Here is a 40,528-nt window from a genome sequence, read left to right on the forward strand (position 1 = left end):
CAAATCCAATAATTTAAAGGGTTTCGGAATGGCGACCCCGGCAGGGCTCGAACCTGCGACCTACTGCTTAGAAGGCATTTTCACAGCCTTATTTCCGAATCATCCGTTATCACGTAAAATCACAGCATCACACTGAATTCACTGCAGTTTTCTGAACGGCATCGCCTAAGTCACTGGACCGCCTGGGCCGCTTGACTTTGCCGATGGTGCACCCAAAAGTGCACCCGAACAGACCAACTGCAAACCGGCCAGGTGTTCAAATCGATGCTGACTGACAAGCAAATCCAGCGGGCGATCCGCGAACTGAAAACCGAAACGACGCTGAACGATGGGGCAGCTGGACGTGGCACCGGCAGCCTGCGCCTGCGCCTGCGCCCGACAGCTGCCGGTGTGTCCGCTACCTGGATGGCGTTCTGGAAGAAGGACGGAAAGCGTCAGACGAAGCCCCTGGGGCGTTATCCCGACATGAGCCTGGCCGAAGCCAGGGAAGCCTTCGGTGGTGAAGTCCGCCAGGTGCTGCACGCTGGCCGGAACCCGCGCGCCGTGGTCCAGGCCGTCGAAAAGCCGACAGTGGAAGCCCTGTTCCAGTCCTATGTGGCCCACCTGCGAACGGCCGGCACCGCCACCGTGGACGAAATCGAACGCATCCTGCTGCTGCGATCATCGAACTGCGCGGACGGCCTGGGCCGGCACCGCAACGCGGCCGACATCGAACCGGCCGATGTGTCGAAGCACCTGGCCAGCCATTTCGCGCGCGGCGTGCGCCGGCAGACCGACCTGATGCGGACCTACATGCACGCGGCGTTCAGCTGGGGGATGAAGGCCACGCACGACTACCGGGCCGAAAACCGGAAGGATTGGGGCATCAAGGCGAACCCTGTGTCTGCCATCCCAAAGGACACCGAAGCCAGCCAGGCGCGCGAACGCAACCTGTCGGCCGATGAAATCCGCGCCGTGTGGAACGCAGCGCCGGATCAGACTGGTGACGTGCTTCGCCTGGTGATCGCATGTGGCCAGCGCGTCCTGGAAACCATCAAGGTGGAAGGCAAGGAAATCGACCTGGACCGCGCGCTGTGGAACATGCCGGCCCACAAAACGAAGCTGCGCAAGCGGCCGCACACGATCCCGCTGCCGCGCCAGGCTGTCGAGATATTCCGCGAACTGAAAGCCATCCATGGCGACGGCCCACTGTTTCCCGCCAGGCAGGGTTCGAAGCACGGCCCATTCATCGGCATTCCCAGCGTGAGCCGTGGCGCGTCCAGGCTGACGTGCTGCGATCCATTCCAGCCGCGCGACCTGCGCCGCACCTGGAAGTCCAGGGCTGGCGACGGCGCGAAGATCAGCAAGGAACTGCGCGACCTGATCCAGCAGCACGCCCTGGAAGGCGACACCGGTTCAAAGCACTACGACCGGGCGGATTACCTGCCACAGCTGCGCGCCGCGATGGACAAGTGGGAAGCCTGGCTGGACCAGGCGCTGCAGCCGAAGGAAGAACAGGCCGCCGCCTGAAACGAAGAAGCCCACCAGAACGGTGGGCTTTTTTCATGCCGCATCGGACTGTTTCGCGGCATACCACAGCCGCTTCACCACTTCCGCCAGCTGCAGGGCAGATTCACGGCCGCGCCGCTGTTCCACGCCGCCCGATGGCTTGCCGAACCTATCGATGCTGCCGAACAGGTATTCGCGCCGCTTCTGCACCGATGGGATGGCCAGCACTGCGCGCGCTTCGCATTCCATCCGCCAGGCTTCTGAATAACTGCTGACCACAGTGCCGTCGATCAGCGTCACTTCCCTGGCATCTGGATGGACCTGGCCACAGGCCAGGCATCGGTGATCCACTTCGGCCATCGGCGTCAGAACGGAATATCATCATCTGCAGGCGCTGGCGCAGGGCGCTGCGCCGCCTGGCGCGTTGCGCTGGACTGCTGGCCGCCACCGTTATCGTTCGCGCCTTTAGGTTCGAACATCGACAGCAGAATGGATTCGCTGCCCGCGCCCTTGCCCGACAGATCGGGCACGCCGGCAGGATTGAACCACTTCGCCAACATGATGAACTTGCCGCCATCATCGTTCTGCATCACGGCGCCAACGTTTTGCCAGCGGCCTTTTTTCGCGCCGCTGCCGTCCGTGTATTCACCGGTTTTCACTGCCAGATCGTAGAGTTTACGTGCCATTTTTTCATTTCCTAGAAAGTGGCGGCCGGGGGATGCGCCGCCTGGTTAAAAATCAGTTCTGGCCGGTGTAGCGCGTGAATTCTTCCGCGCACTTCGGCCCACAAAACAGGCGCATCATGTCGCCTTCAAAATCTTCGCCACACGCTGGGTTTTGACAGCACCCGGTTCCCTGCCTGCGCGGCGTGGCTTCCGCCTTCGCGCGCTGCGCCTTCAGGGCTTGATCCAGGTTCATCATTTCCCGTTCGCTGGCCCGGTCGAAAATGTCCGCCATGGTTACCCCTGGCAGCGACCTATTCGCCCGCACTTTTCAGGGTGCTGGCAGCCGCCCGACATGATGCAGCCGATGCCTGTGCATGCAGCATCAAGCGCGCGACCTGGTGCGTTATCGTTCGCCGGATTGTCTGCGATGGTGTAATGGCGCGGATCACGTGCGGCGTGCTGATCCTTCAGACGCTGCACGTGCATGGTCATTCCGTCGATCAGCTGCCGATAACCGCCCGCGATCATTCGATCATCGTTCAGTTTTCCCGCAGCCTTCGCATCGACCAGGATGGCGATGGACGCCAGCGCGTGGGCCAGATGCGGCAGCCCGCTGTCCGGGTCCGCATCTTCACCTTCAAACCACGCGGCCAGGTGCCGGCGTGCCGCGTCATAGTAGATCGAAGAACGCACGCCGATGGCGCGAAAGTTCGAACGTCCATATTTCAGCGCGCCGTCCAGCAGCGCCATCGCGCCCAGGACCGTGGCAGTTTCCGGCCACAAATGCACCGGCAGTTTTCCGCTGCCGATCAAGTCCTTCGGGTTCGTGGGTTTGGTGTCCATTTCAGTCCTTCGCTGGGGTGTTATCGTTCACGGCCTTCATGAGATTGGCCGCTTCCCAGGCTTCGACCTGATCCACCGGATACAGGACGCGCCCGCGCAGCTTCGTGAAAGGCGGGCCGACCCGCTTGGAACGCCAGTTCGCAAGCGTGCCGGTGGTCACCACGCCATTCCAACGCTGCGCCAGCTGGTGGGCAGTGAGAAATGCAGGCTGTGCCATTTTTTTCGGTTCCTTCCTTTTAAGCAGCCGCCTGGGCACCATTGCCCAGCACTTGCTGATTCAGTTCATCCACCTGGTGCGAATTGCTGGTGGCGCGCTGCGCGTCGAACGACTGCGCTGCCGCCTTCAGTTCATCCAGGAATGCAGCGCCCAGCTGTTTGCGCAGGTTCGCGGGCGTGGCCTGCCATGCTTCCTTCAGTGCATCCACGCCCTGTTCGGTGACGGTGCGCAGCGAATTGCGCGCGTGTTCCAGTGCAGGGTTCTGCTGTTTCGCGCCATCAACCCAGGCGCGCAGTGCTTTGCCGTCCTGTGCGGAAATGTAACCGTTTTCGCGGCCCAGGATGTCGCGCAGTTCGGCCGGGCACTTCATCACCTGCTGCGCCTTGCCTTCGTTCCACATCATCAAGCTGGCCGTCATTTCGAACATGAAATTTTTTTCGCAGACCGGCAGCACACCGAGAGGTTCCACCACCGTTTTTCCGTCCACCTTCTGCACGCTGACCTTTTCGCGCGCGCGGATGCAGGCGACGATGTGCATGTCCGACTGCAGAAGGGTGTTCACGAACCGCTTGTGTTCGGCCTTCGCGCGCTTCCAGTCCGGCAGCCGTGGGTTTCCGGCTGTGGCGATTTCTTCGCAGCCGCCCTGCCCTTCCCATTCGTGCGTGACGCTATCGATCACCAGGACTTCGACGCCCAGCTTCTGGAATTCCAGGATCGCATCGATGTAACGCTGGGGGCTGAATGGCGCATACAGGTCACCGATCCAGAACTGCTGCACTTCGCCGGCTTCATTCTTTAAGGCGTCCGCATACAGGCTGCCGCGCCGGTTTTCGGTGTCGAGAAAACCGACCTTGCTGGCGTCATAGTTCGCCAGGCCATAAGCCAGCTGCAGGGCAGTGTAGGTTTTGCCCGAACCACTGATGCCGGAAATGCCGACCACCAGGCGCGCGCCTTCGCGCTGTGCTTTGCGGATGTTCAAAATAGACATGATGAAGTTCCTTCGTGATGAAAAAAATTAAGCTGCAGTGATCGCAGCAGCATTTCGCAGCAGATACCACTGCGGCACGCCGATCTGCTGAATGGTGTCACCGTAACCAGGCCACACGTTCGTGCGACGGCATTCGGCCAGGCGATCAAGATCGGCGCGATATTCGACGCGGCCCAGGGCCATACTTTCCTGGTCCATCACATAGACTGCGACAGCGTGCGGTGGTTTCTTTTCAACGACCAGGAAGGCGAACGCCTTCGGTTCGGACCAGCCCTTCGGCGCGTGCCCGGACTGGTGCGCGATGATGGTGCCGTCGAGATACCAGGGCGCCTGCACGTGATAACGCCACTTCACCAGGCTGCGGCTGAATTCTTCCTGGCTGGCATCTTCCGTGGTTTTCACGTCCACGATGATGCCGTCCTGCCGCCAGAAGTCCGGCCGGCAGCGGCACAGTTCGCCGGTGATCGGGTCCGTCCAATAGACCGACAGTTCCGCCTTGCCAGGTGATCCAGTCAGAAGGGCGTTCGCCGCAGGGTGCTGACGCACGGAATGCGCCATGGCCAGCAGCTGGTCCTGCTGTTCCTGGTCGATGAACAGCTTCCCTTCGTGTTCGGCCTGGAAGGCTTCGGCGGCCGCCTTGCCGTCCTTCGTGCGCCTGTCGAACTTCGGCGCCACCACATACTGCTGGGCGAATGCTTCGGGTTCCAGCAGCAGCGAATGGAAGGCCGTGCCGATGGCCTGGGCCGCTGTGGGTTCATTGTCATTCGCCGCATCCAGCGCCGCTTTCGCGTGAAGCGGCGACCGGCGCACGATGTCCAGCAGCCCTTTATTCACGCCTGGGCCGCCGTGATATTCGGCGTTCGAAAGGTGGTCATAGACGCCTGGTTTCATGTCGGGTTCCTTTCCGGTGATGATGAAGAAAACAGCACAATCGTGATGCGCTGTGTTCCGAAGTGTAGCATAATTATCCGGGTGCAAGTGTTTGGAATTGCTTGCGTTTCTCTGATTCACTGTTTAGGCGAAAGACCATGACCGCATCAAGATGTCCGAACGTTACCCGCGCCGATCAAGCGGAACAATACGGGAACAAACAATCCACAAATGTTCACAGGGTGGACTTTCGACGAATGGCCCAAAGTGGGGGGAATGCACCGTGAGCGTGCAGCTTCGTGACTATCAGGTGGACGTGATCCAGGGCGCGCGCGCTGCCCTGCGCAGGTCCAGGCGCGTGCTGCTGCAGCTGCCGACCGGTGGCGGCAAAACCGCCCTGGCGTCCTTCATGGCTGGCGAAACCGCGGGCAAGGGGCGACCGGTGTTCTTCATCTGCCACCGGGCCGAACTGGTGAACCAGACCAGCTTCACGTTCAGGAAGTTCGGCATCCCGCATGGCTTCGTGGCGGCCGGCCTGCCGATGGATGTGCGCCAGCCTGTCCAGGTGTGCAGCATCGACACCCTGAAAAACCGCCTGCACCAGCTGCCCGACCCTGCCCTGCTGATCTGGGATGAATGCCACCACCTGGCCGCTGCCGGATGGCAGAAAGTCCAGAACCACTATGGCAGCGCCTTCCACATCGGACTTTCCGCAACGCCCTGCCGCCTGGACGGCAAGGGGCTGGACGCGCACTTCGATGAACTGGTGACAGGGCCGACCGTGGCCTGGCTGATCGAACATGGCCACCTGTCGCCTTATCGTGCGTTCGCACCGAGCGCGCCCGACATGACCGGCGTGCGCAAGCAGATGGGCGATTTCGTGCGCGGCGAAACAGAACGCGCAATGGACAAACCGAAGCTGACCGGTGACGCGATCACGCACTGGCTGAAGCATGCGAACGGAATGCGTTCGGTGGGCTTCGCGGTGACTGTCGCCCACAGCATGCACATGGCCGAACAGTTCAACGCTGCCGGCATTCCTTCCGCGCACCTGGACGGCGGCACACCGAAAGCGGACCGCGCGCGCATCATCCGCGACTATGCGGACGGCCGCATCCTGGTGCTGTTCAATGTGGACCTGTTCGGTGAAGGCTTCGATCTGTCCGCCATCGCGCAGCGCGATGTCACCATCGACTGTGTGCTGCAGATGCGGCCCACGCAGTCCCTGGGGCTACACCTGCAGCAAGTCGGCCGCGCGCTGCGCCCATCGCCTGGGAAAACCGCGATCATCCTGGATCACGCGGGCAACATCCGGCGCCATGGACTGCCCGACGATGAACGCGAATGGTCACTGGAAGGAAACCAGGGCAAAGGGCGCAAAGCGGCAAACGACAACGAACCGCCGCCGCCGATCACGTGCACGGGGTGTTTCGCGCAGATCAGGCGGCCAGCGCCACCGGTGTGCCCTTACTGTGGCCACCACATCGCGCCAGAACCGAAGAAGATCGAAGTGGCTGAAGGTGAACTGCAGGAAATCACCGACAGCGAAAAGGCGGCGATCCGTGCAAACCTGAAACGCGAACAAGCTGAAGCCAAAAGTTTGCAGGAACTGGTCGCACTAGGTGCGCGCCGTGGTTACAAGTCCCCGCAGCAGTGGGCGTTCCGCGTGTGGAGTGGAAGAAAACATCGCGCCGCGTGAAGTATTTACACAGGTAATAAATCCTGTGGCATAATCATCCCCATCGAAATGTTTTTCATCACGAAAGGACTGCACCATGAACACCACACGCAAATTCATCCACCAGTTCAAGACCGGCGACCTGGTGCACGCACACGGCGGCACGTTCCGCATCATCGAAGATGCGCGCGAAAGCCAGGGCCACCGTCCCCAGGCTGCGCACCTGGTGCAAGCCGATGGCCCCAGCGACTGCGCAGTGGCGAAGGCGATCTGCATCGAAGGTGAAGTCCAGGGCTATTTCCGCCCAGGCAGTGAATGGACCTTCCAGGGCAATTTCCGCGCTGGCACCTACGCGACCGCCTGACATGAACACCACCTGGCCATTTCCACCACCAGGCGGCCCGGTTCCGCTGACCCGCAAGGAAATCGCGGAACTGGCCAGGCAGCAGCGCCAGCAGCTGCCCGACGCACCCTTCTGATTTTTTCAACCAGCCCACCGGGCATTTTTTGAGGACGAAAACATGAAACAGAAACTGATGGAATTCCTGGGCGCCGCGATCATCGGCACCACCTTCGCGTTCATGCTGGCCTATGGCCTGGACTACCAGCTGCAGATCGAAGAAGCCCAGGCGATCAAGGCGGCCGCACAGCGCCAAGCTGAAGAAGGGGCCGCGAAATGAACATCCTGGACCCGCGCTTCAAATACATTCCCGCCTGCCGCACGAACATCATGGACCGCTTCCGTTCGGCTGGCTTCGTTCCGCCCAGCGAACTGCGCAGGGTTATGCCCAGCGCAGAAGAACGACTGCGCCAGCTGCGCGCTGATCTGGACCGAATGGCTGAATTCAAAAAGGTGGGCAGCGCCACGCTGGTGATGATGGATGCCGACGAATTCGAAGCCTGCCTGGCCGAAGCGGATGGTTTCACGCGAAAGGTGGACGCATGAACTGCTGCGACGAATTTGGAAACTGCCGACAGGGCCGCGACTGCCCTGCGCGCATCGAACGTGTGCGCATCGGCATGGCGCACCTGGACGCCGAAATGCGCCGTGACCGCATGCGCCCACTGGTGAAATGGCTGGTGATTTATGCGGTGGTGATGATCGCCACCTGGTTCACGCTGAACGCCGCGCTGGCGCAGGTGGTCGCATGAACAAGTGGGACAGCCGGATGATCGGCATGGCGAACCTGGTGGCCACCTGGTCGAAAGACCCTTCCACCGGTGTCGGCGCCGTGATCACTGACCAGAAGAACCGCGTGGTGTCGATGGGCTTTAACGGCTTTCCGCGCGCCGTCCTGGACGATGACGAAAAGCTGATGGACCGCGACGAACGCCTGCGCCGCACGATCCACGCCGAGGACAATGCGCTGCTGTTCGCGCGCCAGGATGTCACCGGCTGCACGATCTACGTCACGCACCCACCCTGCGCACGCTGTGCGGCGAAAATCATCCAGGCGGGCATTGCCCGCGTGGTGGCCGCGCAGCCGCAGCAGGACTTTGCTGCACGATGGGCTGATGACATGCGCAGCGCGGGCGAAATGTTCACCGAAGCCGGTGTGGCGTTCAATTTCCTGGGGAACCAGTGATGCCCACCGTTCCCGTTACCCGCGAAGCCATCCTGGCCGCCATCGCAGCCGATGGGCCGATGACGGCAGCCGAACTGACCGAAGCCCTGGGCAAGTCGCGCCAGGCCATCGGCGGATCGATCAACGGCATGCGCGAACACGGCACCGAATTCCTGCGGATCACCAGTTACCGCAGGCAGCGCGGCCGTGGTGGACGTGAAGCGCCGGTGTATGGCCTGGGGCCAGGCCAGGACGCGAAGCGCCCGGTGATGGACAGCGTGGAAGAAAACCGAAAGCGCCAGGCGCGCTACCGCGAAAAGAACCGCGCCCTGATCCGCCTGCGCACGCAAAAGCGCCGGCGCGGCCAGGTGAACCCGTTCGCCCAGCTGTTCGTCGCAAGGAAGGCCGCATGAGAGAACACGCACTGCAGAACGCGATCCGCAACGCACTGGCCGGCAACTGCCTGGCCTTCCGCGCGAACGTGGGCCAGGCATGGACCGGCGAATGCACCAGGCTGCCGAATGGCGACCTTCTGATCCGAAACCCGCGACCATTCACCACCGGCCTGCCGCCTGGCTTCAGCGACCTGTTCGGCCTGGTGCCTGTGGTGATCACACCGGACATGGTGGGTGGCCGCTTCGCCAGGTTCTTCGCGCTGGAAATCAAAACACCCACCGGCCGCGTGCAGCCGCGACAGGAAGCATTCCTGCGCGCCGTGAACGACAATGGTGGCCTGTCGGGCGTGGCCCGATCTGCTGACGATGCCCTGGCGATCATCCAGGGCGCACACAAGGGGAAATGATGGAAGTGAAAGTGAAACGCCTGATCACCCAGGCGGTGATGCCCGAATACGCGACCGAAGGCGCGGCCTGTTTCGATCTGCAGACGCTGGAAGGTTCGACGGTGCCGGCCGGTGGCGCCGCGCACTTCAGCACCGGCCTGGCGTTCGAAGTTCCTGCCGGCCACGTGATGCTGGTTTTCAGTCGCAGCGGGCACGGCTTCAAACACGGCGTGCGCCTGGTGAACTGTGTCGGCGTGATCGATGCGGATTACCGTGGCGAAGTGAAAGTCGGCCTGATGAATGACGGCGATGCCGACCTGGTGGTGAACCCTGGTGACCGCATCGCCCAGGCGATGATCCTGCCGGTGCCGAAGGTGTTCCTGGTCGAAGCCGACGCACTGAACGACACCGCGCGCGGCACAGGTGGGTTCGGCAGCACCGGCGCATGAAGGGGGCGCCGTGGACTACATCATCCGGCTGGCCGACAACACGCGGCCGGCCACACTGAAACTGCTGCGCAGGCTGCATTCTGAGTGCCTGCCCTACGACAAGCTGCCGAACTTCACTGAAGGCTTCTGGTGGATCGCATACCACGGCGACGATGCTGTGGGTTTCGCTGGCATGGTCCGCAGCGCCAGGTGGATCGATGCCGGTTACATGAACCGCGCCGGCGTGGTGCCCGATCATCGCGGCCATGGCCTGCAGAAACGCCTGATCCGTGTGCGCATGCGATACGCGAAGCGCATCGGCTGGCGCTGGCTGATCACCGACACCACCGAAAACCCACCATCTGCGAATTCGCTGATCGGCTGCGGCTTCCGCGCATACGATCCCGCGAACCCATGGGGCGGACGAACGACAACCTACTGGCGGCGCGCCTTATGAACGGGCGCGATTTCGCACGGCAGCGCGCACTGATCACCTGGCGCGCACGATCCGAAGCCCATCGCCGCAAGGCCATGGCCCGCCTGATCCGACAGGCCGGTGCCGTGGTCGTTTTTGTTTCTGGCAAGCTGGTCGGCTATCGGCTGCCCGATGGTTTCGTGGTGTGCGAAAAACGCCGCTATCGAACAGAATCGGCCGCGCTGCTGGAATTGGCGAACGTTCAACTGTTCACCAGGCTGAACGGCCCGCGTCGAATCCCGATCCGCGCCTATCAGTGCACGCACTGCCATGGCTGGCATCTGACAAGCCAGCGTGAAGCGGCGTGATTACAAAATATCTGCGCGAGCATTTACGCACGTAAATTTTCTGTGGCAGAATCTAGTCTGTCACCTTCACTTAAATTCACGATGAATAAACGAACACAAAAGCTGCGCGCGCTGATGAAGCAGAACATGCTGAAGGCGAAAGACGTGGCACAAATCACAGGCAGATCGATCACCACTGTGCGCATCTGGCGCTGCAAATCCAGCGAACGCATCATCCCCGAACATACGCTGCGCCTGCTGGAACACGAAGTCGCTGCACGGAAAGGCGGTGCAGCATGAAAATCGGACAATCGAAACGCGCCAGCATGATCGAAGCCCTGGCGAACGTGGCCATCGGCTACGGAATCAGCGTGGCCGCGAACATCGCTGTGATGCCAGCCTTCGGCTACCACATCACTGTCGGCCAGGCTGCCGGCATGGGGCTGATCTTCACGGTGATCAGCATCGTGCGCAGCTACATGCTGCGGCGCGCCTTCAACTGGCTGCACCTGCGGGGTGAATGATGGGTGCAGCGAAAAACATCACCGACCTGACCATCGACACCATCGAAGCTGCCCTGGGTTTCATCGACCCGAACCTGTCGCGCGACAAGTGGGCACGCATCGGCATGGCCCTGAAATCCGAACTAGGCGACAGCGGCTTCGACCTTTTCGACAAGTGGAGCGCCACCGGCGAAGGCTACAACGCACGCGACTGCCGCGACACCTGGAAGTCCATTCGCACGAACGGCGGCGTGAACATCGGCACGCTGATTTTCGAAGCGCAGCAGCAAGGGTTCCAGCTGTCCGACCAGCGCGCCACGCTGTCGGCCGAACAGATCGAACAGCGCACACGCAAGCGCGAAGAAGAAGCCGCGCGCGCAGCTGCTGAACTGAAGCGCGCCCAGGGCGAAGCCGCAAAGCTGGCGAACCTGACGTGGGACAGCGCCAGCCATGCCACCGCCCACCCTTACCTGGACGCGAAGCGCGTGCGCGCGCATGGCCTGTGCATCGGTGACTGGCCACTGATCAACGAGAAGGGCGAAGTGTTCCGCCGCGTGCCTGGCGCGCTGCTGGTGCCGATCCTGGACGTGAAGAACGGCAAAGTGATCAGCCTGCAGGGCATCATGGCCGACGCCGATGGCAGCATCCAGAAACGCTACCTGCGCAATGGCCGCAAGAAAGGCGGATTCCACATGATCGGCCGCCCACCGGCAGCCGGTGACGTGCTGGCGTTCTGCGAAGGCTACGCGACCGGCGCCACGATCCACGAACTGACTGGCTGGACGGTGATCGTGACGTTCGACGCGCCGAACCTGCCGGTGGTGGCGAAGGCAATGCGCGAAACATTCCCGAATGCCGCCTTCATCATCTGCGCGGATAACGATGCCTGGACGAAAACCGGCGACATCGAAAACCCGGGTGTGCACTACGCGAAGCAAGCCGCGCAGGAATCGAACGGCTTCATGCTGGTGCCGAAGTTCCAGGACACCACGACCAGGCCGACCGACTTCAACGATCTGGCCGCCCTGGAAGGTGACGATCTGACCCGCGCGCAGCTGGTGAACAACCCGATCACCGCGCCGAAGATTCCCGCATCGGTGCCGGCCGTGGCTGCGAACGACAACGTGGATTTTTTCACGCCGCTGATCGACGTGAACAGCAAGGGCAAGCCCCTGGCCACCATCGAAAACGTGCGCGAAGTGTGCAGCCGGCTGGGCGTCACCGTGCGTTACAACGTGATCACGAAGGAAGAAGAAATCCTGATCCCGGGCGAGTCCTTCAGCATCGACAACCGGGCGAACGCCAGTTATTCGCGCCTTGAAAGCCAGTGCGCGAAATTCAACATGCCCACCGACAAGCTGGGCGGCTTCATCACCTACCTGGCCGACCAGAACCTTTACAACCCGGTGGCCAGCTGGATCACTTCGAAGCCCTGGGATGGAAAACCGCGCCTGCAGCAACTGTGCGACACCGTGGTGCCGGTCGAAGAAAAACGCCTGCCCGATGGCCGCCGCCTGTCCGATGTGCTGATCACGCGCTGGATGATGTCGGCCGTGGCGGGCGCCTTCAGTCCTGACGGTGTGAGCGCCCACGGCATCCTGGTGCTGCAGGGCGAACAATACCTTGGCAAAACGATGTGGTTCAAACAGCTGGTGCCGGCCGATCTGCAGGTGCTGCAGGACGGCATGATCCTGCGCCCTGATGACCGCGACAGCGTGAAGCAAATCTGCAGCTTCTGGCTGGTCGAATTGGGCGAACTCGATGCCACCTTCAGGAAGGCTGACATCGCCGCGCTGAAATCCTTCATCACGCGAAAGCAGGACGTGCTGCGCCGTGCATACGCCAGGAAGGAATCCACCTTCGCGCGCCGCACCGTGTTTTTCGGCAGCGTGAACCCGCGTGAATATCTGCACGATGTCACAGGGAACCGGCGTTATTGGACCATCGAATGCAAGGCGCTGAACCACCAGCACGGCCTGGACATGCAGCAGGTGTGGGCCGAAGCCCTGCACCTGTATCGCCAGGGCGAAGGCTACTATCTGACGCCGGACGAAATGGCCGCCCTGAACAATCACAATGAACAGTTCATGGCCATCGATCCCATCGAAGAACGGCTGCAGACGCGCCTGGCCTGGGAAGCGGCCCGCGTGCACTGGACCTGGAAAACGTCCACCGAAATCCTGCTGAAAGTCGGCGTGGAACGGCCGAACCAGGCGGATGCCACGAAGTGCGCGCACATCATGCGCAAGCTGAACGGCGGCGAAGGCAAGCGCAGCCACGGCAAAAACCTGCTGCTGTGCCCGCCTGGCATCGATGACGATTTCGAGGAACGGCCTTTTTAATTTTCAACGGAGATTTTCAAAGTGGAACACAACGTGATCAGCATTTCAGGCGGCAAAGACAGCACGGCGCTGCTGCTGCTGGCGATTGAGCGCCAAACAGAAAACATGCAGGCCGTGTTTGCCGACACCGGGCACGAACACCCGCAGACTTATGAATATGTTCGCTATCTGGAGCAGGCCACGGGTGTGCCGATCCGGTGGGTGCGCGCAGACTTCACTGCGGACATCGAACGGAAGCGCGAATTCGTCCGCACAAAATGGCCCGCCATGCTCATCGCTGGAAAGCCGGAAAAACCCGGCTACTGGCTGGCGCAGGTCGGCGCGCCGGCGAACGACAACGTACCTAAGCCAACGCACACGCCGGTCGATCCTTACAGTGCCACAACTTACGCGACGTGGGACTGGATGCCGGCCGTGCGCGGCATTGCACCGAAGTCCGAAGAAGAAGCGGCCGCTGTGGTCGAACGCGCCCTGGCTGTGCTGCAGCCTACAGGAAATCCTTTCTTGGACCTGTGCCTGTGGAAAGGCCGTTTCCCATCCACGCGCGCACGTTTTTGCAGCGAAGAACTGAAACGAAACCCGATCATCGAACAGGTCCAGCTGCCATTACTGGACGCTGGCGATGACGTGATCAGCTGGCAGGGTGTTCGTGCAGATGAAAGCGCCAGCCGCGCGAACCTGACCGAGCGCGAATGTAAGGGCACGTGGGAAAGCGGCGCAGAACTGTGGAATTACCGGCCCATCCTCAAATGGACAGCCCAGGACTGTTTCGACATGCACCGGAAACACGGCATCAAACCGAACCCGCTTTATCAGCAAGGCATGGGCCGGGTCGGCTGCATGCCGTGCATTCACGCCAGGAAGGATGAACTGCTGGAAATATCGAAACGGTTCCCCGAGGAAATCGCCAGGGTGGCTGAATGGGAACGCATTGTGTCCGATGTCAGCAAGCGGAACAGCGCGACGTTCTTCGCGGCCAGCGACCTGGGTGTGGTGGACAACGACGAAACGGTGCTGGGGCGCGCGAACATCATGAAGTTTGTGGAATGGTCAAAAACAAGCCGTGGCGGCCGGCAGATGGATTTCCTGCGCGCCGATAACGACAACCTGCCGCTGTGCACTTCCATTTATGGCCTGTGCGAATGATCCCCACCGTTTCGGGTGCACCCTGGTCGAAAAGGGTGCAGCTACACCCGACCGGGTACACCCGAATTTTTCCTTCAAAATCAACAACTTACCTTATATGGGTGTACCTGTGTACCTTAATACAAGGGAAAAAGAGAAAAAACAGGGAAATGGGGGGAAGTGGGGAAATCAGGGAGCTATATGGAAATCAGGTGCACCGGCTACACCGGAAACGCCCGAAAACGTGTTTTTTCCTTTGTGCATCAATGACTTGCGAGTGGTGCACCCTATCCGTGGAGCCTACACCCAGCGCGGCTTCACTTCCATAAACGAACGTGAAAGCCGATGAATGAGACTTCCCGACAGTGTTCAAGAAATTGCTGATGTGATCGGGCGTGATGAAGCCCTGTTCCTGATCGGACAGCTGCCGACCTGCTACGCGGGCAACCCAGGCCACCGAAGCCACCGGGTGATCCTGTACGTGCCCAAAACGCTGAAGCCGAACCACCGCCTGGTCACCATCCTGGGATGGCACACGGCGATGAAGCTGGTGAACTTTTTCGGCGGCGAAATCCTGCAGCCGGCGAACTGCCAGGAAATCTATCGGGCGTTTCGTGATCGTGAAATCTTGCGCCACCTGGCCGGTGGAATGAAACCGACCGCAGTGGCCGATCTGATGGGCGTGTCTGAACGACACGTGCGGAATTTACTGCGCGAAAACCCACAAGAGGAATTCACGGCCGCGAACGACAACAATCCCGGGCAACATACTGCGCCCGAGATTGTCAAGAATGGACGAAACCACAAACAGCATCGCTGAGTGGGTGAAACTTGTCAGTGCCACCGGAATCGGTGGGCTGATCATGGCGTTTTTCGCCAGGTTCACCTTCCGCAAATTTGCCGAAGAAAACGCGGCCAGCCAGCGCGCTGGTGGCGAATCCGACATCATCGAACAGCTGCGCAAGGAAGTGGACCGCCTTGCCGGCATCAACGAAACCCTTTCCCGCAAGGTGCAGGAACTTCAGGATCAGCTGATCCAGCTGCGCAGCGAAAACGCTGAACTGAAGGCCGAAATTCAACAGCTGAATTTCCAGATCAAGAGCATGCGACATGCAAACCAGTGAAGCGGGCATCGCGCTGGTGAAGCAGTTCGAAGGCTTCCGCGCGAAACCATACCGCTGCCCAGCGGGCATTCCCACAATCGGCTACGGCGCGACGTTCTACCCGGACGGCCGCAAAGTGCAGCTGACCGATCCGCCCATCACTGAAACCTTCGCCACCGAAATGCTGCGCAACATGCTGGGCGGCTTCGAACGTGGCGTGCTGCGCCATGTGGCCGTGCCGCTGGCCCAGCATGAATTCGATGCCCTGGTGTCCTTCGCCTACAACCTGGGCACCGAAAGCCTGCCTGGTTCCACGCTGCTGAAGAAGCTGAACGCCGGCGACAAGCGTGGCGCAGCCGATCAACTGCTGCGCTGGAACCGTGCGAACGGCCAGGTGATGGCCGGCCTGACACGACGCCGCGAAGCTGAACGCGCCATGTTCCTGGGGAAATCGAATGCCGCTGCTGCTTAACATTCTGCGCCGGCACTGGCCGGCCATCGCTGCATTCACGGTGATGCTGGCCGTGGTGTGCTGGGCCTACCTGCAGGGCAAGGCCATCGGCACCACCGAATGCCAGGCACGCTACGAAGCGCAGCTGGCTGAACGCGACCGTGCTGCAGCTGCTGCCCTGGCTGCTGCCCTGGAAGAAGCCCAGGCGCAGGCACGCGCCGCAATGGAAACCGAACGGCAGCATCTGACTGCCCAGGCCAAAACCGACGCGGCTTTCCGCGTGATCACGAACACCGTCACGGAATACATCCATGCGAAACCTGATGTGGCTGCCTGCAGCCTTGATGCTGACGGCCTGCGCATCTGGAACGGCGCCCACCGTGGTGCAGCCCCAGGCGCGGCCGATCATCCCTGAAGCCCTGCTGATCCCATGCCCTGCCCTGCCCGACGCGAAGGACGGCAAGCTGGGCACCCTGCTGCAGAACCACGTCGATGTGGTTCATGCCTATCACACGTGCGCGCGCCGTCACGGCGACCTGTCGGACGTGGCGCGGCGCCTGTCAGAAGGCCCAGGGGGCGCACCATGATGGTGCATGGCCCCGGCTTTCGGGTCCTTCCCGACCCCCCACCCACTGCGGGCGCAAGGCGGCCGCGACGTTTCCCATGTGGGTGGGCTATGAAAAACGAACTTATGATTACAAAAACCTATGACGGCGGCCAAAGCTAGGGGCCAGCAGGTCACCAGGTCCGGCCTGGCCGATGTGTTCGGTGTGGCGCTGCCCACCGTGGACGGCTGGGTGCGCCAGGGCTGCCCGTTCCTGGAACGTGGTGGCCGTGGCCGCGAGTGGAAATTTTCCACGGCGGACGTGATGGCCTGGCTGCGCGACAAGGCGGTGGCCGAAGCCACTGGCGACGTGCAGGCCGATGAAACCGAACTGAAGCGCCGAAAGCTGGCAGCGGAAACCGCCAAGGCCGAACTGGACCTGGCGAAAGCGCGCGGCCTGGTGGCGCCGCTGGATCAGGTCGAACGCATGGTGTCGAAGGCGTTCGCCCAGGTGCGCGCCGGCATGCGCAACCTGCCAGGCCGAACAGTCACCCAGCTGATCGGTGAAACTGACGAACGAAAATTCAAAACCGTGCTGCTGCACGAAATCGACCAGGTGCTGGAAGCCCTGGCCGCCGCGAACCTGGCTGAAGCGGAAGAAGCGGAAGATGAAGAAACCGAGGATCAAGAGTGAATGCACGCGACGAAAAACTGCTGGAATTCGCCACTGACCGCCAGGCCGAATGCCTGAACGCCTACTGGACGCACGGCACCTATTACAAGGCCGGCAAAGCCCTGGGCATCGATCCCGCGAATATCTGGAAATCATTCAAGGCCGTGCGCGCGAAAGCCGCGCGCCAGGGTTATGCGCCTGCGCACGACATGACGCACACGGTGCCGGATGGATTCAACGTGAAGGGCGTGTCCACCTACTACAACAAGGACGGCAAGCCGACCGGCCAGTGGGTGAAAACAAACATCGACATGGAACGCCAGGCCGTGCTGCTGCGCGAAGCGGTGGCGGCCCTGTCCGTCGAAATCAGGCCCGAACATCCGCTGCCAGCCCCATCCCGCACGCTGGACCAGCTGCTGAACTGCTACGTGATCACCGACTATCACCTGGGCGCGAAAGCCTGGGGCGAAGAAACCGGCGCTGATTGGGACACCGAAATCGCTGAAAACATGCTGGTGTCCTGGTTCGGTGCAGCCATTGCCCAGGCGCCCGACGCGCGTGTGGGTGTGTTCGCGCAGCTGGGTGACTTCATGCACTTCGATGGCCTGGCCGCGATCACGCCGACCAGCGGCCACCTACTGGATGCCGACACCAGGTTCCAGAAAGTGATCCGTGTGGCCATCGCGGTGATCCGCCGCGTCACATCGATGCTGCTGCAGAAGCATGAACACGTGCACTTGCTGATGGCCGAAGGGAACCACGACATCGCCAGCAGCGCCTGGCTGCGCGAACTTTTCGCGGCACTGTATGCCGACGAACCGCGCATCACGGTGAACGTGCGGCCTGATCCTTATTACTGCATCGAACACGGCAGCACTTCGCTGTTCTTCCACCATGGCCACAAGCGGAAACTGGACACGCTGGAAACGACGCTGATCGCAAAGTTCCGCGACGTGTTCGGCCGCACCCAGCACAGCTACGCACACACCGGGCACCTGCACCACAATGTGCTGCGCGAAACGAACACGATGCACATCGAACAGCACCGCACCCTGGCGGCACCCGACAGCCACGCAAGCCGTGGCGGCTGGATGTCCGGGCGTGATGCGAAGGTGATCACCTACCACGCCGATCACGGCGAAGTGGGCCGCATCATCGTTTCGGCCGACATGCTGAAAGGCAGCCCGGGCGGATGATGGACCTGCAGCATTTCAGCAATGCGCGGGGCATTGCCGAAATCATCAACAGGTCGGCAGCCCGCCATCTTGCACCGCCGCCCGACCTGAAACCCAGCGAGTGGGCCGAAATGGCTGTCCGCATCCCGGAAGGGAACGCGGTGCCTGGCCCCTATCGCCTGGCGAATGCGCCTTACCAGCGCGAACCCATGGACATGCTGGTGAACCCCGACTGCTACCGCATCACGCTGATGTGGGGCGCCCAGGTGGGCAAAACACTGCTGGCGCTGTGCGTGCAGGGTTACTGCATCGAAATGCTGCCGCGCAGCCAGATGATGATGCAGCCCAGCCAGGCCGACCTGCAGACCTGGCTGGAAACGAAATTCAATCCGCTGGTGGACGCGAACCAGCAGCTGCGCCGGCTGATCGCAAAGCCGCGCGGCCGCGAAGGCGTGAACAACCAGAAAATGAAATCCTACCCGGGCGGCTTCCTGATGTTCGCCTGGTCCGGCAGCCCGAAAACGATGCGCGGCCGATCTGCGCCAGTGATCGTGTGCGACGAAGTGGACGGCTACGAAGTCACCGAGGAAGGCCACCCGGTCGGCCTGCTGTGGCAGCGTGCGGCCACCTTCGGGGACCAGCGTTTCCTGGTCGAAATCAGCACGCCCACCGTGAAGGGTGAAAGCTACATCGAAAAGGCGTTCGAAGCCGGCGACCAGCGCCGCTTTTATGTCGCCTGCCCGCACTGCGGCGAACACCAGGCGCTGAACTGGTCGAATGTGACGTGGGCCGGAAAGGATGAACCAGGCGAAGAACAGCAGCCCGAAACGGCGCGCTATGCGTGCCAGGGCTGCGGCGCGCTGTGGGACGATGGCGAACGCATCGCCGCGATCCGCAACGCCGAACAAGTCGGCGCAGGATGGAAGGGCGCAAAGCCGTTCCGTGGCCATGCCAGCTACCACCTGAACGAACTTTATTCGACGTTCCGCAGGCTGAAGGACATCGTGCAGTCCTACCTGGACAAAATCGCCACCGATGACCTGCAGACATTCACGAACGTGTCGCTGGCCGAAACCTTCGAAGAACGCGGCGAACAGGCGGACCCCGACAGCCTGATGACCAGGGCCGAAGAATGGACGGCGCAGGTTCCAGCCGGTGGCCTGGTGCTGACGGCCGGCGTGGACATGCAGCAGGACCGCCTGGAAGTGGAAATTGTGGCCTGGGGCCACGGTGAAGAATCCTGGTCCGTCGATTACCTGGTGCTGTGGGGCGACCCACTGCAGGGCGACGTGTGGGAAGAACTGGAAGAAGTGCTGTCCAGCACCTGGCTGCACGAAAGCGGCGCCCAGCTGCCCATCCTGGCGGCGTGCGTGGACACTGGTGGCACTGGTGGCAACACCCAGGCGGCCTACGAATGGCTGCGCGGAAAGACCGGCCGGCGCATTTTCGGCATCAAGGGCGTGGCCGGATGGGGCCGGCCCATTGTGGCAGCGCCCAGCAGGAAGCAGTCCGGCAAGAATGCGCGCAAGGTGGACCTGTTCCTGGTCGGCACCGATGAAGCAAAACTGACGGTGATGCGCCGCCTGGCCGTCGAAAAACCCGGCGCGGGTTACTGCCACGTGCCGAATGATCGCGGCGCGGACTGGTATCAGCAGCTGACGGCCGAAAAACTGGTGACGCGCTACGTGAAGGGTTTTCCTGTGCGCGAATGGCACCAGACCAGGCCGCGAAACGAAGCCCTGGACTGTCGCGTGTATGCGCTGGCGGCGCTGAAAATTGCGAACCCCAGCATGCGACGTGCAGCCGAACGGCTGATGATGCCGAAGTCGGCAGAAGAAGAACTGAAACGGACGAAATGGAAGGCGAAAAAGCCCGAACCAGCGCCCGAGCCAGTGCCCGAGGAAAAACCACAAGAGGAAAGCCCGGCGACTGTCGCGGAAACTGTGCGCATTAAACGATCCAGCGCCCTGAAGCGGAAACGCGGGGGCTGGGTTCATAATTGGTGAAGGCAATCGTGAACGGCATTTTTCCGTCGAGCATTTCAGCAGGACTGACTTTTGACCGCGCAGCGACCCTGACAGCCCACCCGGCACCGGAATGGCAACTGTCGGCGGCGCTGCGCGGACCGTCCGCTGTCGATCTGCAGGCGGAAGCTGTCGGCACGGCCCACCGTTTCCTGGTGCCAGCGACTGAAACCGCGACCTGGGAACCTGGCGACTACTGGTTCAGCATTCGCGCGACCCGTGCCGATGGCACGGTGGCCGAAGTCGAAGCCGGCCAGATGACGATCAAGCCCGACCTGGCTGCCATGGAAAGCGGCCATGACGGACGCGACCACGTTCGGCGCGTCCTGGACGCCATCGAAGCGGTGATCGAACGCCGCGCGACCATCGACCAGGAACGCTACACCATCAACAACCGCGAACTGTGGCGCACGCCCATCCCTGACCTGCTGGTGCTGCGCGACCGCTACCGTTCCGAACTGCGCCGGATGAACCAGGCCCGCAAAGGCGGCCTGTTCGATCAGGCCGTGCGCGTGAGGTTCCGCTAAGTGGCCATTCTTGACATTTTCAAGCGAAGCCAGCCCGCAGAGGCTGGCGCAAGTGCACCGAAGCCGAAGTGGGCGCCGGTGCGCGCTGCCATGCGCATGTTCGATGCGTCGAAACAGGACCGACTGACTGGCGACTGGCTGGCGCATCCTGTCACCGCTGAATGGCTGATCCGCATGCACCAGCGTGTGCTGGTGGCGCGCGCCCGAGAACAGGCGGTGAATAATGATTACGCGCGTGCGTTCATTCGCATGTGCCGCCAGAACATCGTCGGCCCGAAGGGCGTGATGATGCAGGCGCAAAGCCGCGACGATGCGGGCAAGCTGGACACCCTGGCGAACCAGGCCATCGAATCCGCATGGACGAAATGGGGCCACCGGAACCACTGCGATGTGGCTGGCGTGCAGTCCTGGCGTTCGATTCAGGCCGGCGCTGTGGTGTCGGCAGCAAAGGACGGCGAATTCATGCTGCGCAAAATCTTCGGCGCCGATGCTGGCCCGTTCGGTTTCGCGCTGCAGGTGCTGGACCCGCAACGCTGCCACCCGCAGTTCGATCAGTATGATCTGCCGGACGGCCGTTTCATTCGCGCCGGCATCGAATTCAACAAATACGGCAAGCCTGTCGCCTACCACTTCACCGTGGCGAAGGAATCCGACGCCTTTTACAATTACAGCTATGCCGGCCTGCACTATCACCGCATCCCGGCTGAAGAAATCATCCACGGCTTCGTGCCGGATATGGTCGGCCAGAAGCGCGGCCTGCCCTGGATGGCCACCGGCCTGTTCCGCATGAAGCAGCTGGTCGGCTTCGAAAACGCCGCCATCGTGAACGCGCGCATCGGCGCCAGCAAAATGGGCGTGATCCAGTGGAAGGAAGGCCGTGGCCCTGATCTGGATGATGAAGAACTTGAAACGTTCGAAATGAACGCTGAACCAGGCGAATTTCCGGTGCTGCCGGAAGGCGCCGAACTGCACGAATGGAATCCGCAATATCCCAGCGGTGAATTCGCCACGTTCAACAAAGCAATGCTGCGCGGAATCGCTGCTGGTTTCGGCGTGCTTTACAACAACCTGGCCAACGATCTGGAACACGTGAACTTCAGTTCCATTCGCCAGGGCACGCTGGACGAACGCGAACACTGGAAAGAAATGCAGGAATGGCTGATCGAAGCCCTGATCCAGCCGGTGTTCGAAGCATGGCTGCCGCGCGCATTGCTGGGTGGCCACATCACTGTGAAAGGCCGCCCGCTGAAGGCTGAACGGATCGACCGTTACAGCATGGTGTCCTGGCAGCCGCGCCGCTGGGCGTGGATCGACCCGCGCGCCGATGTCGATGCCGCTGTGGTGGCAAAAAACAATCTGCTGCTGTCGCCTGGCCAGATCATCCGCGAACAGGGGCGCGATCCTTCTGATGTGTGGCGCGAAATCGCCAGCGACATCGAAGAAATGCGAAGCGCCGGCATCCCGGACGATTTCATCAAGGCCGCCATTCTGGACAAAAACCTGCAGGCCACCGTCCAGGCGCAGGCAATGCAGCCGAAGGGGACGGAATAATGGCTGCCGGAATTTACGACATCATCATCGAACAGGGCGCGGACTGGCGCCTGGTTATGACCTGGAAGGACGCGGAAGGCGCGCCGGTTAATTTATCCGGCTACACCGCACGCATGCAGGTGCGTGAAACGTTCGCCAGCAAGTCGAAGCTGTTCGAACTGACTACTGAAAACGGCCGCATCACCCTGGCGGCCGCTGATGGCGTGATCACGCTGCACTTGCCTGCAGCTGTGTCCGCTGCCGCCGTGATCAACCCGGCGAAACTGGCCTGGATCGATGGAAAGCAGGCCGCGCAGATGGTGTTCGATGTCGAAATGATCGACGCCGCTGGCGTGGTCACGCGGCTGATCCAGGGTTCTGTGCTTTTCGTGCCCGAGGTTACGAAGTGAGCGATCAGACCATCATCGTTTCCGAACCTGGGGCATCCCAGGTTCATGTGAATGGCGGTGCACCTGACACGGTGGTGATCGTGTCGGATCAGACCGCTTCGCGCGTCATTGTGGGGCGCGATTCTTCCGACGCCATCAACGTGGTTCGGCCGGCATACGGCAACGGCCTGGATGGCATCCCTGTGAACGTCACGAATCCGAAAATGGGTGACGTGATTTCGTTCAACGGGGCTGTTTTTACGAACCGCGATCAAACCGATCTGACCGATGGGGGAAACTTCTAAATGGCAAACACTGTCCGCATCAAACGACGCGCCGCTGGCGGCGCTGCTGGCGCGCCTTCCGCGCTGCAGAACGCCGAACTGGCATTCAACGAACAGGATGATGTCCTGTATTACGGCAAAGGCACAGGCGGCGCCGGTGGCACTGCCACCCAGGTGCTGGCCATCGGCGGCCCTGGCGCATTCCAGGCGAAAGACGATGACCTGACAGCCATCGCCGGCCTGTCCACGAACGGCATCATCGCCCGAACCGGTGCAGGCACTGCTGCAGCGCGCAGTGTGGCAGGCACTTCGGGCCGCGTGAGCGTCACGAATGGCGACGGCGTGAGTGGAAACCCCACCATCGACCTGTCCACCAGTGGCGTGACTGCTGGCACGTTCACGAAGCTGACCGTGGACGCCTACGGCCGCGCCACTTCTGGCGCCCAGGCATCCCGCAGCGACCTTTCTGCACCGACTGGCGACGTTTCGAATGGCGGCTTCAAGCTGACGAACGTGGCGGACCCGGTGAATGCCCAGGACGCGGCCACGAAGAACTACGTGGACAGCGTGGCCCAGGGGCTGGACCCGAAACAGTCCGTGCGCGCGGCCACCACGGCGAACATCGCCAGCCTTTCGGGCACGATGACCATCGACGGTGTGGCGCTGGTCGCTGGCGACCGTGTTCTGGTGAAGGACCAGTCCACCGCCGCGCAAAATGGCATCTATGTGGTGGCAAGCGGCGCCTGGTCGCGCGCTTCCGACGCCGACACCTGGGCAGAACTGGTTTCCGCTTACGTGTTCGTGGAACAGGGCACAACGAACGCTGACAACGGCTTCCTGTGCACCGTGGACCCGGGCGGCACTGTCGGCGCAACCGCCGTGACTTTCGTGCAGTTCAGCGGCGCGGGCCAGATCACGGCCGGCGCTGGCCTGACCAAGACCGGCAACCAGTTGGACGTGGGCGCAGGCACTGGCATCCAGGTGAACGCTGATGACATTCAGCTGACCGGCCAGGCGCTGGCACTGCACAACCTTGCAACCAGTGGCCTGATCGTCCGCACCGGCGCCGGCACAGTGGCCGGCCGCACCCTGGCGGCTTCTGGCAGTGGCATTTCGGTGTCGAACGGTGACGGTGTTTCTGGAAACCCGACTGTGAGCCTGTCGGCTGCTGCTGCAGCCCTGGGCGCACTGACGCCGGCCGCAGATCAGCTGCCCTATTTCACCGGCGCTGCGGCTGCTGCGCTTACCACGCTGTCGGCTTTCATCCGCACGCTGCTGGATGATGCAGACGCTGCTGCCGCGCGCAGCACGCTGGGCCTGGGCACGATGGCCACGCAAGCGGCCAGCGGTGTCGCCATCACTGGCGGCAGCATCACGAACCTGACCACTTTCGACGGTGTGACAATCGACGGCGGCACATTCTGATTTTTTAACCCGGCCAGTTTTGGCGATTTTTAAGGGTCCATGTTTATGGCGAACACTGTGAAATTGAAACAGTCGGCGGTGGCGGGCAAAGTCCCGACCACCGCGCAGCTGGCGCTGGGTGAACTGGCCATCAACACCACCGATGGCAAGCTGTTCATGAAAAAAAGCGTCAGTGGAACTGAAAGCATTGTCGATCTGACTGCGGCAGCGTCCGGCGTTTCCAGCTTCAACACGCGCACTGGCGCCGTGACGCTAAACAGCACTGACGTGAACACCGCGATGGCTGCAGACACCAGCGCAGCACGCATGCCGGTGGGCACCACAGCGCAGCGCCCTGCAACGCCCGCCCAGGGCATGTTCAGGATGAACAGCACCACCGGAATGCCGGAATGGTGGAACGCCAGCAGCAGCACCTGGGTGCCGTTCTCTGAAGCGTCCGATTACTACGAAATCGAATACCTGGTGGTCGCTGGCGGCGGCGGTGGTGGTTCCGGTGCATCCGGTTCGCACTATGGCGGCGGCGGCGGCGCTGGCGGCTATCTGGCAGGCACTGCGCGCGTCCAGACCGGGCAAAGCCTGGGTGTGACTGTCGGCGCTGGCGGCGCATTCACGAATTCAACGAACGCAGCCGGATCGAACGGCGGCAATTCGGTCCTGGGATCACTGGCCACCGCCATCGGTGGCGGATATGGCGGATCGGGCGGCGCCATCGGTGGGTCCGGTGGTTCTGGCGGCGGTGGATCGCTGAACGCGACCAGCGGCGGATCGGGAACGGCCGGACAGGGCAACGCCGGGGGCACCTATGGCGCAGGCGGCCAGGGTGCTGGCGGCGGCGGCGCATCAAGCGCGGGCGCCAGTGTAACCACCGGTGGTTCTGGCACATCGAACAGCATCACCGGTTCCGCTGTGACTTACGCGCGCGGCGGCGATGGCAATCCTGCGGGCACAGGGGGCGGCACAAACACCGGTTTCGGTGGGCGCGGCGGCCGTCCCGTGTCCGGCGAATTCGCAACATCCGGCGCGTCCGGCATTGTGGTGATCCGCTACATCGGCGGGCAACGCGGCAGCGGTGGCACTGTCACCCAGGTGGGCGCATACACCGTGCACACCTTCACCACTTCCGGCACATTCACCGCATAAGGGGGCAGCGTGGCACATTTTGCAAAAGTATCGGATGGCATTGTCCGCCAGGTGATCGTGGCGGAACCTGAATTCTTCGAAACGTTCGTGGACACATCACCAGGCGAATGGATTCAGACCAGCTATAACACCCACGCGGGCATTCATTACGGACCGAACGGCCAGCCTGATGGTGGAATTGCGCTTCGGAAGAACTTCGCCGGCATCGGCTTCACGTATGACCGGCAGCGCGATGCGTTTATTCCGCCGCAGCCGTTTCCGTCCTGGCTGCTGGATGAAGAAAGCTGCACCTGGCAGCCACCTGTCGAATATCCGCAGGATGGTGGGATTTATCGCTGGGATGAAGCCACGCGCACCTGGGTTTCGGCACAGTAAAACGGAAAACCCACAAGAGGAAACCAGACCGTGATGGGCGCACCATGCCCATCATGGAAAATCTGATCGCCCACCTGTTTCTGGCGCGCGAACTTGCGCACCGTGCCCACCTGCAGACGCGCAGCTTCGCGCAGCATGTGGCGCTGGGTGATTTTTATGGCGCCATCGGTGACCGTGCCGACGCCATCGCGGAAGCCTACCAGGGCCGCTTCGGTGTTCTGCTGTCCGTTCCGATGCTGACCGGCAACCCCGACGCGCCAATCATCGACACTTTGCGCGCACACGTCGAATGGATTTCCAGCCAGCGTTATGTGGCCGTTTCGCGCGACGAAACTGCGATCCAGAACCTGATCGATGAAGCAGTCGGCGCATACCTTTCCACCATCTACAAGCTGCAATTTCTGGCATGAAAACGACCATCGAACAAATTCGCGCACGCGACGGCGCCCGAGCATTTCGGGCCGCTGAAGTCGGCGCCATCAATGAAGAAAAGCGCACCGTCGAACTGGCATTTTCCAGCGAAGTGGAAGTGTCCCGGTGGTATGGCTTGGAAGTTCTGAGCCACGACCCTGCTGCCGTGGTTCTTACCCGGCTGAAAGACGGCGCGCCGCTTTTGCTTGAACATGACTGCGACGATCAAATCGGCGTGGTCGAAAGTGTTTCCATCGACGCGGATCGCCGGGGGCGGGCCGTGGTGCGCTTCGGAAAAAGCGCACTTGCCGAGGAAATCTTCCAGGACGTGAAGGACGGCATCCGCCGCCACGTGTCTGTCGGCTACATCGTGCACGACGCGAAGCTGACGGAAGAACGCGATGGCATGGATGTGTGGACGATCACTTCCTGGGAACCCTTCGAAATCTCGATTGTGGCTGTCCCTGCCGATGTTTCTGTCGGCATTGGCCGGAAGCTGGAAAGCCCACAAGAGGAAACCCGCAACGCACCACTGAACAATCCTGAAAACTTCAAGGAACCCGAAATCATGGAAACCAAAGAAATTTCCCAGGTGGACAACGCCACCGAACTGCGCAAGGCCACCGATGCCGAGCGCGCCCGCACCCGTTCCATCCTGGAAATGGGCGAGAAATACGGCGCTGCCGAACTTGCACGCGATGCCGTGAAAGAAGGCATGGATGTCGCCGCTTTCCAGCGCCAGCTTCTGGACCACGTGAATGGCAAAATCCAGCGCCCGCTGGCCGAGCAGATGAACGATGCCACTGTCGGCCTTTCCGACAAAGAAGCCCGTTCGTTCAGCTTCATGAAGGTGATCCGCGCCCTGGCTGAACCCACCGACAGCCGCGCCCAAAAGGATGCCGCTTTCGAATTCGAAGCCAGCCGCGCCGCCGCTGACAAGCTGGGCAAGGACAGCGACAAGTTCGTGATTCCTGTGGACGTGCTGACCCGCGCCCTGAACACCGGCAAGACTGGCACCGCTGCCGGCGACACCGGTGGTTATGGCATCGCCACCACCCTGATGGCTGAATCGTTCATCGACATTCTGCGCAACCGCGCGACCATCATGCAGCTGGGCACTGTGATGGGTGGCCTGGTCGGAAACATCGACATTCCGAAGCAAGTCGCCGCTGCACAGGGCTACTGGATCGGGGAAGATGCCGACGCCACCGAAAGCAACCTGGAACTGGGCCAGCTTTCGCTGACGCCTAAGACTGTGGCCGCTTTCAGCGAAATCACCCGCAAGCTGATGGTGCAGTCCAGCGTGGACGTGGAAGCCCTGGTCCGTGCCGACCTGGCGAAAGCCCTGGCCCTGACCATCGACCGCGCCGGCTACTACGGCAGCGGCAGCGACCACCAGCCCTTGGGCATCGCAAACCAGTCCGGCGTGAACGCTGTCACCTTCGCCGGTGCGCAGCCGACCTTTGCTGAACTGGTCCAGATGGAAACCGAAGTCGCGCTGCAAAACGCTGACGTTTCCAGCATGGCCTATGTCGGCAATGCGGCCTTCCGTGGCCACGGCAAAACCACCCTGAAGTTCCCGGGCGTCAATGGTTCGGGCACCATCTGGGAACCCGGCAACACCGTGAACGGCTACCGCACCGAAGTCACGAACCAGATCAACACTGGCGACGTGTTCATGGGCAACTTCGCGGACCTTCTGGTGGCGATGTGGGGCGGCTTGGAACTCCTGGTCGATCCTTACAGCAACAGCAAGAAAGGCCGCCTGCGCGTGGTGGTGTTCCAGGACGTGGACTTCGCCCTGCGCCGCACGCAGTCCTTCTGTGTCGGCCGCCCGGACTAATCGCCGGGGCTGACGCCTGACCGGGGGCCGCCGCTTCGGCGGCCCCTTTTTCACGAAGGGAACATGAATGAGCGAATCCATCATCCTGAAAGTCACGTCCGCGATGATCGTGGGCGGCCAGATCGCAAAGCCTGGCGAAATGATCGAAGTCACGCATGCCGAAGCGAAGGACATGCTGCACCGTGGCAAGGCCGTCCTGGCGACCGCAACGGACGCGCCGGAGCCTGTCGAAAAGCAGCCCGAGCCGCAGCCCGAGCCGGCAGCCGAACAGCCTGGTGAACCTGAAGCAGCTGCAGAACAGCCCGCCGAAGCACCGAAGCGTAACCGCAAGGGCAAGTGATGCCGAAGCCCGCCTGGGATGACCTGGACGCCTTCCTGCGCGATGACGAATTCGCCACCGTGGCGACCGTCCGCCTGCAGGACGGCGGCACCAGGACCGTGCGCGGAATCTTCGATGATCCTTACCTAAACGCGCAGCTGGGCGAATACGAAATCGACACCACCCGGCCGCGCCTGCTGTGCAAGGAAGCCGATGTGATCGGCGTGAAGCGTGGCGACCTGGTGGACATCGATGGCCGCGTTTATGACGTGATGACCGGCGCACAGCCGGACGGCACCGGCATGGCGCTGCTGGAAATGGCTGCACAGGGGCGCTGATCATGTCCCTGGTGAACCTGGACATCGACGCGAAAGACCTGCAGGGCGTCATTCTGGACCTGGCTGCGACCGAACAGCAGGCACAGAAGGCACTGAACACCACCCTGGTGAAAATGGCTGGCTGGCTTCGTGCGAAGTCCGTGAAAGGGCTGTCGCAGAAGCTGACCATTCAGCAGAAGGTGATCCGCCGCCGCCTGAAATCCTTCCGGCTGCAGCGCCGCGCCGGTGGTTCGGAAATTACCGTGTGGTATGGCCTGGACCCCATCGCGCTGATCTATCTGCAGGCGCGGCAAGGCAGGGCTGGCGTGCGCGCCTATGGCGGCCGCTTCGTGCAGTCCGCGTTCATCGCCAACGGCCAGAACGGAAACCGCCAGGTTTTCAAGAGGCGCGGTAAAGCCCGCCTGCCCATCGATAAGCAGCGCGCTGACATCGAAGAAAAAGCGAACACCTACATCGAAGATCAGCTGGTCGGCACCGCCGAATTCGAAGCGCGATTTTTCAAAACCTTTGAGCATGAATTGCAATGGCGAACGCAAACACAGAAGTGACACTGGACCAGGTGCACGCCGGCATCGTGGATGCGATCCGCGCGCAGTTCCCTGATCTGAAAACCGTCGAAGCCTATCGGCTGGACCGCAAAAACCTGCCGACGCCCGCGTGCCTGGTCGAAATGACCGAAATGGACGCGGCGATGGAAATCGACCCTGGAACCGAACAGCTGGCAGTGAATGCCCGTTTCGAAGCCAGGTTCGTGATCGGCTTCCGCCAGGGCGCCAAGAACCCGAAGCTGGAAGTGCGAAAGCTGGCCGCAGCGTTCGCCGCATTCGCCCGCCTGCAGCGATGGGGCTGCCCTATCGGGCCGGCTGACGTGATAGGCGCCTACCAGGACGATTTCGACCCGGAACTGGATCAGTTCGAATGCTGGCGTGTCGAGTGGCAGCAGGTGATCCACCTGGGTGAAGGTATCTGGCGCGACGAAGGCGTGACACCGGGCCAGCCGATGTTCAGCTGGGTGCCGCAGATCGGCAGCGCACACGAAGGTGCTTACCAGTCCGTCATTCCACCGGCAGACTATGAAGGCGGGGCCGTGGGATGAACGACGCCTGGGCACAATCCGAAACCGAACGCATCCTGGCGAACATGATCAGGATGGGCGTGGTGTCCGAACTGGACGAAGCGAACGCCCGCGTGAAAGTCCGTGTGGGCGGACTGTCCACCGACTGGCTGCCCTGGGTGACTTCGCGCGCAGGCGCAACACGCAACTGGTCGGCACCACGTCCTGGTGAACAGGTGGTGGTGCTTTCGCCTTACGGTGACGCCGCCCAGGCGGTGGCCCTGCCGTCGATCTACCAGGACGCGCACCCGGCGCCAGCCAGCACGAAGGACGCCGAACACGTGACGTTCCCGGACGGCACCACGGTGAACTACAACAGCGCCAGCAATACGCTGCAGATCGATGTGGCCGGCGCCGCGAAGGTGATCGTGAACTGCAAAGAAGCCACCGTGAACGCCGCCACGAAGGTGACGCTGAACACGCCGGACACCTTTTGCACTGGAAACCTGACGGTGGACGGCCTGCTGACCTACAAAGGCGGCATGAACGGCAGCACCGCCAGCGGCGCGGCCGCGACGATAAACGGAAACGTGAACATCGTGGGCAGCAACCTGACGCACAACGGCAAAAACATCGGCAGCACACACACCCACACCGGCGTGCAGTCCGGCAGCGGAACGACAGGCGCGCCGTCCTGATCTGAAGGAAAAACCACAAGAGGAACGAACCGGCATGGCGGGGCAAGATTCCCGCCATGGACGGAATAGGCGCAGCCACCGGCAAAACGCTGGGCGGCATCGATCACTTGCGGCAAAGCATCCGCGACATTCTCACGACGCCCATCGGCAGCCGTGTGATGCGGCGCGACTACGGCAGCCGCATTTTTTCGCTGATCGACGCGCCCATCAACCGTTCCACGCTGCTGGAAATCTACGCGGCGACCGCTGAAGCCATCGGGCGCTGGGAACCGCGCTTCAAGCTGCAGAAGGTGGTCGCATCCAGCGCCGAACCTGGCGCGGTGACCCTGGACGTGACCGGCGAATATCTGCCGGACGGCCAGGTGATCACACTTGACGGAATCGAAGTGAAATAAATGGCCAGCGCATACACGAAAGTGGACCTGTCCCAGCTTGCACCGCCGAACGTGGTGGAAACGCTGGATTTCGAAAGCATCCTGGCCGCGATGCTGGCCGATCTTCGCGCGCGCGATCCCGCATTCACCGCCATCGTTGAATCCGATCCGGCTTACAAAATCCTGGAAGTCGCAGCCTACCGCGAACTGCTGATCCGCCAGCGCGTGAACGATGCCGCGAAGGCTGTGATGGTGGCCTATGCACAGGGCGCCGATCTGGACCAGATCGCCGCGAACTACGATGTGGCGCGCCTGCTGATCACGCCGGCCGATGACACCACCATCCCACCCACTGAAGCCGTTTTCGAATCCGACGATGACTTCCGCGTGCGCATCCTGCTGTCCCTGGAAGGCTACACCACGGCCGGCAGCAAGGGCAGCTATATTTTCCACGCACTAAGCGCCAGCGGCGACTGCAAGGATGTGTCCGTCACAAGCCTGACGCCTGGCACGGTGAACGTGGCGGTGCTTTCGCGCACTGGCACCGGTTCTGCGCCGGCCACGACCATCGCAGCAGTCACCGAAGCACTGAATGCCGAGGTGGTGCGGCCGCTGTGCGACACGGTGGCCATCACGTCCGCGCAAATTGTGAACTATCAGATCACGGCCAGCCTGGTTCTGTTCCCTGGCGCTGGCCAGGCTGAAGTTCTGGCAGCAGCGCAAGCAGCTGCCGAAGCCTACGCAGCAGAACAGCATCGCCTGGGCCGCGACATCACGCGATCCGGTGTTTTTGCCGCGCTTCACCAGCCTGGCGTGCAAAACGTCACACTGACTTCGCCGGCTGCCGACATCGTGAACACTTGGAATCAGGCGCCCTGGTGCACCAGCATCGCGGTGACCATCGGGGGCATCGGTGAGTGACACCCTGCTGCCGCTGAACGCGACAGCGCAGGAACGTGCGCTGGACGGCGCAACTGCGCGCCTGGGTGACGTGCCCACGCCGCTGCGCGACGTGTGGAACCCTGACACCTGCCCTGCATCGCTGCTGCCCTGGCTTGCCTGGGCTTTCGGCGTCGATGAATGGGATTCTGGATGGTCGGAAGAAGCAAAGCGCAACACGATCAGGGACGCGGTGATGATCCAGCGCCGCAAAGGCAGCGTGTGGTCAATCAAGCGCGCAATTTCTGCGGCCGGATATGGCGACAGCCAACTGATCGAAGGAAATTCGAATAATTTTTACAACGGCGTGCGGCTGCACAATGGCTTCATCACTTACGGCGATGCGACCGAGTGGGCACGTTACCGTTTCGTGCTGACGCGGCCGATCAGCAACGCGCAAGCGGACCAAGTGCGCCGCCTGCTGGACAGCGTGGCGCCCGCGCGCTGTCACCTGATCGAACTGATTTTCACAGAAGCATCGAATCTTTATGACGGCGCGATTTTCTACAATGGCGCATTTAATCACGGAGTGGCTTAAACCATGGCGAATCTTCCCGAATCTTCCACCTTCGATGCTGGTGTTTATCAGATCGAAACCACCGATCCGGTGATCGGCGGCCCTTCTGGCATTACGAACGCGCCGCTGAAAAGCCTGGCGAACCGCACGAAATACCTGAAGGACCACGTGGATGCCATCGAAGCAGCTTATGCACCGAAGGCATCGCCCGCGTTCACTGGAACACCGACCGCGCCAACTGCTGCGCAAGGCACAAACACCACGCAGCTGGCCACCACTGCTTTCGTGAATGCCGAAATCGCCGCAGACATCGCCGGCAGCCTGGCGACCGCTTCGCCGCTGATGGCTGGCACTGCTGCAGTGGGAACATCCACAAAGCTGGCGCGTGAAGATCACCGCCACCCGACCGACACGACGCGCGCACCGCTTGCATCGCCTGCATTCACTGGAACGCCCACGGCGCCCACGCCCGCAGCTGGCAACAATTCCACCCAGGTGGCCACCACGGCTTTCGTGCGTGGTGAACTGACTGGTGTGGTGCCTGCTGGCACGGTGATCTATGCGGCGCGCAACACCGCGCCCACCGGTTACCTGAAGGCGAACGGCGCAGCTGTTTCGCGCACCACTTATGCCGACCTGTTCGCCGCCATCGGCACCATCTTCGGCAGCGGCGACGGCGTGAACACTTTCAACCTGCCGGACCTGCGCGGCCAATTCTTGCGCGGCTGGGATGATGGCCGTGGGATCGATGCCGGCCGCACGTTCGGCAGCGAACAGATGGATCAGTTCCAGGCGCATGGCCACGAACTTCATTATGAAAACACCGGCGCATTCGGTGGCAGCCTGAACACCACGCTGAACACCACAAACCTGTCCGGCATCATGTCCAACTACGCGAAGCAACCGATCCAGCTGGCCGGTTACGACGCGCCGCGCTTCGGCAACGAAACGCGCCCGCGCAACGTAGCATTGCTGGCTTGCATCAAGTTCTAAGGGGAAAAGAATGTCCGAAAAAATCGTTTCGCAACTTGATCAGGACGGCTATTTCGTGGCCGCCGTGGTCGCGGATGAATCGCCGCTGGAACCTGGCACGTTCCTGATGCCAGCCGGCGCCATCGATGAAGCGCCGCCTACCGTGAAACCTGGCACGCGCGCAAAATATACCGGCAAGGGCTTCGTGTTCGAAAACATTCCTGTGCCTGAACCCGAACCCGGTCCGAAGCCCGCGCCCGCTGAAATCATGCGTGCGCAAGCCTACCGCGACGAAGCCGATCCGCTGTTCTTCAAGTGGCAACGCGACGAAGCCACGAAGGCCGAATGGCTGGCCAAAATTGCAGAAATCAAAGCGCGCTACCCTGACGCGCCCGCCGCCTGATCTTTATGCCTGGACGCCTGTTTGCCGCCTGCACGATGGGCGGCCTTTTTTCGCCGGAAAATCCACAAGAGGAAACCGGGGCGCAGAACCAGGCACACTGCAGGCTACGGATTCCGAATTCATGAATTCATTTTGAGGATCACACCAAATGTCTGAAACCTTCCTTCACGGCGTCGAAGTCCTAGAAATCGACGCTGGCCCGCGCCCGATCCAGACGGTGCGTTCTTCTGTCATTGGCCTGATCGGCACCGCGCCGCAGGCTGACGCCACCGCCTTCCCGCTGAACACGCCTGTGATGATCGCCGGCAGCCGCCGCGAAGCCGCGAAACTTCTGGCCGGCACTGGCGCCGACAAGGGCACCCTACCCGATGCTGTGGACAGCATCTTCGACCAGGCTGGCGCTGTGATCGTGGTGGTGCGTGTCGAAAAGGGCGCGAACGAAAACGCGACCATGGCGAACATCATCGGTGGCGTGAATGCTTCGAATGGCAATTACGAAGGCGTGCATGCTTTCCTGGGCGCTGAAAGCCGCCTAGGTGTGGTTCCGCGCATTCTTCTGGCGCCCGGCTTCACGCACCAGCGTCCGGCCGATCCGAACAACGCGAACCAGCAACTGGCGAACCCTGTGGTTTCCGAAATGGTCGGCCTGGCAGAACGCCTGCGCGCCGTGATCATCGCAGACGGCCCGAACACGAACGACGAAGCCGCCGTGGCTTATTCGAACGATTTCGGCAGCCCGCGCGTGTATGTGTGCGATCCCTGGGTTCTGAAAACCGACAGCACTGGCGAAATCGTCCAGGCGCCGGCTTCGCCCTGTGTCGCTGGCTTGATCGCCAAGTCGGACAACGAGCGCGGCTTCTGGTGGTCGCCTTCGAACCAGAACATCAATGGCATCATCGGCACCGTGCGCCCTGTGGACTTCACGCTGGGCGATGCTGATGCCCGCGCGAACCTTCTGAACGAACAGGCCATCGCCACCATCATCCGCCAGGACGGCTATCGCCTGTGGGGCAACCGCACCCTGTCGAGTGATCCGAAGTGGATTTTCCTGTCCGTTCGCCGCACCGCCGACATCATCAACGACAGCCTTCTGCGCGCGCACCTGTGGGCCGTGGATCGCAACATCACGAAAACCTACATCCAGGACGTGACCGAAGGCGTGAACGCATACCTTCGCCACCTGACCAGCATCGGCGCCATCCTGGGCGGCAGCTGCTGGGCTGATCCTGAACTGAACACGCCGGACCAGATCGCACAGGGTAAGGTATATTTCGATTTTGATTTCACGCCGCCGTTCCCTGCTGAACACATCACGTTCCGCAGCCAGATGGTGAACGATTATCTGACGGAGATTTTCTAAAATGGCCGCACGCAACGTTCGCAAGAACCTAAACCTTTTCGTGGATGGTCGCGGCTACGCTGGCCAGATCGATGAATTCAACCCGCCGAAGCTGGCGCTGGTCACGGAAGAATTCCGTGCCGGTGGCATGGACGCACCCATCGAACTGACGATGGGAATGGAAAAGCTGGAAACCGATTTCAGCTTGATCAGCTACGACAAGGACGTGCTGGCGCTGTTCGGTGTCGCGGAAGGCGCTGTGGTGCCGTTCGTGGCCCGCGAAGCCCTGGAATCCTTCGATGGCACTGTGACGGCCGTGGTGCACACCATGCGCGGCAAAATCCGCGAACTGGACCCTGGCACCAGCAAGGCCGGCGACAAGCCGACGCTGAAGGTGGCCATGGCGCTGACCTACTACAAGCTGCAGCACGGTGACGCGACGGTGATCGAAGTGGACGTGGAAAACATGGTCCGCAGCATCAACGGCACCGACGCACTGGCCGGCATTCGCCGCGCGCTGGGCCTGTGATTCAGGGGGCTAGCTTCGGCTGGCCCGCTTCAAAAACAAAAAACGACAGGTGAACGATGGCAGGCAAAAATTCGCCGGCAGCTGATGCCGGTTTCGTGGATGTGGAACTGACCCGCCCGATGGAAATCGACGGCGCGCAAGTGAAGAAGCTGCGCATGCGCGAACCCACCGTGGGCGATCAGCTGGCATCCGAAGAATTCAAAGGCGGCGAAGCTGCGAAGGAAATCGCCATGCTGGCGAACCTTTGCGAAGTGTCGCCGGATGACATCAAGCGGCTGACCTTGAAAGACTACAAGCGGCTGCAGGGTGCCTTCCTGGGTTTTATCGCCTGACCAGCGATTATGTGCGCCAGGGCACACTTGCACTGGCATCACACACTGGCTGGTCATGCACTGAAATTTTGAACATGCGGACATCCCGCTTCACCTGGTGGCTGGATGGGCTGCCAAGGGAACGAGATGGCCAATAAGCGGCTAAACGCCACAATCACAATCGGCGGCGCAATCACCAGCGGGCTTAAAGCCGCGCTGGGAAGCACGCGCGACGGCCTGAACCAGATCGGCAAGGCAGTCACCGATCTGAAGCAGCGGCAGAAAGAACTGAACGCTGTGGTGGCCCAGCAGGAAAAGCTGGGCAGCGCAGGCAATGCGCTGAAGGTTCAATACGCGAACCAGGAACTGGCGCTGATCAATAAGCAGATCGACGCGCTGCGCAAAAAGCAAAGCATCATCCAACAGACGCAGGCCAGCATGTCGGCAGCCAGCGCAAAGATGGCCAGCGCCGGCATGGCGCTGGGTGCAGCAGCAGCTGCCGCTGCAACCGCGTTCGTTCCGATCATTCAGGCTGCGGCCTTCGAAAAAGCCATGCTGGGTGTGGCGAAGCAGATCGATGGCGCGCGCGACGATGGCGGAAAGCTGACGCAGGTTTATTTCGACATGGCCCGCCAGGTGCAACTGCTGGGCCGCGAACTGCCGCTGGCCACGAACGAAATCGCGGACATGGTGGCCGCTGGTGCGCGCATGGGCGTGGCGAAGGATGAACTGATCGGATTCACGCGCACCGCCGCGATGATGGCCAGCGCATTCGACCTTCCGGCCGGCGAACTGGCTGAACAGATGGGCAAGATCGCCACGCTGTTCAAAATCCCCATTCCGAACATCGGTGAACTGGCCGATGTGATCAACTACCTGGATGACAACGCAATCAGCAAGGGCGGCGACATCATCGAAGTGCTGAAGCGCATCGGTGGCACCGCGCAGTTCGTGAAGATGCCAGCGAAGGAAGCGGCCGCCCTGGCGTCCACGTTCCTGACCCTGGGCAGCACCGCAGAAATCGCTGGCACGGCTGCGAACGCTGTGATGCGCGAACTGTCCATCGCCACCATGCAGCCGAAGCGTTTCCAGGCTGGCCTGGCTGCCATCAAGATGGACGCGAAGAAAGTCCAGAAGGACATGGCGAAGGACGCCACAGGCACCATTCTGAAGGTGCTGGACAAGCTGAACGCGCTGCCCGAGGAAACCCGCCTGACGGTGGCCACGCAGCTGTTCGGCAAAGAATACGGCGATGACATCGCAAAGCTGGCCGAAGGTGTGAAGGAATACCGCCGCCAGCTGGAACTGGCCGCCAGCGACAAAGCGATGGGCAGCATGGCGCGCGAACACCAGGCGCGCCTGCAGACCACCTATGCGCAGTGGGAAATTGCGAAGAACCGCATCACCGAAGTGGGTGTGAACATCGGCAGCATCCTGCTGCCGGCGATCAATGACCTGCTGGGTGTGTTCGGTGGCGCGACCACCGCCATGGCTGACTTCGTGCGCGAACACCAGACCCTGGTGGGCAATATCGCAACAGCTGCCGGCACGATCCTGGGCAGCATTGTCGCCTGGAAGGGCATGGCGTTCGGCATTGCTGCCGTCACGTTCGCATTCAACGCGCTGAAGCTGGCGATGGCCACGAACCCCATCGGCCTGCTGCTGGTGGGACTGACCACGGCCGCCGTGCTGATTTATAAAAATTGGGAACCGCTGCGCGAATTCTTCGCAAAGCTGTGGGCCGACATCACCGCAAGCGCGCGCCAGGCCATCGACTGGATCATCGCCAAAATCGAAGCGGTGGGCCAGATGTGGCAGAACACAAAACGTTTCTTCGGCTTCGGTGAAGATGCGCCGCCTGCGAAATCTGTCGGGGCTGTTCCGCAGCCGCCCGCTGTTCCGCGCATGGCCACCGCGCCGAACTATGGCGCCAGCTACAACGCGCCGCAGACGAACACCTTCAACATCACGCAACTGCCAGGACAGGACAGCAAGGCGCTGGCCGATGAAGTGGCGCGCCGCCTGGCTGAAAAGCAAGGCGTGGCACGGCGCAGCATCATGTTCGACCCGGCGCTGGGATATTAAAAAATGAGCGTTCTAGGCTACAAAATCGGAACGCCAGTGATGATGCAGCTGGGTGCGTTCCAGTTCGGCATCAACACGGCGGCCTATCAAACCCTGCAGCGATCCAGTGAATGGCGCTGGCCGTCCCAGGATCGGTTCGGCAAGCCGCCAGTGCTGCAGCATGTCGGCCAGGGCAGCGAAACGATCACGCTGCCTGGCGTGATCTATCCCGAATGGCGTGGCGGCTTCGGCCAGGTCGAACAGATGCGCGCACTGGCTGGACAAGCCACACCGCTGCAGCTGATCGATGGCAGCGGTGCCACGTTCGGAAAGTGGGTGATCGAAGGCGTCGAAGAAAAGCAGTCCGTGTTCGCTGATGCCGGCGCGCCCAGGAAGCAGGAATTCACGCTGAAGCTGCGCCGGTTCTTCGAAACTGACGGTGGCCTGGTCACCCTGGTGACTGGCGTGGCCAGCGTGGTTTCGGCTGCTGCAGGCGGAATTCCTGCGGTGTCTATCCCGCCCGCCGCCACTGGCCCGGTGTCCCAGGCGCAGGGGCTGGCGAATTCTGTCGCGTCCACCGCGAAGTCGCTGTCGGCCAGCTTGTCGAAGGCTTACAGCGACGTGCAGCAGGCTGTCGCGCCTTACACCGCTGTGGCCGCCGACACCATTGGGGCTGTGGTCCGCTGTGTGGAAGTGGCCGACCAGCTGCAGACGAACGCGAACCGCGTCCTGGCGCTGCTGGGAAAACGCCCGATCAACGCCACCGCGATTTCATCCGCCCAGGGGCTGGGCCGCACCGCTGCCGGCCTGCTGACCCGCGCCAACAGCGCCGGCGTGATCCTGCGCAATACCACCGCGCAGATGGAAGCCCTGGGCACCGTGCCGAAGTCCACCGTGCAGGTGGTGCGTTCGGCAGCCGCCACGGCTGACAAGTGCGCCGCCGCCTGCCGTCAGACCGCCACCCAGGCGGCAACCATCAAGGAATGACGAACATGGCGACCACTTACACGACCCGCGAAGGCGACACCGTGGATTTCATCGCCTGGAAGTTCTACGGCAGCACCGAAAACCAGGTGGTGGAAGCCGTCCTGGCTGAAAACCGTGGCCTGGCCGACAAGGGCGCGCTGCTGCCGCCTGGCCTGCAGATTACGCTGCCCGAAATCCAGACGCCCGCGAAGTCCCAGGGGGTGCGCCTGTGGGACTGATGGAAAACATCAAGCCGGAATATCGCGTCCTGGCGAACCAGGCTGACATCACCGCGATGGTGGCCGAACGCCTGGTGTCGATGCGCTTCACCGACGAAGCCGGCCTGGAATCGGACATCCTGGAAATCGTCCTGGCTGATCACGATCCCATGGCACCCATCCAGGTGCCGCCCACTGGCGCCGAACTGGAACTGTTCCTGGGTTATGACGGCCTGGCCCAGCGCATGGGCCTGTTCGTGTGCGATGAAGTCGAAATCGCCGGCTGGCCTGGCGAAATGACGATCCGCGCCCGGGCTGCGCCGTTCGACCAGTCGAAGGGCGGCAAATCGCACCTGCAGACGCAGAAAACCCGCAGCTGGCCGAAGGACACGAAGCTGGGCGACATGGCGAAGAAAATCGCCAAGGAACACGGCATGGAAGCGGCTGTGGCGAAGTCCCTGGCCAGCATCAAGCTGCCGCACATCGACCAGGCCGACGAATCCGATCTGCACTTCCTGGCCCGCGTGGCGAAAAAATATGATGCCATCGTGAAGCCGGCCGGTGGCAAGCTGGTCCTGGCGAAGAAGGGCGAAACGAAAAGCGTCAGTGGCGAACAGCTGCCCACGGTGACCCTGGCGCCTGGTGAAGTGTCCCGGTTCCGTGTGGTCCAGTCGAAGCGCGAAACGGCCGGCATGGTGGTGGCCTACTGGCACGCCACGAAGCAGGCGAAGCGCCACGAAGTGAAGGTGGGCCAGGGCGAACCAGTCACCCGCCTGAAAATGTATTACCCGACGAAGGAAATGGCGCTGGCGGCCGCCAGGTCCGAACTGGACCGGCGCGAACGGCGCAAGGTGACCGCATCCCTGCAGCTGCCTGGCCGCACCGACCTGGTGGCGGAAGGCAAGGTGATCCTGGCCGGCTTCCGTGATGGCGTCGATGGGGAATGGATCGCCACCAGGGTGGAACACGGCCTGGATGGCAACGGCTACAGCTGCAACATCGAACTGGAAAAACCGAACAGCGACGGCACGAAGGCCACCGAAGAAACCGAGGAATGAGGGCTGGCGACCCCGCCAGGAATCGAACCTGGAACCCCCAGCTTAGAAGGCTGGTGCTCTATCCGGTTGAGCTACGGGGCCGGAAATTATCACCGGTGAAGGCCGGTGATATTTTTTTCTAAGTGCACCCGATAGTGCACCCGATTCATTTTCAACCTGTCATTAAAGCCTTGAAATCATTCACTTTTTTCGGGCGTGTCCAGCTGCTTAGAAGGCAGTTGCTCTATCCAGCTGAGCTACGGGGCCGTCGGTCTAGGCCCGGGGAGTTAGTGGGTCCAGG

Annotated in this window: 57 protein-coding genes and 1 tRNA gene; 50 read left to right on the forward strand and 8 right to left on the reverse strand. The window is 61.8% G+C overall.

Going from position 1 to position 40,528, the window contains the following annotated elements; all coding sequences use genetic code 11:
* Window positions 1–264 precede the first annotated feature (264 nt).
* A complete protein-coding gene (locus I2H38_RS19465) occupies window positions 265–1,509 on the forward strand; it encodes a tyrosine-type recombinase/integrase (RefSeq protein ID WP_196273540.1) in 1,245 nt (414 codons plus the stop codon).
* A gap of 33 nt (window positions 1,510–1,542) precedes the next feature.
* Here I2H38_RS19465 and I2H38_RS19470 read toward each other — a convergent pair whose 3' ends face one another.
* Genes I2H38_RS19470 through I2H38_RS19500 form a run of 7 tightly spaced genes read right to left on the reverse strand, consistent with a single transcriptional unit; the run spans window position 1,543 to window position 5,092 of the window.
* Window positions 1,543–1,848, reverse strand: coding sequence for a DUF7696 family protein (locus I2H38_RS19470; RefSeq protein WP_196273541.1), 306 nt, complete (start codon window positions 1,846–1,848; stop codon window positions 1,543–1,545).
* A 5-nt stretch (window positions 1,849–1,853) separates the two neighbouring features.
* Complete coding sequence (locus tag I2H38_RS19475) at window positions 1,854–2,174, reverse strand: hypothetical protein (protein WP_196273542.1); 321 nt, start codon at window positions 2,172–2,174, stop codon at window positions 1,854–1,856.
* Window positions 2,175–2,226: 52 nt separating this feature from the next.
* The gene (locus I2H38_RS19480; protein ID WP_196273543.1) at window positions 2,227–2,445 is read right to left on the reverse strand and encodes a hypothetical protein; all 219 of its coding nucleotides are present in this window, start codon (window positions 2,443–2,445) and stop codon (window positions 2,227–2,229) included.
* Window positions 2,446–2,447: 2 nt separating this feature from the next.
* On the reverse strand, window positions 2,448–2,996 hold the full coding sequence (locus tag I2H38_RS19485; RefSeq protein WP_196273544.1) for a dATP/dGTP diphosphohydrolase domain-containing protein: 549 nt from the start codon (window positions 2,994–2,996) through the stop codon (window positions 2,448–2,450).
* A gap of 1 nt (window position 2,997) precedes the next feature.
* On the reverse strand, window positions 2,998–3,213 hold the full coding sequence (locus I2H38_RS19490) for a DNA-binding protein (protein ID WP_196273545.1): 216 nt from the start codon (window positions 3,211–3,213) through the stop codon (window positions 2,998–3,000).
* 19 nt (window positions 3,214–3,232) lie between these two features.
* On the reverse strand, window positions 3,233–4,201 hold the full coding sequence (locus I2H38_RS19495) for an AAA family ATPase (RefSeq protein WP_196273546.1): 969 nt from the start codon (window positions 4,199–4,201) through the stop codon (window positions 3,233–3,235).
* Window positions 4,202–4,228: 27 nt separating this feature from the next.
* Window positions 4,229–5,092 (reverse strand): PD-(D/E)XK nuclease-like domain-containing protein, encoded by an 864-nt coding sequence (locus I2H38_RS19500; RefSeq protein WP_196273547.1) that lies wholly within the window; start codon window positions 5,090–5,092, stop codon window positions 4,229–4,231.
* 262 nt (window positions 5,093–5,354) lie between these two features.
* Here I2H38_RS19500 and I2H38_RS19505 point away from each other — a divergent pair, with 262 nt between their 5' ends.
* The 49 genes from I2H38_RS19505 (at window position 5,355) to I2H38_RS19740 (ending at window position 40,248) form a co-directional block, all read left to right on the forward strand.
* Window positions 5,355–6,770, forward strand: coding sequence for a DEAD/DEAH box helicase (locus I2H38_RS19505; RefSeq protein ID WP_196273548.1), 1,416 nt, complete (start codon window positions 5,355–5,357; stop codon window positions 6,768–6,770).
* A gap of 76 nt (window positions 6,771–6,846) precedes the next feature.
* On the forward strand, window positions 6,847–7,113 hold the full coding sequence (locus I2H38_RS19510) for a hypothetical protein (protein WP_196273549.1): 267 nt from the start codon (window positions 6,847–6,849) through the stop codon (window positions 7,111–7,113).
* 157 nt (window positions 7,114–7,270) lie between these two features.
* Window positions 7,271–7,429 carry a hypothetical protein gene (locus I2H38_RS19515; protein ID WP_196273550.1) on the forward strand — a complete coding sequence of 53 codons (159 nt, stop codon included), beginning with the start codon at window positions 7,271–7,273 and terminating at the stop codon, window positions 7,427–7,429.
* Window positions 7,426–7,695: a hypothetical protein gene (locus I2H38_RS19520; protein WP_196273551.1), complete on the forward strand. Its 270-nt coding sequence runs from the start codon at window positions 7,426–7,428 to the stop codon at window positions 7,693–7,695. The genes I2H38_RS19515 and I2H38_RS19520 overlap by 4 nt, the downstream gene beginning before the upstream one ends.
* Window positions 7,692–7,901 carry a hypothetical protein gene (locus I2H38_RS19525; protein WP_196273552.1) on the forward strand — a complete coding sequence of 70 codons (210 nt, stop codon included), beginning with the start codon at window positions 7,692–7,694 and terminating at the stop codon, window positions 7,899–7,901. Before I2H38_RS19520 ends, I2H38_RS19525 begins: the two co-directional genes overlap by 4 nt.
* Window positions 7,898–8,335 carry a deoxycytidylate deaminase gene (locus tag I2H38_RS19530; RefSeq protein WP_196273553.1) on the forward strand — a complete coding sequence of 146 codons (438 nt, stop codon included), beginning with the start codon at window positions 7,898–7,900 and terminating at the stop codon, window positions 8,333–8,335. Before I2H38_RS19525 ends, I2H38_RS19530 begins: the two co-directional genes overlap by 4 nt.
* Complete coding sequence (locus tag I2H38_RS19535) at window positions 8,335–8,727, forward strand: helix-turn-helix domain-containing protein (RefSeq protein ID WP_196273554.1); 393 nt, start codon at window positions 8,335–8,337, stop codon at window positions 8,725–8,727. Before I2H38_RS19530 ends, I2H38_RS19535 begins: the two co-directional genes overlap by 1 nt.
* Entirely contained in the window at window positions 8,724–9,116 is a 393-nt protein-coding gene (locus I2H38_RS19540; protein ID WP_196273555.1) for a VRR-NUC domain-containing protein, read from the forward strand. Before I2H38_RS19535 ends, I2H38_RS19540 begins: the two co-directional genes overlap by 4 nt.
* Before the next feature lie 11 nt (window positions 9,117–9,127).
* On the forward strand, window positions 9,128–9,544 hold the full coding sequence (gene dut / locus I2H38_RS19545; RefSeq protein ID WP_210324883.1) for a dUTP diphosphatase: 417 nt from the start codon (window positions 9,128–9,130) through the stop codon (window positions 9,542–9,544).
* A 10-nt stretch (window positions 9,545–9,554) separates the two neighbouring features.
* On the forward strand, window positions 9,555–9,980 hold the full coding sequence (locus tag I2H38_RS19550; protein WP_196273557.1) for a GNAT family N-acetyltransferase: 426 nt from the start codon (window positions 9,555–9,557) through the stop codon (window positions 9,978–9,980).
* Entirely contained in the window at window positions 9,977–10,306 is a 330-nt protein-coding gene (locus tag I2H38_RS19555; protein WP_196273558.1) for a hypothetical protein, read from the forward strand. Before I2H38_RS19550 ends, I2H38_RS19555 begins: the two co-directional genes overlap by 4 nt.
* 81 nt (window positions 10,307–10,387) lie before the next feature.
* Window positions 10,388–10,585 carry a hypothetical protein gene (locus I2H38_RS19560; protein WP_196273559.1) on the forward strand — a complete coding sequence of 66 codons (198 nt, stop codon included), beginning with the start codon at window positions 10,388–10,390 and terminating at the stop codon, window positions 10,583–10,585.
* Complete coding sequence (locus I2H38_RS19565) at window positions 10,582–10,809, forward strand: DUF7220 family protein (RefSeq protein WP_210324884.1); 228 nt, start codon at window positions 10,582–10,584, stop codon at window positions 10,807–10,809. Before I2H38_RS19560 ends, I2H38_RS19565 begins: the two co-directional genes overlap by 4 nt.
* On the forward strand, window positions 10,806–13,130 hold the full coding sequence (locus I2H38_RS19570; RefSeq protein ID WP_196273560.1) for a VapE domain-containing protein: 2,325 nt from the start codon (window positions 10,806–10,808) through the stop codon (window positions 13,128–13,130). Before I2H38_RS19565 ends, I2H38_RS19570 begins: the two co-directional genes overlap by 4 nt.
* Window positions 13,131–13,151: 21 nt before the next feature.
* The gene (locus I2H38_RS19575; RefSeq protein WP_196273561.1) at window positions 13,152–14,276 is read left to right on the forward strand and encodes a phosphoadenosine phosphosulfate reductase domain-containing protein; all 1,125 of its coding nucleotides are present in this window, start codon (window positions 13,152–13,154) and stop codon (window positions 14,274–14,276) included.
* A gap of 328 nt (window positions 14,277–14,604) precedes the next feature.
* Window positions 14,605–15,075, forward strand: coding sequence for a helix-turn-helix domain-containing protein (locus I2H38_RS19580; protein WP_196273562.1), 471 nt, complete (start codon window positions 14,605–14,607; stop codon window positions 15,073–15,075).
* Entirely contained in the window at window positions 15,047–15,379 is a 333-nt protein-coding gene (locus I2H38_RS19585; protein ID WP_196273563.1) for a hypothetical protein, read from the forward strand. Before I2H38_RS19580 ends, I2H38_RS19585 begins: the two co-directional genes overlap by 29 nt.
* Complete coding sequence (locus tag I2H38_RS19590) at window positions 15,366–15,830, forward strand: lysozyme (RefSeq protein ID WP_196273564.1); 465 nt, start codon at window positions 15,366–15,368, stop codon at window positions 15,828–15,830. The genes I2H38_RS19585 and I2H38_RS19590 overlap by 14 nt, the downstream gene beginning before the upstream one ends.
* Window positions 15,814–16,224 carry a hypothetical protein gene (locus tag I2H38_RS19595; RefSeq protein WP_196273565.1) on the forward strand — a complete coding sequence of 137 codons (411 nt, stop codon included), beginning with the start codon at window positions 15,814–15,816 and terminating at the stop codon, window positions 16,222–16,224. Before I2H38_RS19590 ends, I2H38_RS19595 begins: the two co-directional genes overlap by 17 nt.
* Window positions 16,154–16,396, forward strand: coding sequence for an Rz1-like lysis system protein LysC (gene lysC, locus I2H38_RS21580; protein WP_456085383.1), 243 nt, complete (start codon window positions 16,154–16,156; stop codon window positions 16,394–16,396). Before I2H38_RS19595 ends, lysC begins: the two co-directional genes overlap by 71 nt.
* Window positions 16,397–16,516: 120 nt before the next feature.
* Window positions 16,517–17,047: a terminase small subunit gene (locus I2H38_RS19600; protein ID WP_196273566.1), complete on the forward strand. Its 531-nt coding sequence runs from the start codon at window positions 16,517–16,519 to the stop codon at window positions 17,045–17,047.
* Window positions 17,044–18,222, forward strand: coding sequence for a winged helix-turn-helix domain-containing protein (locus tag I2H38_RS19605; protein WP_196273567.1), 1,179 nt, complete (start codon window positions 17,044–17,046; stop codon window positions 18,220–18,222). The genes I2H38_RS19600 and I2H38_RS19605 overlap by 4 nt, the downstream gene beginning before the upstream one ends.
* Window positions 18,219–20,207 (forward strand): phage terminase large subunit family protein, encoded by a 1,989-nt coding sequence (locus tag I2H38_RS19610; protein ID WP_196273568.1) that lies wholly within the window; start codon window positions 18,219–18,221, stop codon window positions 20,205–20,207. The genes I2H38_RS19605 and I2H38_RS19610 overlap by 4 nt, the downstream gene beginning before the upstream one ends.
* Window positions 20,201–20,752: a hypothetical protein gene (locus tag I2H38_RS19615; protein WP_210324885.1), complete on the forward strand. Its 552-nt coding sequence runs from the start codon at window positions 20,201–20,203 to the stop codon at window positions 20,750–20,752. The genes I2H38_RS19610 and I2H38_RS19615 overlap by 7 nt, the downstream gene beginning before the upstream one ends.
* Window positions 20,753–22,303 carry a phage portal protein gene (locus tag I2H38_RS19620; protein ID WP_196273569.1) on the forward strand — a complete coding sequence of 517 codons (1,551 nt, stop codon included), beginning with the start codon at window positions 20,753–20,755 and terminating at the stop codon, window positions 22,301–22,303.
* Window positions 22,303–22,692, forward strand: coding sequence for a hypothetical protein (locus I2H38_RS19625; protein WP_196273570.1), 390 nt, complete (start codon window positions 22,303–22,305; stop codon window positions 22,690–22,692). Before I2H38_RS19620 ends, I2H38_RS19625 begins: the two co-directional genes overlap by 1 nt.
* Window positions 22,689–22,976 carry a hypothetical protein gene (locus I2H38_RS19630; RefSeq protein WP_196273571.1) on the forward strand — a complete coding sequence of 96 codons (288 nt, stop codon included), beginning with the start codon at window positions 22,689–22,691 and terminating at the stop codon, window positions 22,974–22,976. Before I2H38_RS19625 ends, I2H38_RS19630 begins: the two co-directional genes overlap by 4 nt.
* Window positions 22,977–24,380, forward strand: a complete 1,404-nt coding sequence (locus I2H38_RS19635) for a phage tail protein (RefSeq protein WP_196273572.1) — start codon at window positions 22,977–22,979, stop codon at window positions 24,378–24,380.
* A 57-nt stretch (window positions 24,381–24,437) separates the two neighbouring features.
* Window positions 24,438–25,520 carry a glycine-rich domain-containing protein gene (locus I2H38_RS19640; RefSeq protein WP_196273573.1) on the forward strand — a complete coding sequence of 361 codons (1,083 nt, stop codon included), beginning with the start codon at window positions 24,438–24,440 and terminating at the stop codon, window positions 25,518–25,520.
* A gap of 9 nt (window positions 25,521–25,529) precedes the next feature.
* Window positions 25,530–25,895 (forward strand): hypothetical protein, encoded by a 366-nt coding sequence (locus I2H38_RS19645; protein WP_196273574.1) that lies wholly within the window; start codon window positions 25,530–25,532, stop codon window positions 25,893–25,895.
* Window positions 25,896–25,939: 44 nt separating this feature from the next.
* A complete protein-coding gene (locus tag I2H38_RS19650) occupies window positions 25,940–26,305 on the forward strand; it encodes a DUF5856 family protein (RefSeq protein WP_196273575.1) in 366 nt (121 codons plus the stop codon).
* Window positions 26,302–28,149, forward strand: a complete 1,848-nt coding sequence (locus I2H38_RS19655) for a phage major capsid protein (RefSeq protein ID WP_196273576.1) — start codon at window positions 26,302–26,304, stop codon at window positions 28,147–28,149. Before I2H38_RS19650 ends, I2H38_RS19655 begins: the two co-directional genes overlap by 4 nt.
* Window positions 28,150–28,216: 67 nt before the next feature.
* Complete coding sequence (locus I2H38_RS19660; protein ID WP_196273577.1) at window positions 28,217–28,489, forward strand: hypothetical protein; 273 nt, start codon at window positions 28,217–28,219, stop codon at window positions 28,487–28,489.
* Complete coding sequence (locus tag I2H38_RS19665) at window positions 28,489–28,806, forward strand: head-tail joining protein (protein WP_196273578.1); 318 nt, start codon at window positions 28,489–28,491, stop codon at window positions 28,804–28,806. Before I2H38_RS19660 ends, I2H38_RS19665 begins: the two co-directional genes overlap by 1 nt.
* A 2-nt stretch (window positions 28,807–28,808) precedes the next feature.
* A complete protein-coding gene (locus I2H38_RS19670) occupies window positions 28,809–29,354 on the forward strand; it encodes a phage tail protein (protein ID WP_196273579.1) in 546 nt (181 codons plus the stop codon).
* A complete protein-coding gene (locus I2H38_RS19675) occupies window positions 29,330–29,902 on the forward strand; it encodes a hypothetical protein (RefSeq protein ID WP_196273580.1) in 573 nt (190 codons plus the stop codon). The genes I2H38_RS19670 and I2H38_RS19675 overlap by 25 nt, the downstream gene beginning before the upstream one ends.
* The gene (locus I2H38_RS19680) at window positions 29,899–30,558 is read left to right on the forward strand and encodes a phage baseplate assembly protein V (RefSeq protein WP_196273581.1); all 660 of its coding nucleotides are present in this window, start codon (window positions 29,899–29,901) and stop codon (window positions 30,556–30,558) included. The genes I2H38_RS19675 and I2H38_RS19680 overlap by 4 nt, the downstream gene beginning before the upstream one ends.
* A gap of 56 nt (window positions 30,559–30,614) precedes the next feature.
* Window positions 30,615–30,953: a GPW/gp25 family protein gene (locus I2H38_RS19685; protein ID WP_196273582.1), complete on the forward strand. Its 339-nt coding sequence runs from the start codon at window positions 30,615–30,617 to the stop codon at window positions 30,951–30,953.
* Window positions 30,954–31,853, forward strand: coding sequence for a baseplate assembly protein (locus I2H38_RS19690; protein WP_196273583.1), 900 nt, complete (start codon window positions 30,954–30,956; stop codon window positions 31,851–31,853).
* Window positions 31,846–32,409, forward strand: a complete 564-nt coding sequence (locus I2H38_RS19695) for a phage tail protein I (RefSeq protein WP_196273584.1) — start codon at window positions 31,846–31,848, stop codon at window positions 32,407–32,409. The genes I2H38_RS19690 and I2H38_RS19695 overlap by 8 nt, the downstream gene beginning before the upstream one ends.
* A gap of 3 nt (window positions 32,410–32,412) precedes the next feature.
* Complete coding sequence (locus I2H38_RS19700) at window positions 32,413–33,381, forward strand: phage tail protein (protein WP_229426828.1); 969 nt, start codon at window positions 32,413–32,415, stop codon at window positions 33,379–33,381.
* 10 nt (window positions 33,382–33,391) lie between these two features.
* The gene (locus I2H38_RS19705; protein ID WP_196273585.1) at window positions 33,392–33,763 is read left to right on the forward strand and encodes a hypothetical protein; all 372 of its coding nucleotides are present in this window, start codon (window positions 33,392–33,394) and stop codon (window positions 33,761–33,763) included.
* Between the two features lie 148 nt (window positions 33,764–33,911).
* Window positions 33,912–35,123: a phage tail sheath C-terminal domain-containing protein gene (locus I2H38_RS19710; RefSeq protein WP_196273586.1), complete on the forward strand. Its 1,212-nt coding sequence runs from the start codon at window positions 33,912–33,914 to the stop codon at window positions 35,121–35,123.
* Between the two features lies 1 nt (window position 35,124).
* Window positions 35,125–35,631 carry a phage major tail tube protein gene (locus tag I2H38_RS19715; RefSeq protein ID WP_196273587.1) on the forward strand — a complete coding sequence of 169 codons (507 nt, stop codon included), beginning with the start codon at window positions 35,125–35,127 and terminating at the stop codon, window positions 35,629–35,631.
* A gap of 95 nt (window positions 35,632–35,726) precedes the next feature.
* On the forward strand, window positions 35,727–35,963 hold the full coding sequence (locus tag I2H38_RS21305) for a phage tail assembly protein (RefSeq protein WP_324617448.1): 237 nt from the start codon (window positions 35,727–35,729) through the stop codon (window positions 35,961–35,963).
* A 126-nt stretch (window positions 35,964–36,089) separates the two neighbouring features.
* On the forward strand, window positions 36,090–38,027 hold the full coding sequence (locus I2H38_RS19725; protein WP_196273589.1) for a phage tail tape measure protein: 1,938 nt from the start codon (window positions 36,090–36,092) through the stop codon (window positions 38,025–38,027).
* 3 nt (window positions 38,028–38,030) lie between these two features.
* Window positions 38,031–38,993 carry a phage tail protein gene (locus tag I2H38_RS19730; RefSeq protein WP_229426829.1) on the forward strand — a complete coding sequence of 321 codons (963 nt, stop codon included), beginning with the start codon at window positions 38,031–38,033 and terminating at the stop codon, window positions 38,991–38,993.
* A gap of 5 nt (window positions 38,994–38,998) precedes the next feature.
* Window positions 38,999–39,211 carry a tail protein X gene (locus I2H38_RS19735; protein ID WP_196273590.1) on the forward strand — a complete coding sequence of 71 codons (213 nt, stop codon included), beginning with the start codon at window positions 38,999–39,001 and terminating at the stop codon, window positions 39,209–39,211.
* Window positions 39,211–40,248, forward strand: coding sequence for a phage late control D family protein (locus I2H38_RS19740; RefSeq protein ID WP_210324886.1), 1,038 nt, complete (start codon window positions 39,211–39,213; stop codon window positions 40,246–40,248). Before I2H38_RS19735 ends, I2H38_RS19740 begins: the two co-directional genes overlap by 1 nt.
* 4 nt (window positions 40,249–40,252) lie before the next feature.
* On the opposite strand, the gene I2H38_RS19745 is transcribed toward I2H38_RS19740, so the two are convergent.
* Window positions 40,253–40,329, reverse strand: a tRNA-Arg gene (locus tag I2H38_RS19745).
* Window positions 40,330–40,528: the final 199 nt, after the last annotated feature.

It is taken from the genome of Microvirga alba, from assembly GCF_015694465.1.
Taxonomy (GTDB): domain Bacteria; phylum Pseudomonadota; class Alphaproteobacteria; order Rhizobiales; family Beijerinckiaceae; genus Microvirga; species Microvirga alba.

Excerpts from the sequence above, each read along its gene's own strand:
- I2H38_RS19465 (WP_196273540.1), top strand. The coding sequence starts at position 265 with ATGCTGACTGACAAGCAAATCCAGCGGGCGATCCGCGAACTGAAAACC.
- I2H38_RS19470 (WP_196273541.1), bottom strand. The coding sequence starts at position 1,848 with ATGGCCGAAGTGGATCACCGATGCCTGGCCTGTGGCCAGGTCCATCCA.
- I2H38_RS19475 (WP_196273542.1), bottom strand. The coding sequence starts at position 2,174 with ATGGCACGTAAACTCTACGATCTGGCAGTGAAAACCGGTGAATACACG.
- I2H38_RS19480 (WP_196273543.1), bottom strand. The coding sequence starts at position 2,445 with ATGGCGGACATTTTCGACCGGGCCAGCGAACGGGAAATGATGAACCTG.
- I2H38_RS19485 (WP_196273544.1), bottom strand. The coding sequence starts at position 2,996 with ATGGACACCAAACCCACGAACCCGAAGGACTTGATCGGCAGCGGAAAA.
- I2H38_RS19490 (WP_196273545.1), bottom strand. The coding sequence starts at position 3,213 with ATGGCACAGCCTGCATTTCTCACTGCCCACCAGCTGGCGCAGCGTTGG.
- I2H38_RS19495 (WP_196273546.1), bottom strand. The coding sequence starts at position 4,201 with ATGTCTATTTTGAACATCCGCAAAGCACAGCGCGAAGGCGCGCGCCTG.
- I2H38_RS19500 (WP_196273547.1), bottom strand. The coding sequence starts at position 5,092 with ATGAAACCAGGCGTCTATGACCACCTTTCGAACGCCGAATATCACGGC.
- I2H38_RS19510 (WP_196273549.1), top strand. The coding sequence starts at position 6,847 with ATGAACACCACACGCAAATTCATCCACCAGTTCAAGACCGGCGACCTG.
- I2H38_RS19515 (WP_196273550.1), top strand. The coding sequence starts at position 7,271 with ATGAAACAGAAACTGATGGAATTCCTGGGCGCCGCGATCATCGGCACC.
- I2H38_RS19520 (WP_196273551.1), top strand. The coding sequence starts at position 7,426 with ATGAACATCCTGGACCCGCGCTTCAAATACATTCCCGCCTGCCGCACG.
- I2H38_RS19525 (WP_196273552.1), top strand. The coding sequence starts at position 7,692 with ATGAACTGCTGCGACGAATTTGGAAACTGCCGACAGGGCCGCGACTGC.
- I2H38_RS19530 (WP_196273553.1), top strand. The coding sequence starts at position 7,898 with ATGAACAAGTGGGACAGCCGGATGATCGGCATGGCGAACCTGGTGGCC.
- I2H38_RS19535 (WP_196273554.1), top strand. The coding sequence starts at position 8,335 with ATGCCCACCGTTCCCGTTACCCGCGAAGCCATCCTGGCCGCCATCGCA.
- I2H38_RS19540 (WP_196273555.1), top strand. The coding sequence starts at position 8,724 with ATGAGAGAACACGCACTGCAGAACGCGATCCGCAACGCACTGGCCGGC.
- I2H38_RS19555 (WP_196273558.1), top strand. The coding sequence starts at position 9,977 with ATGAACGGGCGCGATTTCGCACGGCAGCGCGCACTGATCACCTGGCGC.
- I2H38_RS19560 (WP_196273559.1), top strand. The coding sequence starts at position 10,388 with ATGAATAAACGAACACAAAAGCTGCGCGCGCTGATGAAGCAGAACATG.
- I2H38_RS19565 (WP_210324884.1), top strand. The coding sequence starts at position 10,582 with ATGAAAATCGGACAATCGAAACGCGCCAGCATGATCGAAGCCCTGGCG.
- I2H38_RS19570 (WP_196273560.1), top strand. The coding sequence starts at position 10,806 with ATGATGGGTGCAGCGAAAAACATCACCGACCTGACCATCGACACCATC.
- I2H38_RS19580 (WP_196273562.1), top strand. The coding sequence starts at position 14,605 with ATGAGACTTCCCGACAGTGTTCAAGAAATTGCTGATGTGATCGGGCGT.
- I2H38_RS19585 (WP_196273563.1), top strand. The coding sequence starts at position 15,047 with ATGGACGAAACCACAAACAGCATCGCTGAGTGGGTGAAACTTGTCAGT.
- I2H38_RS19590 (WP_196273564.1), top strand. The coding sequence starts at position 15,366 with ATGCAAACCAGTGAAGCGGGCATCGCGCTGGTGAAGCAGTTCGAAGGC.
- I2H38_RS19595 (WP_196273565.1), top strand. The coding sequence starts at position 15,814 with ATGCCGCTGCTGCTTAACATTCTGCGCCGGCACTGGCCGGCCATCGCT.
- lysC (WP_456085383.1), top strand. The coding sequence starts at position 16,154 with ATGCTGACGGCCTGCGCATCTGGAACGGCGCCCACCGTGGTGCAGCCC.
- I2H38_RS19600 (WP_196273566.1), top strand. The coding sequence starts at position 16,517 with ATGACGGCGGCCAAAGCTAGGGGCCAGCAGGTCACCAGGTCCGGCCTG.
- I2H38_RS19610 (WP_196273568.1), top strand. The coding sequence starts at position 18,219 with ATGATGGACCTGCAGCATTTCAGCAATGCGCGGGGCATTGCCGAAATC.
- I2H38_RS19625 (WP_196273570.1), top strand. The coding sequence starts at position 22,303 with ATGGCTGCCGGAATTTACGACATCATCATCGAACAGGGCGCGGACTGG.
- I2H38_RS19635 (WP_196273572.1), top strand. The coding sequence starts at position 22,977 with ATGGCAAACACTGTCCGCATCAAACGACGCGCCGCTGGCGGCGCTGCT.
- I2H38_RS19650 (WP_196273575.1), top strand. The coding sequence starts at position 25,940 with ATGCCCATCATGGAAAATCTGATCGCCCACCTGTTTCTGGCGCGCGAA.
- I2H38_RS19655 (WP_196273576.1), top strand. The coding sequence starts at position 26,302 with ATGAAAACGACCATCGAACAAATTCGCGCACGCGACGGCGCCCGAGCA.
- I2H38_RS19660 (WP_196273577.1), top strand. The coding sequence starts at position 28,217 with ATGAGCGAATCCATCATCCTGAAAGTCACGTCCGCGATGATCGTGGGC.
- I2H38_RS19665 (WP_196273578.1), top strand. The coding sequence starts at position 28,489 with ATGCCGAAGCCCGCCTGGGATGACCTGGACGCCTTCCTGCGCGATGAC.
- I2H38_RS19670 (WP_196273579.1), top strand. The coding sequence starts at position 28,809 with ATGTCCCTGGTGAACCTGGACATCGACGCGAAAGACCTGCAGGGCGTC.
- I2H38_RS19675 (WP_196273580.1), top strand. The coding sequence starts at position 29,330 with ATGGCGAACGCAAACACAGAAGTGACACTGGACCAGGTGCACGCCGGC.
- I2H38_RS19680 (WP_196273581.1), top strand. The coding sequence starts at position 29,899 with ATGAACGACGCCTGGGCACAATCCGAAACCGAACGCATCCTGGCGAAC.
- I2H38_RS19685 (WP_196273582.1), top strand. The coding sequence starts at position 30,615 with ATGGACGGAATAGGCGCAGCCACCGGCAAAACGCTGGGCGGCATCGAT.
- I2H38_RS19690 (WP_196273583.1), top strand. The coding sequence starts at position 30,954 with ATGGCCAGCGCATACACGAAAGTGGACCTGTCCCAGCTTGCACCGCCG.
- I2H38_RS19700 (WP_229426828.1), top strand. The coding sequence starts at position 32,413 with ATGGCGAATCTTCCCGAATCTTCCACCTTCGATGCTGGTGTTTATCAG.
- I2H38_RS19705 (WP_196273585.1), top strand. The coding sequence starts at position 33,392 with ATGTCCGAAAAAATCGTTTCGCAACTTGATCAGGACGGCTATTTCGTG.
- I2H38_RS19710 (WP_196273586.1), top strand. The coding sequence starts at position 33,912 with ATGTCTGAAACCTTCCTTCACGGCGTCGAAGTCCTAGAAATCGACGCT.
- I2H38_RS19715 (WP_196273587.1), top strand. The coding sequence starts at position 35,125 with ATGGCCGCACGCAACGTTCGCAAGAACCTAAACCTTTTCGTGGATGGT.
- I2H38_RS19725 (WP_196273589.1), top strand. The coding sequence starts at position 36,090 with ATGGCCAATAAGCGGCTAAACGCCACAATCACAATCGGCGGCGCAATC.
- I2H38_RS19730 (WP_229426829.1), top strand. The coding sequence starts at position 38,031 with ATGAGCGTTCTAGGCTACAAAATCGGAACGCCAGTGATGATGCAGCTG.
- I2H38_RS19735 (WP_196273590.1), top strand. The coding sequence starts at position 38,999 with ATGGCGACCACTTACACGACCCGCGAAGGCGACACCGTGGATTTCATC.
- I2H38_RS19740 (WP_210324886.1), top strand. The coding sequence starts at position 39,211 with ATGGAAAACATCAAGCCGGAATATCGCGTCCTGGCGAACCAGGCTGAC.